The organism is Pseudomonas ogarae, assembly GCF_014268695.2.
In the GTDB taxonomy this organism is placed as follows: domain Bacteria; phylum Pseudomonadota; class Gammaproteobacteria; order Pseudomonadales; family Pseudomonadaceae; genus Aquipseudomonas; species Aquipseudomonas kilonensis.
Genome location: NZ_CP077086.1, coordinates 921,462 through 978,675 on the forward strand (window position 1 = coordinate 921,462; position 57,214 = coordinate 978,675).

At 62.6% G+C, this 57,214-nt stretch carries 49 protein-coding genes (2 of these 49 only partly in view); 17 read left to right on the forward strand and 32 right to left on the reverse strand.

Annotated features, from left to right (window positions below):
* The 4 genes from livM to HU749_RS03945 all read left to right on the forward strand — a co-directional run.
* Positions 1–259, forward strand: the 3' portion of a protein-coding gene (livM, locus tag HU749_RS03930; RefSeq protein ID WP_186651124.1) for a high-affinity branched-chain amino acid ABC transporter permease LivM. 1,022 nt of this gene lie to the left of the window's left edge; the window shows 259 of its 1,281 coding nt (coding positions 1,023–1,281); its start codon lies beyond the left edge, outside the window; it ends in the stop codon at positions 257–259.
* Positions 256–1,128: an ABC transporter ATP-binding protein gene (locus tag HU749_RS03935; protein ID WP_014336330.1), complete on the forward strand. Its 873-nt coding sequence runs from the start codon at positions 256–258 to the stop codon at positions 1,126–1,128. The genes livM and HU749_RS03935 overlap by 4 nt, the downstream gene beginning before the upstream one ends.
* Positions 1,125–1,841, forward strand: a complete 717-nt coding sequence (locus HU749_RS03940) for an ABC transporter ATP-binding protein (protein ID WP_018606262.1) — start codon at positions 1,125–1,127, stop codon at positions 1,839–1,841. Before HU749_RS03935 ends, HU749_RS03940 begins: the two co-directional genes overlap by 4 nt.
* A gap of 761 nt (positions 1,842–2,602) precedes the next feature.
* A complete protein-coding gene (locus tag HU749_RS03945) occupies positions 2,603–3,367 on the forward strand; it encodes an SDR family oxidoreductase (RefSeq protein ID WP_014336332.1) in 765 nt (254 codons plus the stop codon).
* Positions 3,368–3,495: 128 nt separating this feature from the next.
* On the opposite strand, the gene HU749_RS03950 is transcribed toward HU749_RS03945, so the two are convergent.
* From HU749_RS03950 to HU749_RS03980, 7 genes are all read right to left on the reverse strand, one after another.
* Positions 3,496–4,629, reverse strand: coding sequence for an AGE family epimerase/isomerase (locus HU749_RS03950; RefSeq protein WP_186651126.1), 1,134 nt, complete (start codon positions 4,627–4,629; stop codon positions 3,496–3,498).
* Between the two features lie 173 nt (positions 4,630–4,802).
* The gene (locus HU749_RS03955; protein WP_003197307.1) at positions 4,803–5,375 is read right to left on the reverse strand and encodes a HupE/UreJ family protein; all 573 of its coding nucleotides are present in this window, start codon (positions 5,373–5,375) and stop codon (positions 4,803–4,805) included.
* A gap of 31 nt (positions 5,376–5,406) precedes the next feature.
* On the reverse strand, positions 5,407–6,021 hold the full coding sequence (ureG, locus tag HU749_RS03960) for an urease accessory protein UreG (protein WP_003197309.1): 615 nt from the start codon (positions 6,019–6,021) through the stop codon (positions 5,407–5,409).
* A 9-nt stretch (positions 6,022–6,030) separates the two neighbouring features.
* Positions 6,031–6,705 (reverse strand): urease accessory protein UreF, encoded by a 675-nt coding sequence (locus tag HU749_RS03965; protein WP_046064356.1) that lies wholly within the window; start codon positions 6,703–6,705, stop codon positions 6,031–6,033.
* Positions 6,702–7,202, reverse strand: a complete 501-nt coding sequence (gene ureE, locus HU749_RS03970; protein WP_046064357.1) for an urease accessory protein UreE — start codon at positions 7,200–7,202, stop codon at positions 6,702–6,704. The genes HU749_RS03965 and ureE overlap by 4 nt, the downstream gene beginning before the upstream one ends.
* Before the next feature lie 276 nt (positions 7,203–7,478).
* Positions 7,479–8,111 carry a TetR family transcriptional regulator gene (locus HU749_RS03975; RefSeq protein WP_018606248.1) on the reverse strand — a complete coding sequence of 211 codons (633 nt, stop codon included), beginning with the start codon at positions 8,109–8,111 and terminating at the stop codon, positions 7,479–7,481.
* 154 nt (positions 8,112–8,265) lie between these two features.
* Positions 8,266–8,760: a hypothetical protein gene (locus HU749_RS03980; RefSeq protein ID WP_095963254.1), complete on the reverse strand. Its 495-nt coding sequence runs from the start codon at positions 8,758–8,760 to the stop codon at positions 8,266–8,268.
* A 377-nt stretch (positions 8,761–9,137) separates the two neighbouring features.
* Here HU749_RS03980 and HU749_RS03985 point away from each other — a divergent pair, with 377 nt between their 5' ends.
* On the forward strand, positions 9,138–11,213 hold the full coding sequence (locus tag HU749_RS03985; protein WP_186651128.1) for an AsmA family protein: 2,076 nt from the start codon (positions 9,138–9,140) through the stop codon (positions 11,211–11,213).
* Between the two features lie 100 nt (positions 11,214–11,313).
* Here the strand turns inward: HU749_RS03985 and HU749_RS03990 are convergent, their stop codons facing one another.
* Together HU749_RS03990 and HU749_RS03995 are read right to left on the reverse strand one after the other, a co-directional pair.
* Entirely contained in the window at positions 11,314–11,844 is a 531-nt protein-coding gene (locus tag HU749_RS03990; RefSeq protein WP_003197320.1) for a ferritin-like domain-containing protein, read from the reverse strand.
* Between the two features lie 57 nt (positions 11,845–11,901).
* On the reverse strand, positions 11,902–12,843 hold the full coding sequence (locus HU749_RS03995; RefSeq protein ID WP_186651130.1) for a LysR substrate-binding domain-containing protein: 942 nt from the start codon (positions 12,841–12,843) through the stop codon (positions 11,902–11,904).
* Between the two features lie 134 nt (positions 12,844–12,977).
* Here HU749_RS03995 and HU749_RS04000 point away from each other — a divergent pair, with 134 nt between their 5' ends.
* The 4 genes from HU749_RS04000 to HU749_RS04015 all read left to right on the forward strand — a co-directional run bounded on the left by HU749_RS04000 (position 12,978) and on the right by HU749_RS04015 (position 16,330).
* Entirely contained in the window at positions 12,978–13,616 is a 639-nt protein-coding gene (locus HU749_RS04000; RefSeq protein ID WP_014336343.1) for an FMN-dependent NADH-azoreductase, read from the forward strand.
* Between the two features lie 118 nt (positions 13,617–13,734).
* Positions 13,735–14,625, forward strand: coding sequence for an esterase/lipase family protein (locus HU749_RS04005; RefSeq protein ID WP_079301671.1), 891 nt, complete (start codon positions 13,735–13,737; stop codon positions 14,623–14,625).
* A 199-nt stretch (positions 14,626–14,824) separates the two neighbouring features.
* The gene (locus HU749_RS04010) at positions 14,825–15,097 is read left to right on the forward strand and encodes a PsiF family protein (RefSeq protein ID WP_046064363.1); all 273 of its coding nucleotides are present in this window, start codon (positions 14,825–14,827) and stop codon (positions 15,095–15,097) included.
* Positions 15,098–15,316: 219 nt separating this feature from the next.
* On the forward strand, positions 15,317–16,330 hold the full coding sequence (locus HU749_RS04015; protein ID WP_014336346.1) for an AI-2E family transporter: 1,014 nt from the start codon (positions 15,317–15,319) through the stop codon (positions 16,328–16,330).
* A 134-nt stretch (positions 16,331–16,464) separates the two neighbouring features.
* On the opposite strand, the gene HU749_RS04020 is transcribed toward HU749_RS04015, so the two are convergent.
* Complete coding sequence (locus HU749_RS04020) at positions 16,465–17,739, reverse strand: Hsp70 family protein (RefSeq protein ID WP_186651132.1); 1,275 nt, start codon at positions 17,737–17,739, stop codon at positions 16,465–16,467.
* A gap of 295 nt (positions 17,740–18,034) precedes the next feature.
* Here HU749_RS04020 and HU749_RS04025 point away from each other — a divergent pair, with 295 nt between their 5' ends.
* The 3 genes from HU749_RS04025 (at position 18,035) to HU749_RS04035 (ending at position 24,583) form a co-directional block, all read left to right on the forward strand.
* Positions 18,035–18,973: a DnaJ C-terminal domain-containing protein gene (locus HU749_RS04025; RefSeq protein WP_079301674.1), complete on the forward strand. Its 939-nt coding sequence runs from the start codon at positions 18,035–18,037 to the stop codon at positions 18,971–18,973.
* 159 nt (positions 18,974–19,132) lie between these two features.
* Positions 19,133–19,432, forward strand: coding sequence for a chaperone modulator CbpM (locus HU749_RS04030; RefSeq protein WP_014336349.1), 300 nt, complete (start codon positions 19,133–19,135; stop codon positions 19,430–19,432).
* A 108-nt stretch (positions 19,433–19,540) separates the two neighbouring features.
* Positions 19,541–24,583 carry an NEL-type E3 ubiquitin ligase domain-containing protein gene (locus HU749_RS04035; protein ID WP_186651134.1) on the forward strand — a complete coding sequence of 1,681 codons (5,043 nt, stop codon included), beginning with the start codon at positions 19,541–19,543 and terminating at the stop codon, positions 24,581–24,583.
* A gap of 160 nt (positions 24,584–24,743) precedes the next feature.
* Here the strand turns inward: HU749_RS04035 and ureC are convergent, their stop codons facing one another.
* The 22 genes from ureC to cbiE all read right to left on the reverse strand — a co-directional run bounded on the left by ureC (position 24,744) and on the right by cbiE (position 47,299).
* Positions 24,744–26,444 carry an urease subunit alpha gene (ureC, locus tag HU749_RS04040; RefSeq protein WP_003197341.1) on the reverse strand — a complete coding sequence of 567 codons (1,701 nt, stop codon included), beginning with the start codon at positions 26,442–26,444 and terminating at the stop codon, positions 24,744–24,746.
* A gap of 138 nt (positions 26,445–26,582) precedes the next feature.
* A complete protein-coding gene (locus HU749_RS04045) occupies positions 26,583–26,891 on the reverse strand; it encodes an urease subunit beta (RefSeq protein WP_046064368.1) in 309 nt (102 codons plus the stop codon).
* Entirely contained in the window at positions 26,888–27,421 is a 534-nt protein-coding gene (locus HU749_RS04050; protein WP_046064369.1) for a GNAT family N-acetyltransferase, read from the reverse strand. The genes HU749_RS04045 and HU749_RS04050 overlap by 4 nt, the downstream gene beginning before the upstream one ends.
* 7 nt (positions 27,422–27,428) lie before the next feature.
* Positions 27,429–27,962 carry a GNAT family N-acetyltransferase gene (locus tag HU749_RS04055; protein WP_079301676.1) on the reverse strand — a complete coding sequence of 178 codons (534 nt, stop codon included), beginning with the start codon at positions 27,960–27,962 and terminating at the stop codon, positions 27,429–27,431.
* A gap of 9 nt (positions 27,963–27,971) precedes the next feature.
* Positions 27,972–28,274: an urease subunit gamma gene (gene ureA, locus HU749_RS04060; RefSeq protein ID WP_003197350.1), complete on the reverse strand. Its 303-nt coding sequence runs from the start codon at positions 28,272–28,274 to the stop codon at positions 27,972–27,974.
* Between the two features lie 228 nt (positions 28,275–28,502).
* Positions 28,503–29,345 carry an urease accessory protein UreD gene (locus HU749_RS04065; RefSeq protein ID WP_186651136.1) on the reverse strand — a complete coding sequence of 281 codons (843 nt, stop codon included), beginning with the start codon at positions 29,343–29,345 and terminating at the stop codon, positions 28,503–28,505.
* A gap of 30 nt (positions 29,346–29,375) precedes the next feature.
* Positions 29,376–30,074, reverse strand: coding sequence for an urea ABC transporter ATP-binding subunit UrtE (gene urtE / locus HU749_RS04070; protein ID WP_018611889.1), 699 nt, complete (start codon positions 30,072–30,074; stop codon positions 29,376–29,378).
* A gap of 67 nt (positions 30,075–30,141) precedes the next feature.
* Positions 30,142–31,011, reverse strand: coding sequence for an urea ABC transporter ATP-binding protein UrtD (urtD, locus tag HU749_RS04075; protein WP_186651138.1), 870 nt, complete (start codon positions 31,009–31,011; stop codon positions 30,142–30,144).
* Positions 31,008–32,087 carry an urea ABC transporter permease subunit UrtC gene (urtC, locus tag HU749_RS04080; protein WP_057448306.1) on the reverse strand — a complete coding sequence of 360 codons (1,080 nt, stop codon included), beginning with the start codon at positions 32,085–32,087 and terminating at the stop codon, positions 31,008–31,010. Before urtC ends, urtD begins: the two co-directional genes overlap by 4 nt.
* Positions 32,087–33,589, reverse strand: a complete 1,503-nt coding sequence (urtB, locus tag HU749_RS04085; protein WP_046064375.1) for an urea ABC transporter permease subunit UrtB — start codon at positions 33,587–33,589, stop codon at positions 32,087–32,089. The genes urtC and urtB overlap by 1 nt, the downstream gene beginning before the upstream one ends.
* Before the next feature lie 161 nt (positions 33,590–33,750).
* Positions 33,751–35,016, reverse strand: a complete 1,266-nt coding sequence (urtA, locus tag HU749_RS04090; RefSeq protein ID WP_014336360.1) for an urea ABC transporter substrate-binding protein — start codon at positions 35,014–35,016, stop codon at positions 33,751–33,753.
* A 329-nt stretch (positions 35,017–35,345) separates the two neighbouring features.
* On the reverse strand, positions 35,346–36,356 hold the full coding sequence (locus HU749_RS04095; RefSeq protein ID WP_095963419.1) for a FecCD family ABC transporter permease: 1,011 nt from the start codon (positions 36,354–36,356) through the stop codon (positions 35,346–35,348).
* Positions 36,353–37,300, reverse strand: a complete 948-nt coding sequence (locus tag HU749_RS04100; RefSeq protein ID WP_186651140.1) for an ABC transporter substrate-binding protein — start codon at positions 37,298–37,300, stop codon at positions 36,353–36,355. The genes HU749_RS04095 and HU749_RS04100 overlap by 4 nt, the downstream gene beginning before the upstream one ends.
* Positions 37,297–38,085, reverse strand: a complete 789-nt coding sequence (locus HU749_RS04105) for an ABC transporter ATP-binding protein (protein WP_079301682.1) — start codon at positions 38,083–38,085, stop codon at positions 37,297–37,299. Before HU749_RS04105 ends, HU749_RS04100 begins: the two co-directional genes overlap by 4 nt.
* Positions 38,086–38,316: 231 nt before the next feature.
* Entirely contained in the window at positions 38,317–39,696 is a 1,380-nt protein-coding gene (locus HU749_RS04110; RefSeq protein ID WP_186651142.1) for a PepSY-associated TM helix domain-containing protein, read from the reverse strand.
* Between the two features lie 166 nt (positions 39,697–39,862).
* Positions 39,863–41,989, reverse strand: a complete 2,127-nt coding sequence (locus HU749_RS04115) for a TonB-dependent copper receptor (protein ID WP_186651144.1) — start codon at positions 41,987–41,989, stop codon at positions 39,863–39,865.
* A gap of 83 nt (positions 41,990–42,072) precedes the next feature.
* The gene (locus HU749_RS04120; protein WP_186651177.1) at positions 42,073–42,450 is read right to left on the reverse strand and encodes a DUF2946 domain-containing protein; all 378 of its coding nucleotides are present in this window, start codon (positions 42,448–42,450) and stop codon (positions 42,073–42,075) included.
* Positions 42,451–42,507: 57 nt separating this feature from the next.
* Entirely contained in the window at positions 42,508–42,987 is a 480-nt protein-coding gene (locus HU749_RS04125; RefSeq protein ID WP_095963424.1) for a copper chaperone PCu(A)C, read from the reverse strand.
* 46 nt (positions 42,988–43,033) lie between these two features.
* Positions 43,034–43,432 (reverse strand): DUF2946 domain-containing protein, encoded by a 399-nt coding sequence (locus tag HU749_RS04130; protein ID WP_079301687.1) that lies wholly within the window; start codon positions 43,430–43,432, stop codon positions 43,034–43,036.
* An 846-nt stretch (positions 43,433–44,278) separates the two neighbouring features.
* Positions 44,279–45,001, reverse strand: a complete 723-nt coding sequence (locus HU749_RS04140; RefSeq protein ID WP_186651146.1) for a cobalt-precorrin-6A reductase — start codon at positions 44,999–45,001, stop codon at positions 44,279–44,281.
* Positions 44,998–46,095, reverse strand: coding sequence for a cobalt-precorrin-5B (C(1))-methyltransferase (locus HU749_RS04145; protein WP_186651148.1), 1,098 nt, complete (start codon positions 46,093–46,095; stop codon positions 44,998–45,000). Before HU749_RS04145 ends, HU749_RS04140 begins: the two co-directional genes overlap by 4 nt.
* Positions 46,088–47,299, reverse strand: a complete 1,212-nt coding sequence (gene cbiE / locus HU749_RS04150; RefSeq protein ID WP_186651150.1) for a precorrin-6y C5,15-methyltransferase (decarboxylating) subunit CbiE — start codon at positions 47,297–47,299, stop codon at positions 46,088–46,090. The genes HU749_RS04145 and cbiE overlap by 8 nt, the downstream gene beginning before the upstream one ends.
* 417 nt (positions 47,300–47,716) lie before the next feature.
* Between cbiE and cobG the strand changes: the two genes are divergently transcribed.
* The 5 genes from cobG to HU749_RS04175 form a co-directional block, all read left to right on the forward strand.
* Positions 47,717–49,036, forward strand: a complete 1,320-nt coding sequence (cobG, locus tag HU749_RS04155; RefSeq protein ID WP_437127840.1) for a precorrin-3B synthase — start codon at positions 47,717–47,719, stop codon at positions 49,034–49,036.
* Positions 49,029–49,655, forward strand: a complete 627-nt coding sequence (locus tag HU749_RS04160; protein ID WP_014336374.1) for a precorrin-8X methylmutase — start codon at positions 49,029–49,031, stop codon at positions 49,653–49,655. Before cobG ends, HU749_RS04160 begins: the two co-directional genes overlap by 8 nt.
* Positions 49,655–50,386, forward strand: coding sequence for a precorrin-2 C(20)-methyltransferase (locus HU749_RS04165; RefSeq protein WP_018608198.1), 732 nt, complete (start codon positions 49,655–49,657; stop codon positions 50,384–50,386). The genes HU749_RS04160 and HU749_RS04165 overlap by 1 nt, the downstream gene beginning before the upstream one ends.
* Complete coding sequence (cobJ, locus tag HU749_RS04170) at positions 50,386–52,086, forward strand: precorrin-3B C(17)-methyltransferase (protein ID WP_186651154.1); 1,701 nt, start codon at positions 50,386–50,388, stop codon at positions 52,084–52,086. The genes HU749_RS04165 and cobJ overlap by 1 nt, the downstream gene beginning before the upstream one ends.
* Before the next feature lie 403 nt (positions 52,087–52,489).
* A protein-coding gene (locus HU749_RS04175; protein ID WP_186651156.1) for a TcdA/TcdB catalytic glycosyltransferase domain-containing protein crosses the window boundary here: on the forward strand, positions 52,490–57,214 show its 5' portion. 2,331 nt of this gene lie beyond the right edge of the window; the window shows 4,725 of its 7,056 coding nt (coding positions 1–4,725); the start codon lies at positions 52,490–52,492; its stop codon lies beyond the right edge, outside the window.

Here is a 57,214-nt window from a genome sequence, read left to right on the forward strand (position 1 = left end):
CGTCAACCCGTCGTCGTTCACCTTCTTCGAGTCGGCGCTGATCCTGGCGATCGTGGTGCTGGGGGGCATGGGCTCGACGGTCGGCGTGGTGATTGCCGCGTTTGTGCTCACCGTGGCGCCGGAGCTGCTGCGCAGTTTCTCTGAATACCGGGTGCTGCTGTTCGGCGTACTGATGGTGTTGATGATGATCTGGCGGCCTCGCGGCCTGATCCGTATCAGCCGTACCGGGGTAACGCCGCGCAAGGGGGTGGCGCCATGAGCGAAGTCGTACTCAAAGTTGAAAACCTGATGATGCAGTTCGGTGGTATCAAGGCCCTCAGCGACGTCAGCCTGCAAGTCAAGCGCAACTCGATCTTCGCCCTGATCGGCCCCAATGGTGCGGGCAAGACTACGGTGTTCAACTGCCTGACCGGCTTCTACAAGGCTTCGGGCGGCAAGATCGAGCTCAGTGTGCGTGGCGAGCAAACCAACGTCATCAAGCTGTTGGGCGAAGCGTTTCGCCTGACTGACTTCGTCTCGCCGAAGTCCTTCGCCAGCCGGCTGTACTACAAGATGTTCGGCGGCACCCACCTGGTGAACCGCGCCGGTTTGGCGCGCACCTTCCAGAACATTCGCCTGTTCAAGGAAATGTCGGTGCTGGAAAACCTGCTGGTGGCCCAGCACATGTGGGTCAACCGCAGCATGGTGGCGGGCATCCTCAACACCAAGGGCTACCGCAAGGCCGAAAGCGACGCCCTGGACCATGCCTTCTATTGGCTGGAAGTGGTGGACCTGGTGGATTGCGCCAACCGCTTGGCGGGCGAGCTTTCCTATGGTCAGCAGCGGCGCCTGGAAATCGCCCGGGCCATGTGCACACGCCCACAGATCATCTGCCTCGATGAACCGGCCGCCGGCCTCAACCCTCAGGAAACCGAAGCGCTGAGCGCGATGATCCGGCTGCTGCGCGACGAGCATGATCTGACCGTGGTGCTGATCGAACACGACATGGGCATGGTAATGAGCATTTCCGACCACATCGTGGTGCTGGACCACGGCAACGTGATCGCCGAGGGCGGTCCCGAGGCGATTCGCAACGATCCGAAGGTGATCGCGGCCTACCTGGGTGCCGATGAAGAGGAACTGGTATGAGTGGACCTATCCTCGAGCTCAAGGAGTTGGACGTGTTCTACGGGCCGATCCAGGCCCTGAAAAAAGTCTCGATGCACATCGGTGAAGGTGAAACCGTGAGCCTGATCGGCTCCAACGGGGCCGGCAAGTCCACGTTGCTGATGTCGATTTTCGGTCAGCCGCGTGCAGCCGGCGGGCAGATCATCTACCAGGGCGTGGACATCACCCACAAGTCGTCGCACTACATTGCCTCCAACGGCATCGCGCAGTCGCCGGAAGGGCGGCGGGTATTCCCGGACATGACCGTCGAGGAAAACCTGCTAATGGGCACCATTCCCATCGGTGACAAATATGCCAGCGAAGACATGCAGCGCATGTTCGAGCTGTTTCCACGGCTCAAGGAGCGCCGCAACCAGCGGGCCATGACCATGTCCGGCGGCGAGCAGCAAATGCTCGCCATCGCTCGGGCATTGATGAGCCGGCCCAAGTTGTTGCTGCTCGATGAGCCGAGCCTGGGGCTGGCGCCGATCGTGGTGAAGCAGATCTTCGCCACCCTGCGCGAGCTGGCCTCCACCGGGATGACCATCTTCCTGGTGGAACAGAACGCCAACCACGCCCTCAGGCTGTCGGACCGGGCCTATGTGATGGTCAACGGCGAAATCCGCCTGACCGGCACAGGCAAGGAGTTGCTCGCCAACGAGGAAGTGCGCAACGCGTACCTGGGCGGGCATTGAGGCGGCTGTTGCAATGAAAAAACCGGCGAGTGATCGCCGGTTTTTTTATCTCTGCAAAACACCACCAACCCCACAGGGTTTTTATGCGGTTTTGCAATTGTGGACAACAATCCTGAGTCCTTGCGAAACCGCGACATAAAGTCGCCGCAAACAGTTGTTTTGTCACGGTTTTGACTTGTCCCCGTTTGCTGTGGAACTGGCTGTGGGTAACGTGGGAGTAGCTGGCTGCAAGCCTTTGAATACGTGGCTTGCAGACCTATGGTTGTTTTTTGATCAGGCGTTTTTAGTCAAGCGGGAGTGGCTGTTGTCAACACTTTTATGAACACTGCAATGGGCTCGAAAGTCAGTGGGCAAGCCTGTGGATAAGTCTGTGATTAAACTCTGGAAAGACCGCGCTGAGTACCGTCGTTACTGGCTTGGAGCCATCGCCCATTTCGCGTTGGCTTATAGCAGATAACTTGCGCTGCACAACCTCACTTGCAGGGTCAAGCGAAAAAATTATTCCAAATACCCCGCAAAGCCTTATGCACAGCGGCTTGCGGGTTTTGCACTTGCCCCCGATTACTGTGGACGTGCCTGTGGATAAGGTGCGGGCAACCGGCTGCGGCCCTTGTTGGACAAGGCCTGGCGCTGATTGGTTGTTTTATGAGCAGTTGTGGGGCAAAAGCCGTGTGCAAGCCTTGCCCCTACCGTGCCAGGGCGGGCATGCTGTGGGCCGATTTCCATTTAATGGCTGTTGAAGTTCAAACAAGGAGAACACGATGTCTGACACCCTGTTTATTACCGGCGCGACGTCCGGTTTTGGTGAAGCCTGTGCCCGTCGTTTTGCCGAGGCCGGTTGGAAACTGGTGCTGACCGGTCGTCGTGAAGAACGCCTCAATGCCCTCTGTGCCGAGCTGTCGAAGCAGACCGAAGTCCATGGCTTGGTATTGGATGTGCGTGATCGCAAGGCCATGGAAGAGGCAATCGCCAACCTGCCGCCATCCTTCGCCAAATTGCGCGGGCTGATCAACAACGCCGGCCTGGCCCTGGGCGTTGACCCGGCGCCCAAGTGCGACCTCGATGACTGGGACACCATGGTCGACACGAATGTGAAAGGACTGCTCTACAGCACTCGCCTGCTGTTGCCGCGCCTGATAGCCCATGGTCGTGGGGCCGGGATCGTCAACCTGGGCTCTATCGCCGGCAACTACCCGTATCCGGGCAGCCACGTGTATGGCGCGAGCAAGGCGTTCGTCAAACAGTTCTCCTTGAACCTGCGTTGCGACCTGCAAGGCACGGGCGTGCGGGTGAGCAATATTGAGCCGGGCCTGTGCGAGAGCGAGTTCTCCCTGGTGCGCTTCGGTGGCGACCAGGAGCGCTACAACGCGACCTACGCTGGTGCCGAGCCGATCCAGCCACAGGACATCGCCGATACGATTTTCTGGGTGCTCAATGCGCCAGCACACATCAACATCAACAGCCTGGAGCTGATGCCGGTGAGCCAGACCTGGGCCGGGTTTGCCATTGAGCGCAACAAGGCTTAATAGGGCGCCTGTGGCGAGGGGATTTATCCCCGCTGGGTTGCGCAGCAGCCCTAAAAAGATAGATCGGGGCTCGGGTCTTAGGGGAGCTACGCTCCCCAACGGGGATAAATCCCCTCGCCACAGAGCTGTTACGCGAGATAATCGGCCAGCCCGCGATAGCAGGTCAGCAGGTGATACGGCGTGGTGGACGGCATGTCCCGGCGGCTGACGATGCCGTCGGCGTCCAGGCATTCGTTCCAGCCCTTGGCATGCAGGAAATGCTGCTGCAGCGCCTGCAATTGACGCAGCAGCAGCCTCTGGTTGCCCGGGCGCAAAGTGAGTGCCCGCAAGTATTCCGCCTGGGCCCAGATGCGTTGGGTGGCATCGCGTGGGCCTGCCTGGGATCCCAAGGCCAGCATTGCACACACAGCGCCGGAGTCCGGATCGACACCTAGTTGTTCGGTATGGCCGAAGCTGCGCTCCAGGGCCGTGTGCAACTTGCCGTTGCGCAACAGCGGCGATGAAGCCAGCAAGTAATACCATTCGAACTGGTGTCCCGGTTCGAACCAGTTATCCACAGCCTTGAGCGGCTTCTCCATCATCACGCGTTGCTGCGGCTCGATGAACTGCTTGGACATCCCGTCGCACAGGCTCAGCAACGCCTGGCGGGTGTTGGCGTCTTCGCGGACCGAGAGGGTGGCGAGGAACGCTTCGGCCAAGTGCATCAAGGGGTTTTGCAACGGTCCGGATCCGGTCGTTGACCAATCGCGCTTGAGGCTGGCCTCGTAGAGACCGTCTGCGCTGGCAAAGCGCTTGGCAATGACCTCCAGGCTTGCGTTGAGCACCGATTCCACCAGCGGTTCGCGAACCTTGCCCCAGTAATGGGCGCAGGCGAACAGGATAAAGGCGTGGGTGTAGAGGTCTTTGCCGGTGTCCAGCGGCGCGCCTTGCGGGTCGATGCTGTAGAACCAGCCGCCGTGTTCGGCGTCGTGGAAATGACGTTGCAGCGAGCGGAACAGTGCGCTGGCCCGTTCCTCGGCCTGGGGCATTTCGCCAATCAGGCTGGCGAACACATACAGCTGCCGCGCACAGGCCATGGCGCGGTAGCGCTGGGGTGGCAGCGGCGCATGTTCGGCATCCAGGGATTCATAGGGCAGCGCCAGTTCGGCATTCCAGCCCGGGCCTTGCCACATCGGCACGATCACGTCGTGAAAATGCTGACGCACCGTTGCAAACAGGGCAGTCAATTCAGGCTGGGGAGCGGGGCGGGAAGCATCAGGCATTGGCGGACGTCGTCACGGCTGGGGGCGATTGCGCGACATGGTAGCAGAGTGGCAGGCCTGGGGAGATGGGGCGGCTGTCAGGCCGCCTTCGCGAGCAAGCCCGCTCCCACAGGGATCGCTCAAACTGTGGGAGCGGGCTTGCTCGCGAAGGGGCCTTTGAAGGCGCTAGAGAATCAGCCCGCCAGCAACCAGACCCCAGCCGCCGCCGAAGCCGCCCCGGCCAATCGAACCAATGGCGCCGCCGCTCGCGGCAACACCCGCACCAGGGCAAACCCGGCGCCATGCAACGCCGCTGTCGCCGCGACGAAGCCCGCCGCATAGGCCCACGGGCTCGACATGTCCGGCAGTTCCAAGCCGTGGGCCACGCCATGGAACAGCGCAAACAGTGCCGTCGCACCGACCGCCAGGCTCAACGGCGGACGCACCGCCAGTGCCACCGCCAGGCCGAGGGCGAGTACCGAGGCGGCGATCCCGCTTTCCAGCGCTGGCAGGTCCAGGCCTTCAAAACCCAAGAGGCCGCCGAGCAGCATCGTACCGACGAAGGTGCAGGGCAGCGCCCAGCGCGCGGCCCCTTGTTGTTGTGCGGCCCACAAACCGACAGCCAGCATTGCCAGCAAGTGGTCGAGCCCGCCGATGGGGTGGCCGAGGCCGGCGATCAGGCCATTGTCGCCATGGCCTGGGTGGGCGAAGGCCAGGGCCGGGGTCAGCAGCAGGGCGAGGGCGCCGAGGATGCGTTTGAAGGTCATGGATAAGCTTCCTTGTGGTCAGTCGGAAAGATCAGGCGGCGGTCAGCAGACCCTGGCGCTCGATGAAGGCGATGATGTCGTCCAGGCCCTGGCCGGTCTTCTGGTTGCTGAACACGAAGGGCTTGCCATTGCGCATCCGCCGGGTGTCGCTGTCCATCATTTCCAGGGATGCACCCACCAGCGGTGCCAGGTCGATTTTGTTGATCACCAGCAGGTCGGATTTGCAGATGCCCGGTCCGCCCTTGCGCGGCAGCTTGTCGCCGGCCGAGACGTCGATCACATAGATGGTCAGGTCCGACAGCTCCGGGCTGAAGGTCGCCGACAGGTTGTCGCCGCCTGATTCCACCAGGATCAGGTCCAGCCCTGGAAAGCGCCGGTTCAACTGGTCCACCGCCTCAAGGTTGATCGACGCATCTTCGCGAATCGCCGTGTGCGGGCAGCCGCCGGTTTCCACGCCGATGATCCGCTCTGGCGCCAGGGCCTCGTTGCGCACCAGGAAGTCGGCGTCTTCGCGGGTGTAGATGTCGTTGGTGACCACTGCCAGGTTGTAGCGTTCACGTAGAGCCAGGCACAGGGCCAGGGTCAGGGCGGTCTTGCCGGAACCTACCGGGCCGCCGATACCGACGCGCAGAGGTTGTGTATTCATATGTGTCTCCTAGGAACGGAACAGACGGCTGTACTGGCGCTCATGGGCCATGCACGCCAGGGACAGGCCAAAGGCGGCGCTGCCGTAATGGTCGGGGTCGATGTTCGAGGCGTCGTGCTGGGCCTGTTGCAGCAGCGGCAGCAGCTCGCTGGTCAGGCGCTGGGCGGCTTGCTGGCCCAGGGGCAGGGTTTTCATCAGCACCGCCAGTTGGTTTTCCAGCCAGCTCCACAGCCAGGCGGCGAGGGCGTCCTGGGGGGCGATATGCCAGGCGCGGGCTGCCAGGGCCCAGCACAAGGCCAGGTGCGGCTCGCTGCGCTGTTCAAGAAAGTCCCGGGCGGCACGGTCGAGCTCCGGCAGGCCGGCGAGCAATTGCTGCAACGAGTAGCCCATCTGCCGGCTTTCCTGGTACAGCTCGCGGGTTTCCCGGCTGGCGCGATGCTCTTCACAGCGTTGCAGCAACGCGTTCCAATCGTCAGCGGCTGCTGCGCTGCAGTGCGCCAGCAGCAAAGGCGCTTCGAAACGCGCCAGGTTCAGCAGCAATTGATCGCTGATCCAGCGACGGGCGTCGTCGGGGTTCTTCACCTGGCCGTTGTCCACCGCCATCTCCAGTCCCTGGGAATAGCTGTAGCCGCCAATCGGCAACTGCGGGCTGGCCAGACGCAGCAGCGCCCAGGCCGGGTTCATGTGCGCACGCCAAACTGATGCAGGCGCGGCGCGTAGTTGAAATCTTCGTCGCCGTGCCGGGAGTGATGGTGACCGCCGCCATAAGCGCCGTGTTCCGGCTGGAACGGGGCTTCGATGGGTTCGGCGCGGGCGCCCAGTTGCTCGAGCATCGCCTTGAGCACGTAATCGTCCAGCAGGCGCAACCAGCCATCGCCCACTTGCAAGGCGACATGGCGATTGCCCAGGTGATAGGCGGCGCGGGTCAGTTCAAAAGCATTGGCGCAGCTGACATGCAGCAGTTGTTCGGCGCGAGCGCAGACGCGCACGATGCGCCCGTCTTCGGCCTGCAGGCATTCGCCGTCGTACAGCGGCGGTTGGCCTCGTTCCAGGAACAACCCCACATCTTCACCCTCGGCACTGAAACAGCGCAGACGGCTTTTGCTGCGGGCGTCAAAGGTCAGGTGCAGCTCGGCGTCCCAGCGCGGTTGAGTGTCGATTCTGCGGTGAATCACCAGCATCGGAGTGCTTCCAGCAATGAACAGTGCTGTGTTTAGAGCAAGGGGCTTGCCAACCGAAAGAGATGTAGGAAATAGCTGGGATGGCGTTTCAGGATGGGGCGGATTGCGTGCCATGTTGGTGCGCGCCGAGATGTAGCGCACCATTATGCGACGGGCGCAAAAAGAACCTGTGGGAGCGAGCTTGCTCGCGAAGGCGTTGGTTCAGTTGGCATTGATGGGGACTGATGCACCGCTATCGCGAGCAAGCTCGCTCCCACAGTGGGGTACATCCGGGGTTTATTCGGTGCTGCCCAGCCCTTGCCAATGCTTGAGGCCAATAAAGATGAACCGCAGTTGCTGGGTAATCTTCGCCTGGGGCGTGAGGTGTTCGGGGAGGGCTTGGGCGGGTGGGTCGATGATGTCGGGCAGGGTGGCGAATACGCTCTTGACGATGAGGTCGGCCATCACGCCCAGGGCGGCCAGGTCCAGGTGCTGCAACTTGGGCATCAAGGCCAGGTCGGCGGCCAGGTCCGAGCTGATGTCTTCGCGCAATTGGGCGATGGCCTGGCGCACCGGCAGGGAGCCGCCGTATTGCTCGCGGGCCAGGAACAGGAACTGCGATCGGTTGGCCTGCACCACATCGAGAAAGATCCGCACCGAGGCATCGATAATGCCGCCCATGACGAATTCGTTGTGGCGTACCAGGCGGATGGTTTCGCGGAAGGTCTGGCCGACTTCGCTGACCAGTGCCAGGCCCAGTTGGTCCATATCGTCAAAGTGGCGGTAGAACCCGGTGGGCACGATGCCGGCTGTCCGGGTGACTTCCCGCAGGCTCAGGCTACCGAATCCCCGGCCACACTCCATCAAATGACGGGCTGCATCCATCAGGGCAATTCGGGTCTGTTGTTTCTGTTCGGCGCGGGGCAGCATCGCAGGGCTGGCTTCTGATTCACGGGAGCGACGCACTCTAGCAAATCGGCTTTGCCGACGTCGAACGGTAGAGAGGGGGGGCGGGAAAACGCAGGGCTTGAAAAGTCAAAAGCCCGATTGCAGGAATCGGGCTTTTTTTTGGGCCACCATGGGCTCAGCTCACTGTGCCATTGCGTTCGATCGTGCGATCACCACCGCCTTCGGCCACGGTTTCGCCCAGTTTGGTGCGGGAAGACCCGTCTTCAGCAAGGGTCTGGCCAGGGGTGCGGTCGGAACCGTCTGCGGCAAGGGTCTGGCCAGGGGTGCGGTCAGAACCGTCTGCGGCAAGGGTCTGGCCAGGGGTGCGGTCGGAACCGTCTGCGGCGAGGGTCTGGCCAGGAGTGCGGTCGGAACCGTCTGCGGCAATGGTCTGGCCAGGAGTGCGGTCAGAACCGTCTTCGGCCAGGGCATCACTCTGTTTGGTACGGTCATAACCGTCCTCAACCAGGCCTTTTTCTTCCAGTTTGTCACGGCCACCTTCGGCAACAGTCTGGCTGTAGACAGAGTGGCTGTCCTTGACCTGTGGCGTAGCTTGTTCGGAAGCTGGCAGTGCGAAGGCAGTCGAGGCCAGCAGTGAAAGGGACAGGCTCATCAGTAATTGGCGTTTCATGATCGTTGCTCCTTGGGAGGGCGATAAAGTGGGTACGAGGGCAATGCTACTCTCGATAAGTCGATATAAAAGTTCATAAACGCAATGGTAATAATCAACGGAATTGATTGTTCAGCGCGAAGGCTCTAGAACGGGCGTTTCCGAGGTGCCGTTTTGCACCGAGGTGGGTATTTTGTACCCACTGTTGCCTCGCAAATGTGCGGATGCGGTAACAGTTTGTTGGCTGATCGGTCAGGATCCTGGCATTTTTTTGTGCCGTTCATCGGCACCTGTAGGCTGTTTTACCAGTCCAACCCTTTATGACGAACCGGCTGCAGGTTCGTGTTTCCAACGGCGTCGCGGTTGCGGACGCTGACTTGTCATCAGGAGCCTTGTGCATGACGCGCACCTCGAAAATCCTCGCCTGGAGCTTTGCCAGCCTTGTTGTCCTGCTGGCCGTGCTGGTCCTGGTCATCGCGTTCTTCGACTGGAACCGCATCAAGCCCACGCTCAATGCCAAGGTTTCCGAGGAGTTGCATCGCCCCTTTGCCATCAACGGCAATTTGGCGGTGGCCTGGCAGCGTGAGCCGGAGGAAGGGGGCTGGCGAGCCTGGTTGCCGTGGCCCCATGTGGTGGCTGAGGATTTGAGCCTGGGCAACCCTGACTGGTCGAAAAACCCGCAAATGGTCACGCTCAAGCGTGTCGAGTTGCGCGTGTCCCCCTTGGCCTTGCTGGCCCGGCGTGTGGCGATCCCGCGCATCGACCTGACTGAGCCCAATGCCAACCTGCAGCGCCTGGCTGACGGACGCGCCAACTGGACCTTCCAATTCGATCCGAAAGACCCGGACGCCGAGCCGTCCAGCTGGGAGGTGGACATCGGCGCCATCGGCTTCGACAAAGGCCACGTCACCCTTGACGACCAGACGCTCAAGACCCGGCTCGACCTGTTGATCGACCCGTTGGGCAAACCCATCCCGTTCAGCGATATCGTCGGTGACAAGGCCGCCAAAAAAGCCCAGGACCAGGGCGCCACACCGCAGGACTACGCGTTCGCCTTCAAGGTCAACGGGCAGTATCACGGGCAAAACCTGGCCGGCTCCGGCAAGGTCGGTGGTTTGCTGGCCTTGCAGGATGCGTCACGACCCTTTCCGCTCCAGGCCCAGGCGAAGATCGCCGAGACCCGCGTCGAACTGGCCGGCACTCTCACCGACCCGATGAATCTCGGGGCCCTGGACTTGCGCCTGAAACTGGCCGGCAACAGCCTCGCCCATCTCTACCCACTGACCGGCGTGACCCTGCCCGATTCGCCGCCTTATGCCACCGATGGCCGCTTGATTGCCAAGCTGCATGAGCCGGGAGGGGCGCTGTTTCTCTATGAGGCGTTCAACGGCAAGATCGGCGACAGCGATATCCATGGCGACCTGGCCTATGTCGCCAGCCAGCCCCGGCCGAAACTCAGTGGCGCGCTGGTCTCCAATCAACTGCTGTTCAGTGATCTGGCGCCGCTGATCGGCGCTGACTCCAATGCCGAGCAAAAGGCCCGGGGCGGCGCCAGCAAGCAGCCGACCGACAAGGTCTTGCCCGTGGAGGAGTTTCGCACTGAGCGCTGGAGCGTGATGGACGCCGATGTCGAGTTCACCGGCAAACGCATTGTCCACAGCGAGCAGTTGCCGTTTACCGACCTTTACACCCATCTGGTGCTCAACGATGGGCAGTTGAGCCTCGAGCCGCTGCGCTTCGGCGTGGCCGGTGGCCGCCTTGATGCACAGATCCGCCTCAACGGGCGCACCCGGCCCCTTGAAGGCCAGGCGAAGCTGACGGCGCGAGGTTTCAAGCTCAAGCAACTGTTCCCTGGTTTTGAGCCGATGAAAACCAGCTTCGGCGAATTGAACGGCGATGCCGATATCACCGGGCGCGGCAATTCGGTGGCGGCGTTGCTGGGCACTTCCAATGGCACGCTGAAAATGCTCATCAACGATGGTGCCATCAGTCGTGAGCTGATGGAGCTGGCGGGGCTGAACGTCGGCAACTACGTGGTGGGGAAAATTTTTGGCGACAAGGAAGTGAAGATCAACTGCGCGGCGGCGGACTTCGACATCAAGACGGGTCTGGCAACCACGCGCCTGTTCGTGTTCGACACCGAGAACGCGATCATCTACATCGACGGCACGGCGAACATGGCGACTGAACAGTTGGACCTGACCATCACCCCCGAGTCCAAGGGCTGGCGCCTGATTTCCCTGCGCTCGCCGTTGTACGTGCGGGGCTCGTTCGCCAAGCCCGCCGCCGGGGTCAAGGCAGTGCCGCTGATGCTGCGCGGCGCCGGGATGGTGGCATTGGGTGTGATCGCTGCACCGGCCGCCGGCTTGCTCGCGCTGGTAGCGCCCAGCGGTGGTGAGCCGAACCAGTGCGCGCCGCTGCTGGAGCAGATGAAGGCGGGCAAGGCACCGGTGACGGTCAAGCCCACCCGATAAGCCAGGCTTGCGGCGAGGCGACTGGCCTCATCGCGAGCAAGCTCGCTCCCACAGGGGAATACGATTCCATGTGGGAGCGAGCCTGCTCGCGATGGCGGTACTAGAGATCAGCCAGAATGTCGGCCATGTCATCGGCATGCTCTTCTTCCTGGGCCAGGATGTCTTCGAAGATGCGCCGGGTGGTCGGGTCTTTTTCGCCGATGTACTGGATGATTTCCCGATAGCTGTCGATGGCGATGCGTTCGGCCACCAGGTCCTCGTACACCATTTCCTTGAGGGTGTTGCCTGCCACGTACTGGGCGTGGGAATTACGGGTCAACAGGTCGGGGTTGAACTCCGGCTCGCCGCCCAGCTGCACGATGCGCTCGGCGAGTTTGTCGGCGTGTTCGGCTTCCTGGTTCGCGTGCTCGAGGAATTCACTGGCCGCCACGCTGGCCTTGAGGCCGGTGGCCATGAAGTAGTGGCGCTTGTAGCGCAGCACGCAGACCAGTTCGGTGGCCAGCGCTTCGTTGAGCAGGCGGACAACTTCCTGCCGATCGGCGCCGTAGCCTTCGGTCACTGCACCGTTCTGCACGTTCTGCCTTGCACGTTCACGCAGGGTGGTTACATCGGATAAGTGCATGTCGCTCATCTCGTTCTCCTGGAGGCTGATCCGGTGGGAGCGTCACGCTCTGATGGCGCGATCACTCTAAGTCTGAGCGACACGGTCCTGGAAAAGTTTTACCGAGTTTTTCAGCGCATAGCCGGACAGCCGTGCTTCCTCCCCCAGCCACTGGAAGAACGCCCGCACCGGCGGATGGCGTTCGCGGCCCGGGACGCACAGGGCGCTGTAGCCGGCACCATTGACCTGGACGTCCGGGCGATAGCCCACCAGCAAGCCACTGGCGATGCTTTCGGAAGCCAGGATATTGCTCGCCAGCACCAGGCCTTGCCCGGCAATCGCTGCTTGCAAGGCGTAATGCTCCTCGTCGTACTCGCGCATGCATGGCTGCCGGGTGAGCCAGGTTTCCCCGGCCTGGGCGCACCAGGCATCCCAACCGTGGGCGTACAGCTTGGAGTTGTGCCACTGCACGCTGATCAGCGTCGGCACCTGCCGTGCCGCCAGCGCCACCTGTTCAGGCGAGCCATAGACCCCGAAGCTTTCATCGAACAGGCACATACCGTAGAGGTTCGGGTAGGCATCCAGGCTGTAGCGCACCACCAGGTCGACGCTGGCGTCCTGGTGCAGGTCGATCACCTCGCAGTGGGTGTCCAGGCGCACGTTGATGTTCGGGTGACGCGCATAAAACCGCCCCAGGCGAGGCACCAGCCACAGGGCGGCAAACGCTGCGGTGGTGGACAGTGTCAGGTGGCTGGTGCTGCGTTGTGGGCGCAGGGTGTCGACGCTTTGTGCCACTTCCAGCAACGCCCCATGCAGGCTGTGGAACAAGCGTTGCCCGCCGTCGGTGAGGCGTACCTGGCGTGGCAGGCGTTCGAACAGCACCAGCCCCAACCAGGTCTCCAGGGATCGAATCTGATGGGAGACCGCCGTAGGCGTCACCGACAGCTCCGCCGCAGCCGCCTTGAAACTGAGCAGCCGCGCGGCAGCCTCGAAGGCGCGCAGGGCGTTGAGCGGCAGGTTGGCGAACATCTGAACTCTCCTGAAAACTATGGATGAAATTAACTCATCCTGATGAATTAGCGCTCATTTGTCTGCTAGCAGTGCTGGGCTTCAAGCTGCAAGGCACAAGCAGTATCGATTGTAGCCGGATAAAGGAGATTCAGATGAGTAAGATTCTTGTGGTGCATGGCAGTCCCCGTGGCGAGCGTTCTCATTCCCGGCGCTTGGCCGAGGCCTTTGTTTCGGCGTGGCAGGCCGCCCATCCACAATCCCAATTGACCCGTCGCGAAGTCGGACGGACAGTGATTGCGCCGGTCAACGAAGCGTTCATCGCCGCGGCGTTCTACCCCGAGCCCCAGGCTCGACCATTGATCATGCAAGCGGACCTGGCCCTGAGCGATGCCTTGGTCGAGGAGTTGCAAGCCCATGACCGACTGGTGATCTCCGCGCCCATGCACAACTTCAGCGTGCCCAGCGGCGTGAAGGCCTGGATCGACCAGATCGTGCGCATCGGGCTGACGTTCAACCACAGCCTGGATAACGGCGTGTCGCACTACGAGCCGCTTGTGCTGGGCAAAAAGGCCCTGATCGTGACCAGTCGCGGCGATTTCGGTTTCGGCCCCGGCGGCCAGTTGGAAAGCATGAACCACGCCGACACACTGTTGCGCACTGTCCTGGGGTTTATCGGCATCACCGATGTGACGGTGGTGGCGGCCGAAGGCGAAGAGTCGGCCGAGCGCAGCTTTGCGTTGTCCTGCGCCGAGGCCGAGGAGCGTTTGCTGGCCTTGGCGCAGTCCTTCTGAGAGGGGCTGCTGCGCAGCCCAACGGGAGCAAGCGCCCTCGCCACGGATTCATCTGGATGTCATAGACTGGTCATCATCGGTACCGATGCTGACCCCTCTTGATCACAAGGATGTCGCCATGTCGCAGCGCTGTGCCACTCGTTATCCGCTGGTACTGGTCCCGGGCATGCTCGGGTTCATACGCCTGGTGTTGTATCCGTACTGGTATGGGATCGTCTCGGCGTTGCGTCGCGGCGGGGCCGTGGTCGTGGCGGTGAAGGTTTCGCCGCTGCATTCTTCCGAGGTGCGCGGCGAGCAATTGCTGGCACGGATCGAGGAGATCCTGCGGCAAACCGGTGCGCAGAAGGTCAATCTGATCGGCCACAGCCAGGGCAGCCTCACCGCGCGCTATGCAGCCGCCAAGCGCCCGGACCTGGTGGCGTCGGTCACATCGGTGGCCGGCACCAACCACGGTTCCGAACTGGCCGATTACCTGCAACTCCACTACCCGGCCGACAGTGCCAAGGGGCGTGTGCTCAGTGCCGTGCTGCGGCTGATCAACGCCCTGATGAGCCTGCTGGACACCGGCTATCGTGGGCCGAAGCTGCCGGTGGATGTTCACGCTTCCCACGCCTCCCTGACCACCGCCGGGGTGGGGGTGTTCAACCAACGTTATCCACAGGGCCTGCCGGTTACCTGGGGCGGGAATGGGCCGGAAGTGGTCAATGGCGTGCGCTATTACTCGTGGTCCGGCACCTTGCAGCCGGGCAAGACCGACAAGGGGCGCAACCTGTTCGACGGCACCAACCGCAGTTGCCGTTTATTTGCTCGCACCTTTGTAAGGGAGGCGGGGCAATGCGACGGCATGGTCGGACGCTACAGCTCGCACCTGGGCACGGTCATCGGCGATGACTATCCGCTGGACCACTTCGACATCGTCAACCAGTCGCTGGGGCTGGTGGGCAAGGGGGCCGAGCCGATCCGGTTGTTTGTCGAGCATGCCGAGCGGTTGAAGGCTGCCGGGGTGTAGGGCTTCGGATCGAGTTGCCCTCCATCGCGAGCAAGCTCGCTCCCACAATGGACCGAGCGCTGCAAATCCCCTGTGGGAGCGAGCTTGCTCGCGATGGCGATAGACCAGGCACAGGAAATCGAGCAGATGAGGGTGTAACAGGCTTTGTCTACACTGCACCTCATCGCCACACCCTCGTGTGGCAGCCAGGAGAAACACCATGAAGATGCTGCGTGTGCCTTTGTTGATGATCGGTTTATTGCTGTGTTCCCAGAGCTTCGCCGAGACGGCGCAGCAGAACAAGATGACCACCTGCAACGCCGACGCCACCGCCAAGGCCCTCAAGGGCGATGAGCGTAAGGCGTTCATGAGCAATTGCCTCAAGGCTACCCCGCAGGAGCGCATGAAGAGCTGCAACGCCACCGCCACCGAGCAGGCGCTGAAGGGCGATGCCCGCAAGGCGTTCATGAGTGAGTGCCTGAAGAAAAAGTAGATGTTTGACCTGTAAGGTCCCATCGCGAGCAAGCTCGCTCCCACATGGACCGGGCAACGCCGATCTACTGTGGGAGCGAGCTTGCTCGCGATAGGGTCGGCGCAAAATTTACAAAAAAAACCTGAACTGCGATCAAGGTCGGCCGACACAATCCCTAGTGCTGCCAGCGGATCGCTGGCAGACTGCCGATCCTTTCACGCCGTTTTGTCCTGAGGCTGTATGCCAACGTTTTCTCAGCGTCATGTGTTGTTGGTGATCAGTTGGGTGATCATTTTTGGTGGGCTGTTGCTGGTGCTGCCGTTGCGTCTGTTGCCGAGTTTGCTGGCCGGGCTGCTGGTGTTCGAACTGGTCAACATGCTCACGCCGCAGTTGCAGCGATTGATCGAAGGCCGCCGCGCTCGCTGGCTGGCGGTGGCGTTGCTGGGCACGCTGGTGGTCAGTGTGCTGACGTTGATCTTCGCTGGCGCCTTCAGTTTCCTGCTGCATGAAGCGGAAAACCCAGGCGCGTCCCTGGACAAGTTCATGGCGGTGGTCGACCGTGCCCGTGGGCAGTTGCCGCCGTTCATCGACGCTTACCTGCCGGCCAGCGCCGCCGAGTTCCGGGTGGCGATCGGTGACTGGGTGAGCAAGCACCTGAGCGACCTGCAACTGGTGGGCAAGGACGCCGCTCACATGTTCGTGACGTTGCTGATCGGCATGGTGCTGGGGGCCATCGTTGCCCTGCAGCGCATCCCCGACCTGACCAAGCGCAAACCCCTGGCCGCGGCGCTGTTCGATCGCCTGAACCTGCTGGTCAAGGCGTTTCGCAACATCGTCTTCGCCCAGATCAAGATTTCCCTGCTCAACACCTTCTTCACCGGGATTTTCCTGGCGGTGGTGCTGCCGCTGTTCGGCATCCAGCTACCGTTGACCAAGACCCTGATCGTGATGACGTTCCTGCTGGGGCTGTTGCCGGTCATCGGCAACCTGATGTCCAACACCCTGATCACCATCGTCGCCTTGTCGTTGTCGATCTGGGTGGCGGTGGCGGCGCTGGGTTACCTGATCGTGATCCACAAGCTCGAATACTTCCTCAACGCACGTATCGTCGGCGGGCAGATCAGCGCCAAGTCCTGGGAATTGCTCATGGCGATGCTGGTGTTCGAAGCCGCATTCGGCCTGCCGGGGGTGGTGGCGGGGCCGATTTATTATGCGTATCTCAAGAGTGAGTTGAAGCAGGTGGGGATGGTTTGATCGGGTAGTTGTATTGCCTGGTCTACCGCTTTCGCGAGCAAGCTCGCTCCCACATTCGGCCGCATTCCTTCTGAAAGAACCCGGTCAAACTGTGGGAGCGAGCTTGCTCGCGATTCAGGCGCCTCGGTCCTGGATCAGACCTGGCTCCCATAGCGCTTCATCGCCTCGATCGCCAACCCGCTGCCGATACTGCCGAAGATATTGCCTTCCACATGCCGCGCCTGGGGCAGCATCGCCGAGACGCTGTTGCGCAGCGCCGGGATGCCGCTGGAACCGCCGGTGAAGAACACCGTGTCGACCTGATCGACCCGCACGTTGGCATCGTTGAGCAACTGCGTGACGCTGCCGCGTACCCGCTCCAGCAAGCCGTCGATGGCCGACTCGAACAAGGCCCGGCTCATGTCCACGCTCAGGCCTGGCTCGATCCGATCCAGCGGCACGTGGCGCTGGTCGGCGTGGGTCAGCTCGATCTTGGTTTCTTCCACTTCCATCGCCAGCCAGTGCCCGGCGCGCTGTTCGATCAGCTTGAACAGCCGGTCGATGCCGCCGGTGTCTTCGATGTCGTAGCGCATGCTGCCCAGGGCGAGGGTGGATTTTTGCGAGTACACCGCGTTGATGGTGTGCCAGGTCGCCAGGTTCATGTGGTGACTGGTGGGCATGTAGGCGCCACTCTTCATGCGGCTGCCGTAGCCGAACAGCGGCATCAGGCCGGCCAGCGAGAGTTGCTTGTCGAAATCGGTCCCGCCGATGTGCACGCCGCCGGTGGCGAGGATGTCGTCGTGGCGGTTGTCGTGGGTGCGGCGCTCGGGGGACAGGCGCACCAGGGAGAAGTCCGAGGTACCGCCGCCGATGTCGACGATCAGCACCAGCTCTTCTTTCTCGATGGTCGATTCATAGTCGAATGCCGCCGCGATGGGCTCGTACTGGAAGGAAACTTCCTTGAAACCGATGGCGCGGGCGACGTCCACCAAGGTGTTTTCCGCTTCCTGGTCGGCCATTTCATCGTCGTCGACGAAAAACACCGGGCGCCCCAGCACCACTTCTTCGAATTCCCGACCGGCGGTGGCTTCGGCGCGTTTCTTCAGTTGGCCGATGAACAGCCCCAGCAGATCCTTGAAGGGCATCGCAGTGCCCAACACGCTGGTGTCGTGCTTGATCAGCTTGGAGCCCAGCAGGCTCTTGAGCGAGCGCATCAGCCGGCCTTCGTAGCCTTCCAGGTATTCGTGCAGGGCCAGGCGGCCATACACCGGGCGACGTTCCTCGAGATTGAAAAAGACCACCGAAGGCAGGGTGATCTTGTCGTCCTCCAGCGCGATCAACGTTTCCATGCCGGGGCGCAGCCAGCCGACAGTGGAGTTGGACGTGCCAAAGTCGATGCCGCAGGCACGGGCCGGGGATGCGTTTTTCATGTCTTTCGGGTTCCAGTTGAAAAAACGGCCGCGCAGTGTATGTCAGTGCGACGCGGATTCGAAGGCCGGTTATCCGCTAATTCGCAATCGTCGGCCTTGAAAGCGGCCCTTATACCCCCAAACTTGCTGGCATGGGCCTGGTAGCACACGGCGGTACAAGAACCGCCACCGGCTGCCGATAAACTTCTGACGCACCGTCCGGTCACAAACCTTGAGATTGGTCAAACTCCGAGGCTTGTACCACGAGCATGCTGTGCATGGCGGTGCTATATCGATAACGGATGGTGATCCTTCAATGGACTTCAAAGACTATTACAAGATCCTGGGTGTCGAGCCGACGGCCGACGACGCCACGATCAAGGCCGCCTATCGCAAACTGGCGCGCAAGTACCACCCGGATGTGAGCAAGGAAAAGGACGCCGAGACCAAGTTCAAGGACGTCTCCGAAGCCTATGAAGCGCTGAAAAGCGCCGACAAGCGCGCCGAGTACGACGACCTGCGCCGCTACGGCCAGCATGGACAGCCGTTCCAGGGCCCGCCGGGTTGGCAGAGCCGTGGTGGTTTTGGCGGCCAGGACACCGGCGATTTCTCGGACTTCTTCAGTTCGATTTTTGGTAATCGCGGGCCGGGTTTCGGTGGCGGACAGTCAGGTCGCAGCGCCGGCCGTCGAGGGCAAGACGTGGAAATGGAATTACCGATCTTCCTGGAAGAGACCCTGTCGAGCGAGTCGAAAAAGGTCAGCTTCCAGGTGCCGCAGTACAACGCGGCCGGCCAGCACGTGAGCAACACCAGCAAAAGCCTGAACGTGAAGATTCCACTGGGCGTGACCGACGGCGAACGCATCCGCCTCAAGGGCCAGGGTGCGCCGGGTATCGGTGGCGGTGCCAATGGCGATTTGTACCTGACCATTCGTTTCGCGCCGCACCCCAAGTTCGACGTCGAAGGCCAGGACCTGATCATCACCTTGCCCCTGGCACCGTGGGAATTGGCGCTGGGTACGGAAGTGGCGGTGCCGACCCTCACCGGCAAGATCAACCTCAAGGTCCCGGCCGGCAGCCAGAACGGCCAGCGCATGCGCGCCAAGGGCCACGGCCTGCGCAACAAGGCCGGCGAGCGCGGCTACCTGTTCGTGCAACTCAAGGCCGTGATGCCCAAGACCAGCGACGAGGCGGTCAAGGCGTTGTGGGCGGAACTGGCGAAGAAAGCCGCGTTCGATCCGCGGGAGAGCTTCTGAACACATCACATGTGGGAGCAAGGCTTGCCCGCGATGAATGCAACTCGATCTCCAGGAGTTGAGGCACCTCTGTCGCGAGCAAGCTTTGCTCCCACAGATCCCGTTCACAAGGGTAGGCGGGGCTAGACTCGACAGTGACAGCATTGGGAGAAGCAGACCATGAGCAACCCGATCATTGAACTGAACCTGAGGGAGTTCTGCGAGGCCGCCTCGTTGGCGGACGTCCATGTCATCGAAATCGTCGAGCATGGGATCCTCGAGCCTGAAGGCACGGTGCCGACGGACTGGCGTTTCACCGATTACGAACTGCTCCTGGCCAAGCGTGCCGCCAAGCTGCGTCACGACCTGGACCTGGAGTGGGAAGGCGTCGCCCTGGCCCTGGACTTGCTGGAAGAGGTGCAACAGTTGCGCACCGAAAATCGCCGGCTGCGGCAGCAACTGAAACGTTGGGTGGGGTGACAGCGGTTTGGCGAGTCATATCCCGTCGAAAAAGCGATAAATAGTTACCACATCCAGCACTGAGGCACTGAGTAGGCTCGGGTTTTTCCACATCAAGGATGACCCGACATGCCAGAACCCATTCTTGGCTCTGTGCGCCCTGAAAGCCGCGGCCTGCACTTGGACCTGCTCAAGACCCGCATTCCCGGCTGGTACAGCGGCGCTATCGTGCAGCGCCAGCAGGAACTGAGCGACCAAACGCTGGAGCTTCCAGATTGGTACGTGAAGGCTTCCCACGAAACCCGAGCCCGCCTCAAGCACAGCCACGCCCACTACCGCGAAACCTTGAACCAGATCGACAATGTGCTGGGCAATGTCCAGGACATCCGCGCCTTTGCCGAGCCGCTGCTCAACCAGGCGATCCAGGATGAGTTCAAGCGCAAGCTGAACGTCAACCAGGTTTATTTCGTCCGCAAGTACGGGCGCCAGGCGCGCGGTGATTTTTTTGGTGCGTTGGTGCTCGACAGCGAGGGCAGCCATTTCGATCGCTACGAATACCACGGCACTTCGTTGCTGGAGGCCGCGCTGGCCAATTTCGACGCCGACGAAGAGCGCAAGCCCGGCTGTGACGACTGCAGCCTCATTACTACGGTGCGGCCGTTTTATACGGGCGAGGTTGTTCCGGCCATCAACGCCTTTCGCGCCGGGGCGTTGCCGATCACGCCTGAGGCTTTTGCCAGGCTGTGCCGCAAGCTGGACTTGGGGCGCCGGTATCAGGAACACATCAACGCCATCGTACGGCCGATCGACCATGAGGCGCGTGGCCAGTTGGATCGTCAACTGCGCGCTCATCACCAAGAGGGATTGGCGCTTTGTGTCGAGGTCGCCTGGGCCAAGGGTGACATCAGTCTGGCCGCTTATCGAATGTTGCAGCAGGTGGTCAGCGACCAACGCGAGGCCATGCTCGATGGGCGGGCGGTGACGTTCACCTCATTGCGCATTTTCGGCATCGGCTTGGTTGGCCCGCTGTTGATCGGGCCCGACCGGGAGAGCAGTCGTCGGGTGGAACGGGTGGTGGCCTACCTGCCGGGCGACCCTGAGCATCCTCTCAAGGAATATGCGTCCAGCGGCGAATTCATGGTCGATCTGCGCCGGCGTTTGCATCGCGTCGCCTACTGGCGCTTCTTCAGTCGCTTTGTGCCGTTGCGCCAACTGGGCGGATTTTTCCAGCGATTCAACCGCCTCTATCAGCCTGGCGCGCCAGCGGATGATCAGGCCGATTACCCGCTCAAGTCGAAATTGCCGGCACTGCCCATGGAGACGTCCTCCATGCCTGACCCCTTGTGGGAATCGCTGCGTCTCAGGCAGATCCAGAAGATCCAGGTCGATGCCCGGGCGGTGGCGGTGCCCACTGGTGATGAGGACAAGAAAGCCCGTCTGGCGCGGCTGGACAGTTACCTGGATGCCGTGGTCGATGTCTTCAACCTGGCAGCGTTCGTGGTGCCAGGGCTTGGGCCGTTGATGCTGACGGTAGGCGCTGTGCAGATGTTCAACGAAGCGTTCGAGGGCATCGAAGCGTTCGAACGCGGGGAGACCAGGGAAATGTGGGCGCATTTCTCCAGCGTGGCCCTCAACACCGCGTTCGTCGCCACCGGTGCGGCGGTGCTGCCGCACATTCAGTGGTCGAGCACGGTGGAGCAGTTGGAGCCGGTCCAACTGGCCAACGGTGAATCACGTCTCTGGCGCCCCGACCTGACGCCTTACCGGAGTGCGCTGGAGTTGCCCGCGACTTCGCACCCGGATGCTCAAGGGCTGTACCTTGTCGACGGTCGAGAAGTCGTGCCGCTGGGCGGCCAGAATTACCAGGTGCAACAGGACCCGACGACCCAGCGCTATCGCATTCGTCATCCTTCCCGCGGGCCAGACGCCTATCAGCCGGCGCTGACGGACAACGGCAGCGGTGCCTGGAGCCATGAATTGGAACGGCCGCGCAGCTGGGAAGGGGCCACGCTGATGCGCCGGCTTGGTCACTGCGTCAAGGGGTTCAGCGACGCAGAGTTGGAGCAGATCCGTACGGCCAGTGGCACCAGCGAGCAGGTGCTGCGGCGGCTGCATGTCGAGGGCGAACCGATGCCGGCCTTGCTGGCCGACACGATCAAGCGCTTCGACCTGTGCCGGCAAGTCGACGATTTCATCGGGCAACTGCAAAGCGAAGATCCGCTGCACTATGAACACGCCGATCCGATGACCCAGTTGCATCTACTCACGGGCTACGGTCCGTGGCCAAAAGGGCTCAAGCTCAAAGTAGTCGACGGTGCGGGCAAGACGCTTTGGGAATACGTTCGCCCATCGGAAGAAGGGGACCGGGTTCGCGACGTCATCATCCCCGAGAGGAAAGTCCGCACACCTTGGGTGTTGAAGAATCTGATCGAGACGGTGGACGCTGCGGGGGGCGATCTGTTGGCGGGCACGAGCCCGGCGATTGCGAAAACCAATATGGACGCCCGGATCCAGCAGCTGCGCAAAACACTCGCTGCCGTGGTGGTGCGGGAAAAGGTGTACGTGTTCAACGATTTCTACGCCAAGGAAGACGTGTCGAGCGAGCCGCGTGCAGCACTGATCAAGTCGCGGTTTCCCTCGGTTCCAGCGGCGGTCATCGAACAGGTGGTGGCGTTTGCCAACCCGGCCGAGCAACAGCAAATGGCCGCTTGGGACTTCGCGGATACGACCCAGACCAAACCCATCCCGCTGCGTATCGCCGAAGAGCTGCGGGACTACCAGCGAGCGCTGCGCTTGAACCGGGGCTACGAAGGGCTCTATCGCGAGGCACTGGCCACGGCCGACACCCCCCGACTGGTGTTGGCGACCCTGAAGACCTTGCCGGGCTGGAACGACGCGGTGCGCATCGAGCTGCGCGAGGAGGATTTTTCAGGCGCCTTGATCGACAGCGTCGGCGCCCAGGAGGCAATGCAGACCAAAGTCGTGGTCAAGGACGGTGAGCGCTACAAGACCTTCGACGATAACGGCAATGAACTGAGCCATTGGGATAGCCTTTACGATGCCTTGCAGCATGCGCTCCCGGATGCCGAGCGGCGGGCCATGGGCCGCCCTTCGGTTCATCACGGCGCCCTCCTGCAGAAGGCTGTCGGTGCAACACCATTGAGTCGAGCTTCGCTGGCGAAACACTTGAAGATGCAACCGCGCAAGTCATCCTTCAAATCACCGATGCGCCTGGCCTCGGGCAAGGTTGGCTACCCCATGAGTGGCGTGCGGGAGTGGCTGGGCCTGGGCCGGTCACCCGAGCGTCGGGTGCTGGATTTGTACCCGGACTATACGAACGAGCAAGTCCAGGCCCTGTTGCGGTCCCTGGGGGATCAAGCCGTTCCCGAGCTCAAGCGGCGCAAAGTCGAGCTGGATACGCTGATCCGCGATCTGGACCGCTGGGCCACCACCCCAGTATGGCTTGATGCGGGTAATGATCGTGTCGAGCAACTGCTGCCCGCGATCAAGCGGGGTGTGGCTAATCGAATTCAATGGTGCTGGCGGCGCCAAGGCCCGATCGTCGCGGCGGTGGATGGCAGCAGAGTCGGCTATGAGCTTAATCTGAGCGGAGTGGCGTTAGGGACGCTGCCAGGTCTGTCGGCCGACTTCAGCCATGTGGTCTCGCTGAAGCTGCGTAGCATGCGCTTGGCGGAACCCTCCTGCGACAAGTTCCTCAAGAGCTTCTCCGCGCTCCGTTGGCTGGACATGTCGTTCAACCGCCTGAACGATCTTCCCCCCTCGGTGGAATTGATGGAGGGGTTGACCCGGCTGCACTTGGCGATGAATGAAATCACCCTGTCCGCGCGTAGCATTCAGATCCTTGAAGGGCGTACCCAGCTGAAAATTCTCGACCTGAAATGGAACCCCCTGGGTCAGTTACCGGATTTCAGCCGGTTGCCCGACCTGCGTGGGCTGAATCTGAACGGTACCGATATCGGCACTTGGCCGACTGGCCTGCGCGACCTGCCGCTGGAAGAGCTCGATTTGCGCAACAACGAGCTGACCGAAGTGCCGACCGAGCTGACGGATCCGCCGGCCGAGCGTGCTCACGCCACGGCACGGGTCAATGGGGTGACCTTCGTGCAGAACAATCCACTGAGCGAGGCGACCCAGCAGCGCTTGCGTGATTATTGGGCGAACCTCTCAACGTCGAATCCCGAATGGGTGACCTTTCGTTCGCCCGGCGCGTTTGAACATGTCCCAGGGGGAAGGCTATCGGATGTGGAGCGATGGCTGCTAGGCCTGCCCAGGGAGCAACTGCAGGACAAAAATACGCTGTGGCGGAGCCTGGAGGCTGAAACGCAATCCAGGGAGTTTTTTCAGCTGTTGAACCGATTGGCCGGCTCCTACCAGGACGTGGAAAATTATCCGGACCTCCAGGCGCGTGTCTGGCAGATGCTTGAAGCGATGAGGGATTCCACCGACTTGCGCCGTGAACTGTTCGACCTGGCTGGCGCGCCGACGTGTGAGGATCGCGCTGCATTGTCCTTCAGCTACCTGGAAATCAAATTGATGATTCACAACGCCAAGGCCCTGACGGTGGGAGAACAGGAGGCTGTGGCGCTGATCCGGCTGGCCAAGGGGCTGTTTCGCCTTGACGAAGTGGAGCGCATTGCCCTGCAGGATATTCAGCAGCGGCGTGACACGATCAATACCCGTGAGGATCTCACCTCCGCGCAAAAGAACCGGCTCATCAGGCAGATCGAAGAGGTGGAGGTGCGCCTGGCCTACCGTGTCGGTCTCAAGAATCGACTGGAACTGCCCGGACAGCCCAAGGGTGGGCGCTTTATCCAGCTGGCCGGTGTTACGGCAGAGATGCTCAATGCGGCGGCAGCCGAGATCCTGGCGCTGGATGATTCACCGAAGCAATTGCAGTCGCTGGTTGGCCGGGACTTCTGGATCGATTACGTGAAGCAAAAACGCGCGAGCCTTTTCCAGGCGATGAATGATGCCCTCATCGCCAATCAGCTTGCGCTGGATGAGGCGAAAGCGGCCGGAACCCTGGAGGAGCCTGACTATGTCAGCCAATCCGAGACACTGGGCTTGCAACACAAGGTCAAGGAAGCGGAGCTGATCCAGTTATTGACCGAAGAGGAGCTGGACGCCTTGGTGGAAAGCACGGACCTGTAAGACGACTCCGTTCCCGCCTGGATCAATGAACCCTGTGGCGAGGGAGCTTGCTCCCGCTCGGTTGCGCAGCGACCGCAAAAACGAGGGCTGCTGCGCACCCCAGCGGGAGCAAGCTCCCTCGCCACGGGGGATGGGGTTGCCAGGCTGGCTTTCTTTCAACTCAAAACAGGAAATAGCGCTGCGCCATCGGCAGCACTTCGGCCGGTTCGCACCACAGCAATACGCCGTCGGCCTTGACCTGGTAAGTCTGTGGGTCAACGTCGATGCTCGGCAGGTAGTCGTTGTGGATCAGGTCGGTCTTCTGCACGTCGCGGCAGCCTTTGACCACGGCGATTTTCTTCTTCAGCCCAAGCTGTTCCGGCAACCCGGCTTCGGCGGCGGCCTGGCTGATGAAGGTCAGGCTGGTGGCATGCCGCGAGCCGCCGTAGCTTGCGAACATCGGTCGGTAGTGCACCGGTTGTGGCGTCGGGATCGAGGCGTTGGCGTCACCCATCAGGCTGGCGGCAATCGCCCCGCCCTTGAGGATCAACGTCGGCTTGACGCCGAAGAACGCCGGGCGCCACAGCACCAGGTCGGCCCACTTGCCCACTTCGATGGAGCCCACTTCATGGCTGATGCCGTGGGTGATCGCCGGGTTGATGGTGTACTTGGCGATGTAGCGCTTGATGCGGAAGTTGTCGTTGCCTTCGCCGTCGCCGGGCAGGGCGCCGCGTTGCTTCTTCATCTTGTCGGCGGTCTGCCAGGTGCGTGTGATGACTTCGCCGACGCGGCCCATGGCCTGGCTGTCGGAGCTGATCATCGAGAACGCGCCGAGGTCGTGGAGAATGTCTTCGGCGGCGATGGTCTCGCGGCGGATGCGGCTTTCGGCGAAGGCCACGTCTTCGGCAATGCTCGGGTCCAGGTGATGGCAGACCATCAGCATGTCCAGGTGTTCGTCGATGGTGTTGCGGGTGAACGGCCGGGTCGGGTTGGTAGAACTGGGCAGCACGTTGGCGAAGCCGCAGGCCTTGATGATGTCCGGCGCGTGACCACCACCGGCGCCTTCGGTGTGGTAGGTGTGGATGGTGCGGCCCTTGAAGGCGGCGAGGGTGGTTTCGACGAAGCCCGACTCGTTGAGGGTGTCGGTGTGGATCGCCACCTGCACGTCGTACTGGTCGGCCACGCTCAAGCAGTTGTCGATGGCCGCCGGCGTGGTGCCCCAGTCTTCGTGCAGCTTCAGGCCGATGGCACCGGCCTTGACCTGTTCGATCAACGGCTCCGGCAGGCTGGCGTTGCCCTTGCCGGTGAAACCGATGTTCATCGGGAAGGCATCGGCGGCCTGGAGCATGCGCGCCAGGTGCCATGGGCCGGAGGTGCAGGTGGTGGCGTTGGTCCCGGTGGCCGGGCCCGTGCCGCCGCCGATCATGGTGGTGACGCCGCTCATCAGCGCTTCTTCGATCTGCTGCGGGCAGATGAAATGGATGTGGGTGTCGATGCCGCCGGCGGTGAGGATCATGCCTTCGCCAGCGATCACTTCGGTGCTGGCGCCGATGGCGATGGTCACGTCGGGCTGGATGTCCGGGTTGCCGGCCTTGCCGATGGCCGCGATGCGTCCGTCCTTGAGGCCGACATCGGCCTTGACGATGCCCCAGTGGTCGATTATCAGCGCGTTGGTGATCAGGGTGTCGACGACCTCGGCAGCCAGCAGCTGACTCTGGCCCATGCCGTCGCGAATCACCTTGCCGCCGCCGAATTTCACTTCTTCACCGTAGGTGGTGAAGTCCTTTTCCACTTCGATCCACAACTCGGTGTCGGCCAGGCGGACCTTGTCACCGACGGTGGGGCCGAACATGTCGGCGTAGGCTTGTCTCGAAATCTTCATGTGCTCGCCTTGAGGTTCTTAAGTCGTATGCAGTCCATTGTGGCGAGGGAGCTTGCTCCCGCTCGGTTGCGCAGCAATCGCCAAGAGAGGGCCGCTACGCAGCCCAGCGGGAGCAAGCTCCCTCGCCACAGAAACGCTTTAGTCCAATTCGCCCATGACCCGCCCGGCAAACCCGAACACCCGGCGATGCCCGGCCAGGTCCACCAGTTCCACCTCGCGGCTCTGGCCCGGTTCGAAGCGCACCGCGGTGCCAGCCGGGATGTTCAGGCGCATGCCACGGCTGGCGGCGCGGTCGAAGGTCAGGGCGTCGTTGGTCTCGAAAAAGTGATAGTGCGAGCCGACCTGGATCGGCCGGTCGCCGCTGTTGGCGACGTTCAGCGTAAGTGTGCGGCGGCCGACGTTGAGTTCGATGTCGCCAGGCTGGACCTGGTATTGCCCTGGAATCATTGCGGTTGCCCCAAAGTCTTGTAGTAAATGGCGGTCGGTGTGTAGGTCCCGTCCGGGCTTTGGCAGTAGTCCGGCAATTCGCCGACGCGGATGTAGCCCATGGCCCGGTAGAAGGCTTCGGCCTCGGAGCCGGCCTCGGTGTCGAGGTACAGCAGGCCGCGCTTGTGCTGACGGGCGCCGAGTTCCAGGGCGCTCATCAATTGCTGGCCCAGGCCCCGGCGGCGCGCCTCGCCGCGGACCAGCAGCTTCTGCACTTCGGCGCGATTGAGGCCGTTGGGTTTCTGGCACAGGGCAAGCTGGACGCTGGCCTGAACCTGTTCATCCTTGACCACCACCCACAGCAGCAGGTGGCCCTGGTTGAGGCTGGCCTGGACCTCGTCGAAATAGGCGCGGGCCTGGACGGCATCGAGATCGGCCATGAATCCCACGCTGGCGCCGTACCCAACGGCGTCGAGCAACAGATCGATCAGGCCTTGACGATAGTGCGCAAAGCTTTCGGCGTGGACTCGACGCAACTGGGCGGCGTTCATTGGCTTTTCACTCCTTGTTGACGGCAGGCGGTAGCGCCCCGGGGTTGAGGTTCAACTGCATGAAGGTCAGGTCCAGCCAGCGGCCGAACTTGGTCCCCACCTCGGGCATCTGCCCGGTGATTACGAAACCGGCCCGCTCGTGCAGGCGAATCGACGTCGTGTTGCCGCTCTCGATGGCGGCGACCATGACGTGTTTGCCGCATGCCCTGGCGCGCTCGATCAATGCGCTCATCAACAACGGGCCGAGACCATTGCCGCGCTGGTCGCTGCGCACGTAGACCGAATGCTCCACGGTGTGCCGGTAACCATCGAAGGGTCGCCAGTCGCCGAACGAGGCATAGCCGAGCACGTTTTCATTGCCATCGACGATCACCAGCACCGGATAGCCCTGGGATTGCCGGGCGCTGAACCAGGCTTGGCGATTGCCCAGGTCCACGGCCTGTTCGTTCCAGATCGCCGTGGTATTCAGGGCTGCTTCATTGTAGATGTCACGGATCGCTGGCAGGTCCGGGTATTGGGCGTCACGAACGTGATGCGTCATTGCGTGGCCTCAGGCGATGGGCTGGTGGACGGTGACCAGTTTGGTGCCGTCGGGAAACGTCGCCTCGACCTGAATCTCGGGGATCATTTCCGGGATGCCTTCCATCACCTGCTCGCGGCTCAGCAGCGTGGTGCCGTAATGCATCAGCTCGGCGACGGTCTGGCCGTCACGGGCGCCTTCGAGCAGGGCCGCGGAAATATAGGCCATGGCTTCCGGGTAGTTGAGTTTCAGGCCACGGGCCAACCGCCGTTCGGCGACGAGGCCGGCGGTGAAGATCAGCAGCTTGTCTTTTTCGCGTGGGGTCAGGTCCATGTGCAATCCATAAGGGCAGATAAAATTTTTTCGCGGTAAACCCATTCCACTGTGGAGGCGGGCCTGTGGGAGCAAAACCTGTGAAAGCAAAACCTGTGGGAGCAAAGCTTGCTCGCGATAGCAGCGCCTCGGTCGATCAGAAGGACCGCGTTATCGTTCATCGCGAGCAAGCTTTGCTCCCACAGAAATTCATTGTTTGCATGCCATTGCTCCCACAGAAAAGCAAATTCAGGTACTCCAGATTCGGGGAGGCACGGCCTCTCGTCCAAGCAATGTAGGCCTGAGCAAGCGCCACAATTCAATCAACCACCCCCGCGCCAGCAACGCCTCGCTCGCGAGGCAGCGGGCCACGACCAGGCCGGGCAATTGGGTCAGGTCACCACGTACGTCATGGCCCAGGGATCGGCACTGCTCCAACAGCTCGCTGTCGATCTCGCCGGTCACCAGCAACGTGGCAAACACCGGATCGCCGCCCAGCCCGATGGGTGAGTCCAGCAACCCATCACCGCCCACAATGCGCTGGCGTTCGTGCCACAGCAACTGGCCGTCGCGGCGAATGTCCAGCCGTGACTGGAAATGCCCCAGGTCGAACCGCTCGCCGCTGGCCGGTCGGCCGAGGGCAACCATGTCCCAGTAGAACAGGCGCCCGTCGCCCTGCAGGTCGATGCTCGTGCTGAGTTCGGCCTGGGCCGCGCTGAAGACGATGGTTTCCTGGGGCAGCCATTCCAGGGTCGCGCCGGGGGCGACGCCCAGGCTCAAATGTTGATACGCCGGGCCTGCCGCGCGATACCACTTGGCTGCGCCGGGGCTGGTCAACTGCGCCCAGGCGTCCGGGCCGACGTGGGCCGAGATGTCCAACCGGTCACCGCCGGCAATCCCGCCGGGTGGGTGGACGATGATGTGCTGGCACACCTCGGGGCCCTCGGCGTACAAGTGCTTCTGCACCCGCAGCGGACCGTTGTGGCGGCGCTGTACCGGGCGTGTGCAATCGCCGAATCGGGCGTAACCCAGTTCCAGCTCTGCGTGCCAGCTGGGGGTGAACAGGGCTGATGGCGATACAGGTAGATTCATGATTTTCTAATTATCGTCGGGACGCTAAGACTAGATCGTAACCAGTCCGCGCACACCCTCGGCTTCCATATTTTCTCCGCGCCCCTGCTGCACGATCTCGCCCCGGGACATCACCAGGTATTGATCGGCCAGCTCGGCGGCGAAGTCGTAGAACTGCTCCACCAGCAAAATCGCCATGTCGCCCCGGGCCGCCAGTTTCTTGATCACCACGCCGATCTCCTTGATCACCGAGGGCTGGATGCCTTCGGTGGGCTCGTCGAGAATCAGCAGGCGTGGACGGCTGGCCAGGGCCCGGCCAATGGCGAGTTGCTGTTGCTGGCCGCCGGACAGGTCACCGCCACGGCGCTGTTTCATTTGCAGCAGCACCGGGAACAATTCATAGATGAATGCCGGCACCTCCTTGGCTTCGGAGCCGGGAAACCGCGACAGGCCCATCAGCAGGTTTTCTTCCACCGTCAGCCGCCCGAAAATTTCCCGACCCTGGGGCACGTAGGCGATGCCGGCATGCACCCGTTGGTGTGGCTTGAACGTGGTGATGGCTTTGCCTTCCCAGTTCACCGCGCCTTCCTTGGCCGGCAACAGGCCCATCAGGCATTTGAGCAGGGTGGTCTTGCCCACGCCGTTGCGCCCCAGCAGGCAGGTCACCTCGCCGACCTTGGCGTCGAACGACAGGCCACGCAGGATGTGGCTACCGCCGTAGTACTGGTGCAGTTTGTCGACTTGCAGCATTTTCCAGATTCTCCTCAAGTCCCTTGTGGGAGCAAGCTCGCTCCCACAGGGAACAGTGTTTGCAGGTCTAGCGACCGAGATACACCTCGATCACCCGCTCATTTTCCTGCACCTGTTCCAGCGACCCTTCGGCCAGCACACTGCCCTGGTGCAGCACGGTGACGTGGTCGGCAATCGCGCCGACGAAGCCCATGTCGTGTTCCACCACCATCAGCGAGTGCTTGCCCGCCAAGGACTTGAACAGCTCGGCGGTGAACTCGGTCTCGGCGTCGGTCATGCCCGCCACCGGTTCGTCGAGCAGCAGCAATTGCGGGTCTTGTACCAGCAGCATGCCGATCTCCAGGAACTGCTTCTGTCCGTGGGACAGCAACCCGGCGGCGCGGTTGACCGAGGTGGTGAGGCGGATGGTCTCGAGCACTTCGTTGATACGGTCGTGCTGCTCGCCAGTGAGTCTCGCCCGCAGGCTGGCCCACACCGACTTGTCGGTCTTGAGCGCCAGCTCCAGGTTCTCGAACACGCTCAACGCTTCGAACACCGTGGGCTTCTGGAACTTGCGACCGATGCCGGCCTGGGCGATCGCCACTTCGCTCATGCTGGTCAGGTCCAGAGTTTCACCAAACCAGGCCTTGCCATGGCTGGGGCGAGTCTTGCCGGTGATCACGTCCATCAGCGTGGTCTTGCCGGCGCCGTTGGGGCCGATGATGCAGCGCAACTCGCCGACGCCGATGTACAGGTTCAAATCGTTCAAGGCCTTGAAACCGTCGAAACTGACGCTGATGTCTTCCAGGGTCAGGATGGTGCCGTGGCGGGTGTTCAGGCCCACGCCGGCCGCTTGGCCGAGGCCGATGGCGTCGCGGCTGCTGCCGGCGTCCTGGCTGGGTTGCGGCGGAAAGAAGGCGGGTTCGAGCATGAATTCGGCACTCGCTGTGATTCTCATTGTTCACCTCTTTTCTTCAGCAGACCGATCACGCCCTTGGGCAGATACAGAGTCACGACGATGAACAGCGCACCGAGGAAAAATAGCCAGTACTCAGGAAACGCCACGGTGAACCAGCTCTTCATGCCGTTGACTACGCCGGCACCCAGCAGCGGTCCGATCAGCGTGCCGCGCCCGCCAAGGGCGACCCACACGGCGGCTTCGATGGAGTTGGTCGGCGACATTTCGCTGGGGTTGATGATGCCCACCTGCGGCACGTACAACGCCCCGGCCAGGCCGCACAACACCGCGCTCAGCACCCAGACGAACAGCTTGAAACCACGGGGATCGTAGCCGCAGAACATCAGGCGGTTTTCCGCGTCGCGCAGGGCGGTCAGCACTCGGCCGAACTTGCTGCGGGCCAGGCGCCAGCCGATGAACAGGCTCGCCACCAGCAACAACACCGTGGCGAAAAACAGCACCGCCCGGGTGCCCGGCTCGGTGATGCCAAAGCCCAGGATCGAGCGGAAATTGGTGAAGCCGTTGTTGCCGCCAAACCCGGTTTCGTTGCGGAAAAACAGCAGCATCCCGGCGAAGGTCAGGGCCTGGGTCATGATCGAGAAATACACGCCCTTGATCCGCGAACGGAAGGCGAAGAAACCGAACACCAGCGCCAGCAAACCCGGCGCCAGCACCACCAGGCACATGGCCCAGAGGAAACTGTCGGTGCCGGCCCAGTACCAGGGCAACTCGGTCCACGACAAAAAGGTCATGAACGCCGGCAAGCCATCGCCGGCGGCCTGGCGCATCAGGTACATGCCCATGGCGTAGCCGCCCAGGGCGAAGAACAGGCCGTGGCCCAGGGAGAGCAAGCCGGCGTAGCCCCAGACCAGGTCCAGCGCCAGGGCGACGATGGCATAGCAGAGAATCTTGCCCACCAGGGTCAGGGTATACGCCGAGACGTGCAGAGGGTTGTCCGCCGCCAGCAGCGACAGTAGCGGCAGGCTCAACAGCACGACCAGGATCACCGCGCCGACGGCGAGGGTAACTTTGGGACCGGCCTTTTGCGTGGCCGTGAGCATCAGGGGCTGGTTCATCAGTCGATTACCCGTCCTTTGAGCGCGAAGAGGCCTTGCGGACGCTTCTGGATGAACAGAATGATCAGCGCGAGGATCAGGATCTTGCCAAGCACGGCGCCGATCTGCGGTTCGAGGATCTTGTTGGCTATGCCCAGGCCGAACGCGGCGAACACACTGCCGGCCAACTGGCCGACGCCGCCGAGCACCACCACCAGGAACGAGTCGATGATGTAGCTCTGGCCCAGGTCCGGCCCGACGTTGCCGATCTGGCTCAGCGCCACGCCACCGAGCCCGGCGATGCCCGAGCCGAGGCCGAAGGCGAGCATGTCCACCCGCCCGGTGGGCACGCCGCAGCAGGCGGCCATGTTGCGGTTCTGGGTCACCGCGCGCACGTTCAGGCCCAGGCGCGTTTTATTCAGCAGAAGCCAGGTCAGCACCACCACGAACAACGCGAAGGCGATGATTACGATGCGGTTGTATGGGAGCACCAGGTTCGGCAATACCTGAATCCCGCCCGACAGCCAGGCCGGGTTGGCGACTTCGACGTTCTGCGCGCCGAACACCAGGCGCACCAGTTGGATCAACATCAGGCTGATGCCCCAAGTGGCGAGCAGGGTTTCCAGCGGGCGCCCATAGAGGTGGCGGATCACCGTGCGCTCCAGGGCCATGCCGATGGCGGCGGTGATGAAAAATGCCACCGGCAGGGCGATCAGCGGATAGAACTCGATGGCGTTCGGGGCGAAGCGCTGGAACAGCAACTGCACCACGTAGGTGGAATAGGCGCCCAACATGAGCATCTCGCCGTGGGCCATGTTGATCACCCCCAGCAGGCCGAAGGTGATGGCCAGGCCGAGGGCGGCGAGCAGCAGGATCGAACCCAGGGACATGCCGCTGAAGGCTTGGCCCAGCAACTCGCCCACCAGGAGTTTGCGTTTGACCTGGCTGAGGCTGGTTTCGGCAGCAGTGCGCACAGCGGCATCGGTTTCGACACCGGGCTCGAGCAAACCTTCCAGGCGCGTGCGGGCCAGTGGATCGCCGGTTTCCCCCAGCAGCCGGACGGCGGCCAGACGTACGTTCGGGTTGGTGTCCACCAGTTGCAGGTTCGCCAGGGCCAGGCTCAGGGCGGCATGCACATCTTCGTCCTGCTCGCCGGCCAGTTGCCGATCGAGAAACGCCAGTTGCGCCGGGCGGGCACTTTTTTGCAATTGCTGCGCGGCAGCCAGGCGTACGCGGGCGTCGACGGCGAGCAGTTGATGGCTGGCCAGCGCGGTTTCGATCAGCCCGCGCAGGCGGTTGTTCAGGCGCAGGGTCTTGGGTTGACCCTCGACGGTCAACTGGCCCTGTTGCAGGGCGTTGATCAGTTCGACGCGCGCAGGCTCCGGCTGCGCGGCCCAGCTTTCCAGGAGCTTGGCCTGCTGGGTCGGGTTGGCGGCGACGAAGTCTTCGGCGTCGCCGGCGTGGGCCTCCAGTGGCAACAGCAGCACCAGGGCGAGGATGAGGCGGTAAAGGGCGGTGGGCATAGAGAGTCGCCTTGCGCGGACAATGTGGGAGCGAGCTTGCTCGCGATGGCGGTGGGTCAGTCACGTCAGTGTTGAATGTGAGTCCGCTATCGCGAGCAAGCTCGCTCCCACAGGGATTTGTGTCGGACCCAAGCGTCATGCTCGGGCCGACACCCATGGGCTCAGTTGCTCTTCACCGCATAGTCAGGCTTTTTGTCGTTGCCAGCGATGAACGGGCTCCAAGGCTGGGCGCGGATCGGGCCTTCGGTCTGCCAGACCACGTTGAACTGACCGTCGGCCTGGATCTCGCCGATCATCACTGGCTTGTGCAGGTGATGGTTGGTCTTGTCCATGGTCAGGGTGTAGCCCGACGGTGCGGCGAAGGTCTGGCCGGCCAGGGCTTCGCGGACTTTGTCGACGTCGGTGGACTTGGCTTTTTCCACGGCTTGCGCCCACATGTGGATGCCGACGTAGGTGGCTTCCATTGGGTCGTTGGTCACTGCTTTGTCCGCGCCTGGCAGGTTCTTGGCCTTGGCGTAGGCTTTCCAGGAATCGACGAATTTCTTGTTCGCCGGGTTCTCCACGGATTCGAAGTAATTCCACGCTGCCAGGTTGCCGACCAGTGGCTTGGTGTCGATGCCGCGCAGTTCCTCTTCGCCCACCGAGAACGCCACGACCGGTACGTCGGTGGCTTTCAGGCCCTGGTTCGCCAGTTCTTTATAGAACGGCACGTTGGAGTCGCCGTTGACCGTGGAAATGACGGCGGTCTTGCCGCCGGCCGAGAACTTTTTGATGTTGGCCACGATGGTCTGGTAATCGCTGTGGCCGAACGGGGTGTAGACCTCTTCGATGTCTTTGTCTGCCACGCCTTTGGAGTGCAGGAACGAGCGCAGGATCTTGTTGGTGGTGCGCGGGTAGACGTAGTCGGTGCCCAGCAGGAAGTAGCGCTTGGCACTGCCGCCTTCTTCGCTCATCAGGTATTCCACCGCCGGAATCGCCTGCTGGTTCGGCGCTGCGCCGGTGTAGAACACGTTCGGCGACATCTCTTCACCTTCGTATTGCACCGGGTAGAACAGCAGCCCATTGAGCTCTTCGAACACCGGCAACACGGATTTACGCGATACCGACGTCCAGCAGCCGAACACCACGGCGACCTTGTCCTGGGTCAGCAACTGCCGACCTTTTTCTGCGAACAGTGGCCAGTTCGACGCCGGGTCCACGACTACCGCTTCAAGCTTCTTGCCGTTCACACCGCCCTTGGCGTTGATCTCATCAATGGTCATCAGCGCCATGTCCTTGAGGGACGTCTCGGAGATCGCCATGGTGCCGGACAGCGAATGCAGGATGCCGACCTTGATGGTCTCGGCGGCCTGGACGGTCCAGGCCATGCCCATCGCGGCAATGCTTGCCGAGAGTGTAAAAGCCTTGATCAAGCTACGACGCTTCATTGTGCGATCTCCATGGACTTATGAGTTTTTTGGGTGGCAGATGCAAACGCTGAAAGCGCTTTTGCAAGGGGTGTGCCCGGTCGGGGGAAGGCTCTGAAATGCGGGGTTGGCGTGGGACGTGTACGAGCGGTTGCACCATGAGTGAACGCATTGCGGGGGCTGGTGCGAAGAGGTGCGCCACATTGGGGCGAGAGAATTGCGATGCTTCTGTGGGAGCGAGCTTGCTCGCGATAGCGGTGTGTCAGTCACCGCTAATTTGACTGATCCATCGCTATCGCGAGCAAGCTCGCTCCCACAGGCGATTTTTGTGATTCAGGAAAAGACGCCGCTCAGCGACGGCGCATCAGGCCGATGAAGAACAACCCGCCGATAGCGGCGGTAGCGACACCAATCGGCAAGTCTTCCGGCGCGATCAACGTCCGCGCCGCCACGTCCACCCACACCAGGAAGAGGCTGCCAAGCAGCACACAAGCCGGCAGCAACCGACGATGCTCGGCGCCCACCAGGCGCCGGGCAATGTGCGGCACCATCAGCCCGACAAAACCAATCGAACCGCTGATGGACACCAGCACGCCGGTCATCAGCGAGGCGATCAAGAAGATCCACAACCGCACCTTCGCCGCGTTCAGGCCCAGCGTTACGGCGGTCTGTTCGCCGGCCATCAGCGCGTTCAGCGGCCGGGCCATGCCCAGCAGCAACACCAGTCCCAGCATCACACTGGCCGCCGGCACGGCCAGCAGTTCCCAGCGGGCCAGGCCCAGGCCGCCGAGCATCCAGAACATCACTGCCGAACTGGCGCGATGGTCACCGAGGAACAACAACAGATTGGCCGCCGCCATCATCACAAAGGACACCGCCACGCCGCACAACAACAGGCGATCACTTTCCAGGCGACCCTGGCGGGCAGCGATGGTCAGCACCAGCAGCATGCTCAGCAGCGCACCGATGAACGCCGCCAGCGGCAGGGTCAGCAGGCCGACAATCTCGCCGACATGCAGCACCACGATGACCGCCCCCAGGGTCGCGCCAGAAGTGACGCCCAGCAGGTGCGGGTCAGCCAGCGGGTTGCGCGTGACTGCTTGCAGCACCGCACCGATCAACGCCAGCCCGGCGCCGACCAAGGCACCGAGCAGCAGCCGCGGGACGCGGATCAGCCAGACGATATGCTCCTGGCCGGGCGTCCAATGGACGTCACCCACTCCGAAGGCCTTGTTCAGCAGGATGTCCCAGACCACGGCCACCGGCACCCGCGCCGGCCCGAAACCCAGGGACACCACACACGACACCAGCAGCAGTGCGCCGAGGACCATCAGTAGGGCGCCGTAGCGACGACCGTTCATTGGCCGTGAAAACCCCGCGCCAGGGTTTGCACCGCCAGCACGTTATCGATGCCCGGCGTGGCCTGCACGTAGGGAATCACAATGAAGCGCCGTTGCTGGATCGCCTCCACCGATTGCAGGGCCGGGTTGTTCAACAGGAATTGCTGTTTCTGCTCGGCGCTGACTTCGCCGTAGTCGACGATCACGATGACCTGCGGGTTGCGCTCGACCACGTTCTCCCAGTTCACCCGGGTCCAACTGGTTTCCACGTCATCGAGGATGTTGCGCCCACCGGCCGCGTCGATCAGGGCCTGGGGCATGCCCAGGCGCCCGGAGGTCATGGCGCGGTCTTCGCCGCTGTCGTACAGGAACACACGCGGTTGCTGGGCGGGCAGGTGCTTGCGCACGTCGGCCACTTGGGCCTGCATCGTGGCGATCAGCGCGTTGGCGCGATCCTGCACGTCGAAGATCTTCCCGAGGTTGCGCAGGTCGTTGTAGGTATCCTCCAGCGAGGCCGCAGGACGCTTCATCACGAACGCGCAGGATTCGGTCAGTTCGTAGACGTTGATGCCCAGCGGTTGCAGGGTCTGCGGGGTCAGGTCGCCGCCCACCCGCATGCCGTAGTCCCAGCCGGCGAAGAAAAGATCGACGTTGGCATTGAGCAGGGTTTCCACCGAGGGGTATTTGGCGGCCAGTTCCGGCAGGCCATCAAGGATCCTGGCCATCTCGGGCGTCACCGATTTCCAGCCGCTGATGCCGCTGTAGCCGACCATGCGCGGTTTGAGCCCGAGGGCGAGCATCATCTGGGTCATGTTGATGTCATGGCTGACCGCGTGCCGAGGTGCCTCGTTGAACACCACCTGGCGGTTGCAGCTCTGGATCGTCAACGGGTAGTGAGTGGCTTCGGCCAAGGCGTGGGCACTGCCCAGCAGCAGGGGCAGCAACAGCAGGGAACGCAAGGTCATGGTTGGGTTATCCAGGTGATTCGTGGGTAGCCGGACAGCGGGTGTTCATCCACCAGGGCTTCGATGCCGAACACCTCGCGCAACAACTCGACGGTAAGGACATCCTTGGGCGTGCCGCTGGCGACGATGCGCCCGTGTTCGATCACGTACAGGCGGTCGCAGAAGGCGGCGGCCAGGTTCAGGTCGTGGAGGCTGGCGAGGGTGCCGATGCCCAGGCCCTTGATCAGTTGCAGCAATTGCAATTGATAGTGGGGGTCGAGGTGGTTGGTCGGTTCGTCGAGGATCAACAACTGCGGTTGCTGGGCCAGGGCCCGGGCGAGGATCACCCGTTGCTTTTCACCGCCCGAGAGGGTGGCGAATGCATGATCGCCAAAGCCTGCAAGCCCGGCCGATTCCAGAGCCTGGAGCACTAGCCGACGGTCGCCGTGATTGTCGCCGTCGAACAGACCTTTGTGGGGTGTGCGGCCCATGGCGACCACTTCCTCGACCGTCAGGCCGAAGGCGTCGGGAAACTCTTGCAGGACCACGGCGATGTGTTGGGCGCACCAGCGCGAGGACTGTTTCCAGACGTTGTGATGCTCGAGTTTCACCTCGCCATGTTCCGGCCGGCTGAAGCGATAGGCGCAGCGCAACAGGCTGGTCTTGCCGCTGCCGTTGGGCCCGATCAACCCGACAAACTCCCCGGCCGCCACCTGCAATGACACGTCACGCAGCTGGAACTGGTGATGACAATGGCCATGGCCCAGGGGCGTCCAGGCGAGGTGGGAGAGGGTCAGGGAGGTCATGCAGCTACTCGGCATTTGGTGTGAAACACAGTCTCATTGTGAGAGCGGGCTGTGTGGGAGCAAGGCTTGCCCGCGATGAAAACGACGCGGTCTCTTGAGGACCGCAGCGCCTGGATCGCGAGCAAGCTTTGCTCCCACACAGCCCGCTCCCACAGTTTGAACTGTGTTCGTGGTTTGGAAAGCGGTCGCGATTGTAGAGGTTTCGCACCGCCTTCCGTTAACGCACTGTCTTCAGCTTGAAGATGAAGCAATCTCAGGCTGGCGATTGAGCCGGGTGACGAGGCGATCCAGCAACCACACCACCACCAGCGACGCCCCCACCAACGGAAATACCACCGCCAGGGCCAGCATGATGAACACCCCGGTCTTCCAGGTCGGCAGGTCGTGACGCAGCGGCGGCACGCCGAACTTGCCCTCTGGCCGGCGCTTCCACCAGATCACCAGGCCACTCACGGCGCTGAGCAGGATCATCAGGCAAATCAGCAGCACGATGATCTGGTTCAGCGGGCCGAACATCTTGCCTTCGTGCAGCATTACCCCGGTTTCGGTGGCACGGGCCACGACGCCGTAGTGCTCCCAGCGCACATCGGCCAGGACCTTGCCGGAGTACTGGTCCACGTGCAGGGTGGCGTCGTTGCGCGGGTCGTCGGCAAACACGGCAACGGTGAATACACCGCTGGCAGTGGTCGGCAGGGTGATGCTGTACCCGGGCGTGACCTGGCGTTCAGTGGCGATGTCCTGCACCGCTTGCAGGCTGACAGTCGGGGCGGCGGGGCCTTCGTGCATGTCGCCGTGGCCCATGTGCTCGGCATGGTCGCCGGACATCGGCATAGGCGTGTTTTCCACCGCCCACGGCACGGTCTGGCGGTGGGCGTTGTTGAGGCTGCCGGCCTCGACGTCGGACTTGGGCACGTCATTCCACATCGCTGCCGGGAAGCGGTTCCAGAGGTTGGCGTATTGCTTGCCCCAGAAGCCGGTCCAGGTCATGCCGCTGAGCAGCATCACCAGCAGCAATGCAGCGCCCCAGAAACCGACGACCACGTGCAGGTCACGCCAGAACAGCCGCCCGCGCGCGCTCCAGCGCGGCCACAGCACTCCGGCTGACGATTGCCCGCGCGGCCACCACAGGTACAACCCGGAGACCACCAGCACCACGCCCCAGCCGGCGGCCATTTCCACCAGCCGGTCACCGACCGTGCCGATCAGCAGCTCGCCGTGGATGGCCCGGGCCATGGCTTGCAGGTTGTTCTTCGCATCCTGCTCGCCGAGGACATCACCGTGGTACGGGTCGATGAACACATTCAGTTCCCGACCCTGGTCGATCACCACGAATTGCGCGCTGCGCTCGGCATTGACCGGTGGCAGGTACTGTTTGACCTGGCCTTCGGGGTAGGCCTGGCGGACTTGCTTGAGCAGGTCGTCCGCCGCCAGGGTGTGATGCCCGGCCGGCACGTTCAGCAGGCTGGCGTACATCAGCGGATCGAGTTGCGGCTTGAACAGGTAAATGATCCCGGTCAGGGCCAGCATCACCATGAACGGCGCCACGAACAGCCCGGCATAAAAATGCCAGCGCCAGGCCAGGTTGTAGAAATTGGGTTTCGGTTGGCTCATCAGAAAGCGCTCCGCAGGGCAAATGGGGTTGTTATGTTTTTGGCGGTTGCTGCGCAACCGATCGCGGGCAAGCCTTGCTCCCACAGGTATTCCCATTGCTGAGGGAGCACAATTTGTCCCTTAGCCATGACAAATACTGTGGGAGCAAGGCTTGCCCGCGATGCTTTTAGAAACTCATATCCACCTTGGTCCAGAGCGTGCGCCCCGGTTCGTTGATGGCCTGCGGGTCGCTCGCCGGGTAGCCGAACCCGGCGTTGCCGGCCAGGTTCAAGTGCTCGGCGTAGGCTTTGCCGAACAGGTTGTCGACGCCGCTGCTGACCTTCCAGTGCTGGTTGATGCGGTAGGCGCCGTTGAGTGAGAACACGCCGAAGCCGGAGCTTTTGCCGTAGTCCTTGCCCACCACGTTGCCCTTGTTCTCGTCGACCCGGTGCTGCGCCGCCACCACACGCCACAGGGCGCCGGCGCTCCAGCGGTCTTCGCTGTAGGTCAGGCCCAGGCGTGCATCCAGCGGCGGCATTTGCGCCAGGGCGCTGCCGTCGCTGCTGTTCTTGCCCCAGGCGTAGGCCAAGGTGGCGTCGGCTTTCCAGCGCTCGCTCAGCTTGTAGGCCGCACCCAATTCACCACCCATGATCCGTGCATCGATGTTCTCGGCCCGGGAGGTGGTGCCCATCATCCCAGGGGTGTAATCGAACAGGATGTAGTCGCGCACCTGGCCGACATAACCCGACGCCCAGGCTTCGAGGGTTTCGGTCTTGTACTGCAGGCCGAAGTCGAGCTGGGTGGTTTTCTCCGGTTTGATCGCGTCGAAGGCATTCAGCGAGCCGCTGGGGCCGACATTCGCCGAGAACAGCTCCCAGTAGTCCGGGAAGCGTTGCGCGTGACCCACGCCTGCATAGAGGGTGGTGGGGCTGTCGTCCAGGTCATGTTCGTAGCGGACGAAACCGCTGGGCAGCGTGTCGGCTCGGGTGTCATCGGCGGTGGGATTGGGGCGGGCCGACATGCCGGAACCGATGCTCTGGCGGTAGTCCTTGGCCGAGGCACGGTCGAGCCGGGCGCCGGTGATCACCCTGTCGCGGTCGGCGGCGTACCAGGTCAATTCGCCGAACACGCCGTAATTGTGGAAGTCGGCGTCCTTGGTGTACGGCAGGTCTTTGTAGGTATCCACGCCCATGCTGCTGCGTTGGCGATGCTCGTTGGTCTGGGCGTCCAGGCCGCTGATCAGTTGCACATCGGCCCAGCGCCAGGTGGCCTTGATGCGGGCGCCGAGGGTGCGGCGGTCGACGTTGGAGGCCATGGGCCCAGCCATCATCCCAGTGCCGGACGGCGTGCGCAGCGTGTAGTTGTCCATCACGTGGTCGGCGTAGTTGTAGTAGACCTGGGCCTCGACCTTGTCCAGCACCTCGCCGATGTTCGAGCGCTCGAAACGCAGCCCGAGGCTTTCGCGCTTGAACTGCGAGCCGTCCATGCCGCGCCCGGCGTAGCGTGCTTCACCGTCGCCCTTGCCGGCGGTCAATTCCAGCAGGGTATCGGCGTCCGGGGTCCAGCCGAGGGTGACGTCGCCATTCCACTTGTCATAGCGCGATGGCACCGTGTCGTTATTGCCATCGCGGTAATCGTCCGAATGCGCGGTGTTGCCGATCACCCGTACATACCCCAGCGGCCCACCGGCGGCGGCATCCACCACTTTGTCGAAACGGCCGTTGGAACCGGCCAGCACACTGGCGTTGACCCGGGTGCCGAGTTCGCCGAACTGTTCCGGCTCGCGCTCGAACAGCACGGTCCCGGCCGATGCGCCTGGGCCCCAGAGCACTGTTTGTGGGCCTTTGATAACCGTGAGCTTGTCGTAGGTTTCCGGCGATATGTAGGACGTCGGCGCGTCCATCCGGCCTGGGCAAGCACCCAACAGCATGCTGCCGTTGGTGAGGATGTTCAGCCGCGAGCCGAACATGCCGCGCAACACCGGGTCACCATTGGTGCCGCCGTTGCGTACCAGGGCGAAGCCCGGAATGGTCTTGAGGTAGTCGCCGCCGTCACTGGCCGGCACCGGTTGGCGCGGGTCCTTGGGGTTGGTGACGACGGTCAGGGGCGAGCTGGGGGCGATGGCGGTGATGACCGTCGGGCTCAGTTCTTCAATCTGATTGTCGTGATGCTCGTGCTCATCGGCGAATACGAGTGGAGTGAGCAGCAGGCCGCACAGGGCGGCGATGGTCTGGCGTAAACGAACCCGTGGCTCGTTCAGTGGGCAGCGAACCTGGGCAGCGCCCAAAGCGATGTCAGCAGAAAACCTGGACATGATAATTCCATCGAACAAACGTAGACGACACGGTCGGGCAGCCTGAAGCTGTCTTGTACGACCGGGGTGAGTAAGTGTCGGGCTTACGCGTCGAGGGGCGGTGCGCGGGTGCGGGCACCGGGGAAGAACGCAGGCCGGGCATGGCCCAGGCGTGGGGAAAGGCTGGTGTAGGTGTTGGTGTGGGGTGTGTCGAAGACCGCGAAGGTGTGACCGCCAGGCAGTGCGGGGCAATTGAACAGCAGACTGCAATAGCCGCATTTTTCCCACAACGCATGGTGCTCGCTCTGGGGCGGGCAGTGTTCGGCTGCCGGCGCTTCGTGCGCCGACATGTCCATGCTCATCTCCATGGACACAGGCATGGACATGCGCTGACCCATCGGCATCGACTGGGAAATCAGCGGACCGATAAAGATCATCAGCATGGCGAACAGGCTGATCCAACTGCCGCGTGTCAGGCTCATGGGCTGACGGCGGGGCATGGACTGCCTGGCGCGAAGAGGTTGCACGGGCGGCTACGACTACTGGGCGTGCATGTGCGTCTTGGTGCCGTCGGGTGCTTTTTTCTGCACCGCAACCTCGACCGTGACATCCCCCGCTTTTTCGAAATGCAGGGTCATGGCAAAGCGTTTGCCATCGCTGAGCAGGCTGCGGTCCTTCAGGTCCAGCAGCATCACGTGATACGCCATCGGCGCGAAGGTGACGGTCGCACCGGGGGCGATATCGACGACGGGCACCGGCTGCATTTTCATCAGGTCGTTTTGCATCACATGCTCGTGGAGTTCGGCCTTGCCGGCAATCGGCGAGTCGACGCTGAGCAGCTTGTCGGCGGTGGTGCCGCCGTTGTAAATCACGAAATACGCGGCCACGGTCGGTGCGTTGGGTGGCAACTCCTGGGACCACGGATGGGCGATCTCAAGCTCGCCCACCTTGTACTGGTGAGCCTGGGCGAAGCCGACGGGAAGCAATAGGGCAGCCAGCAGGATAAGTCTGTTCAACATGGCAATTCTCCGGAACGATTCAGGGCGCAGTTTTATGCGGGAAGAATCAGGCCAGAGGCGAGGCGCGGGGATTGAGGCTGGGCCATTGCTGACGTGGCGTGGGGCTGTCGAGCTTCGAATGGACGGCACCGCGATGGGCCAGCTGTGCATCCAGATACAACTGCGGGACATGCCCGGCGAGCGCCACCAACGGGGCTGAACCTGAGCAGCACCAGCAATGTTGCATGGTCGAGTGATTGTCTTTCTGTGGCGTGCCCTGTTCGAACTTGCCCAGGGACACCGCGACCATTTTCGTGCCGCTGGAGGAACAGAAACTGCCCCACAGCAGTTGCTCGGCTGGCGAATTGGCGGTTGCACCGCCACTGTTGGAAAGCGGCATGGCAAGCATGTTGAACAGCACTGCGAAGCAGGCGATCCAGGCAAATGCAAGCCGTTGTCGGGACATGGGGCAATCCGCTCGATGGGCGATCAGGTGGCGGTATTTAGCCTGATCGGGGTTGAGAAGTAAAAAGGCCACGTGCGGTATAGGGTCGCAGGGCTGGTGTTAACAGTAGCAACAGATCTTCGAGTGAGTGCTTTTGTGGCGAGGGATTTTGATCAGTTGGTACTCGATTGTTCTATATCTTCATTAAGAGTGGCTTGCATCATCCCTTTTGCCTGTGCGACGTCGTTAAGGGCCGCGCGAATCAGTATCCCATCACCGGCATCCTCTTCGAAACAGGCACCAGATAAGCGACCATTTCCTCATATGTATTGAGATAGGTTGCAGCGTCGAAACGCGTGAGTTTTTCGACCATGACTGACTCTCCATTGGTAATGTCATCCTCCTTCTGACGGTGCATGAGATCCTTGTGGCGAGGGAGCTTGCTCCCGCTGGGGCGCGAAGCGGCCCTAAGCCGGACATTGCGGTGTTTCAGGAAAATAGCGTTCACCTTCTTTGGGTCTGCTGCGCAGCCCAGCGGGAGCAAGCTCCCTCGCCACGGGGCGGCGCCTGTGCGCAGGTTAGTCGACCGGGGAGTCCAGCATTACCGGCGCGCCCGAAGGCGCCCTGCGCACAACCACCATTAAGAGCAGGGATGAAATACCTGACTGACGAAGCTTGTGAACCCGCTGAAAACCTCGGGCGACTAAACCCGATCACTGAAGGGCAGTGACGGGAATCAAGTTACCGAGGGCCTCCAAGGCGCACAAGCCGGCGGATTCTGGCGTAGTTGTAGGCAGCGACGCAAAGTGATGTAGCCTGCTGACGTAGTTCTGACAGAACAGGCTTGTAGGACGGTGCAGTTTTCTGTCAGATCAACTGCCGCAGCCCCTGCAACACCTCATCCACCGTCCCAAACTCCCGATCCACCCCCGCCAACACCGGCCGCTTCAACACCAACACCGGCACCCCCCGCTCCCGCGCCACCTCCAGCTTCGGCTCGGTGGCCGTGCTGCCGCTGTTCTTGCTCACCAGCACATCGATCTGCCGTCGTTCGAACAGTTCGCGTTCGCCGTCAATGTGAAACGGCCCACGGGCACCAATCACTTCGCAGCGCTCATTGCCGGGGTAAATGTCCAGGGCACGCAGGGTCCAGAATTGCTCTGGTGGGATTTCATGCAGATGTTGCAGGGGTTCGCGACCGAGGGTGAAGAGGGGGCGATGGAAGGGTTTCAGGGCCTGGATCAGGTCAGCCCAGTCGGCCACTTCGCGCCAGTCATCGCCGGCCTGGGGTTGCCAGGCCGGGCGGCGCAGGGCCCAGCAGGGGATGGCGCAGGCGCGGGCGGCGTGGGCGGCGTTGTGGCTGATCTGGGCGGCGTAGGGGTGAGTGGCGTCCAGCAGCAGGTCGATGCCCTCGGCGCGGATGAAGTGCGCCAACCCTTCGGCGCCGCCATAGCCGCCGACGCGGACCTGGCAGGTCAGGTCGGTGGGGATGCGACCGATGCCGGCCAGGCTGTAGATGTGTTGGGGGCCGAGGGTGCGGGCGATGGCCAGGGCTTCGGTGACGCCGCCCAGCAGCAGGATACGTTTCATAACAAGGCTCCGGCGTGGCCGACAATTCCACCTTGGCGGTCGATGGCGAAGACTTCGACCTGGACCTGGGGCGGCACCACACTGCGTGCGAAAGCCAGCGCATGCTCACACACCGCGTCGCCGAGGGCGATGCCGGCGGCGCTGGCCATGGCCAAGGCCTGTTGGCTGGTGTTGGCCGCGCGGATGCCTTGCTGCAACGCCTCATCGGCACCGATGGCGGCGGCCCACTCGGCCAGTTGTGGCAGGTCGATGCTCGAGTGACGGCTATGCAGGTCCATGTGGCCGGCGGCGAGTTTGCTGATTTTGCCAAAGCCGCCGCAGAGGCTGAGCTTTTCCACCGGCACCTTGCGCACATGTTTGAGCACGGCACCGACGAAATCACCCATTTCGATCAGGGCGATTTCCGGCAGGTTGTAGACCCGGCGCATGGTGTCTTCGCTGGCGTTGCCGGTGCAGGCGGCGATGTGCAGATAGCCGTTGGTTTTTGCCACGTCGATACCCTGGTGGATCGAGGCAATGTAGGCCGCGCAGGAGAACGGCCGGACGATGCCGCTGGTGCCGAGAATCGACAGGCCGCCAAGGATGCCCAGGCGCGGATTCATGGTTTTCAGCGCCAGGGCTTCGCCGCCCTCGACATTGACCGTGACTTCGAAGCCGCCGGCGTAGCCGCTTTCCTCGGCCAGCCGACCCAGGTGGTCGTTGATCATTTTGCGCGGCACCGGGTTGATCGCCGGTTCACCGACGTTCAGCACCAACCCCGGTCGCGTCACCGTGCCGACGCCGCGACCCGCGACGAAACGTACACCGGGCTCGGCGATCAAGCGCACCTGGGAAAACAACAGGGCACCGTGGGTCACGTCCGGGTCATCGCCCGCGTCCTTGATCGTCCCGGCTTCGGCGCCTTGTTCGGTCAATCGGCAGAACTCCAGGCGCATCTGCACCTGCTTGCCCTTGGGCAGTACGATTTCCACGGCATCGGCTTCGGTGCCGCGCAGCAGTAGTCGAGCGGCCGCCAGGCTGGTGGCCGTGGCGCAACTGCCGGTGGTCAGCCCGCTGCGCAAGGGGGCGGGTTGTTCGGCGGTTTCGTCACGCATCGAGAGGCTTGACCAGGTCGAGCAAGGTAATTGGCAGAGCCTGGCGCCAGGTGTCGAATTCGGCCAACGGCTGGGCCTGGGCGATGTGGATGCGGGTCAGTTCGCCGCCGTGACGTTCGCGCCAGTGCATCAGGGTCATTTCGCTTTGCAGGGTCACGGCATTGGCGACCAGCCGACCGCCGGGCTTGAGTTGGGCCCAGCAGGCGTCGAGCACGCCTTCGCGGGTGACGCCGCCACCGATGAACACCGCGTCCGGCCGCTCCAGGTTCTCCAGCGCCTGGGGGGCTTTGCCGCGAATCAGTTGCAAGCCGGGCACGCCGAGGGTGTCGCGGTTGCGTTCGATCAAGCCTTGGCGGCCTTCGTCGGCTTCGATGGCCAGGGCCCGGCAACTGGGGTGGGCGCGCATCCACTCGATGCCGATGGAGCCGCTGCCGGCGCCGACATCCCAAAGCAGCTCGCCGGGCATCGGGGCGAGGCGGGCGAGGGTGATGGCGCGCACGTCGCGTTTGGTCAACTGGCCGTCATGTTCGAAAGCGGTGTCCGGCAAACCGGCCAGGCGTGACAGGCGCGGTGTCGACGGTTCGGCCCGGCATTCGATGGCGATCAGGTTCAGGTCGGCGACGGTGTCATCGGACCATTGCTCGGCGTAACCGTCGATCCGTCGTTCCGCCGCACCGCCCAAATGTTCCAGCACAGTCATGGTGCTCGGGCCGAAGCCGCGCTCGCGTAGTAGCGTTGCCACGGCGGCGGGGCTGTGGCGGTCGTTGCTCAGCAGCAACAGCCTGACGCCGGTGGATAAGTGGACATTGAGCGCCGCCAGGGGCCGGGCCACCAACGACAGCGTGACTACGTCCTGTAGCGGCCAACCCATGCGTGCCGCCGCCAGCGAACAGGAGGAGGGCGCGGGGATGATCAGCATCTGATCACTCGGCACCTGTTTCGCCAGGCTGGCGCCCACGCCGTAGAACATCGGATCGCCGCTGGCCAGCACGCACACCGGCTCACCCTGCCGAGCAAGCAGCGGTTCCAGGGAGAACGGGCTGGGCCACAGCTCCCGTTGGCCGCGGATGCACAGCGGCAGCAGCGCCAGTTGCCGGTCGCTGCCGACAATGCGTGACGCCCGCAGCAAGGCATGGCGAGCCGTTCGGCCCAGGCCCTTGAAGCCGTCTTCACCGATGCCCACTACGGTCAGCCAGGGGGTCATCTCTGTTCCTCGAATAATTGGGTTGATCGACAGGCGTGTTGCCGCCGCGAACCGGGCCGCCATCATACCGCGCCCCGGCGGATCAGGCGCCTGGTGCAACACCATCTTCACCGCCAGACTGCTATCGCGAGCAAGCTCGCTCCCACAATTTTGATTGAGGGTGTTCACAGAACTTGGGTCCGCCACAAATCCTCTGTGGGAGCGAGCTTGCTCGCGATAGCGGCGGTCCATTCACATTGCCGTCTCAGGCAGACCGCCTTCGCGAGCAGGCTCGCTCCCACAGTTTGGAGTTGGGGGCGTTCGGAAATTGTGTGTCCGCCGTCAGCAATCCGACCGGCAAGCTTTTCATGACCCCCGGCAAAGCAGGCATAATGGCGGCCTTCGCCGATGCGGCGTTTCTTATTTGTCGGTTTTCCCTTGAACGAACGTCCATCCTCCAACGTCGTACGCCCCTCCGGTTGCCCGGGGTTGCTGCGTGTCGTCCAGGCGCTGGACGGGGGGATCTGTCGGATCAAGCTCGATGGCGGTGCCATCCAGGCGGATCAGGCCGACGTCGTGGCGTCGGTGGCCGAGCGGTTCGCTGCAGGCGTGATCGAGGCGACCAACCGGGCCAACCTGCAAATCCGGGGGATCGGTCCCGGGCACGATGCGCTGATCCAGCCATTGCTGGCCGCCGGGCTTGGCCCGCGCAAGCCGGCCGGCGATGACGTGCGCAACCTGATGCTCAGCCCTTCGGCCGGGATCGACCGGCAGATGCTGTTCGACACCCGGCCGTTGGCGGCGCAGATCCTCTTCACCCTGCAAACCCACGAACGCTTCCCTGAGTTGTCGGCCAAGTTCGCCGTGCAACTGGACGGTGGCGAAGCGTTGGCGATGCTCGAACATCACCACGACCTGTGGTTGTCGGCCCTGGTCCGTGATGGCGAGCCTTGGCTGGCCTTCGGCTTGGCCGGTTGCCCATTGGATAAACCGGCAGGCAGGGTGCCCCTGGCTCAGGGGCATGCCTTGGTGGTGGCGGTGCTGGAGCTGTTCCTCGACCTGGCCCGCCCGGACCAGATCCGCATGCGTCACTTGCTGGCTGAAATCCCCAGCGATGAATTCATGACCCGATTGGCCCGCCGCGTGCCGCTGCAAACTTGCCTGGATTGGCAGCGGAGCGTGTCCATCGACGGACTGCATATCGGCGTTCATCCCCAGCACGACGATCGCGTCTACGTTGGCGCGGCGGCGCCCCTTGGCCGACTCGACGCCGGCATGCTGCGGGGGGCGGCGCAATTGGCGCGGGAGAAGGGCGACGCAAGCCTTCGTTTCACCCCTTGGCAAAGCCTGTTGCTGCCCAACGTGCGCCGCGAGGACGCCGACGAAGTGCTGGCGCGGCTTGAAGGATTGGGCCTGTTGTGCTCGGTCGATCAGCCCCTGGCACAACTTATCGCCTGCACCGGTTCCAGTGGCTGCACCAAGGCCCTGGCCGACACCAAGGCCGACGCCCGTCAACTGGCCGAGCTGCTGCAACGCCAGGGCCAGACCCTGAAAGTCCATCTGTCGGGCTGCCCGCGTTCCTGCGCGGCAGCCCATATCGCGCCCATCACCTTGCTGGCGGTCGCCCCCGGTCGTTATGACCTGTATTTTCGCGATGCCACGCTGCCGGGTTTCGGCGCGTTGCAGGCACACAATCTGACTATTGATGCGCTCGGCCACTGGCTCGACGCTCGCCCCCGGAGCCCCCTTGATGCTTGATTACATCCGCGACGGTCAGGAGATCTATCGCAACTCCTTCGCGATTATCCGCGCCGAAGCCAACCTGGCGCGCATTCCGGCCGACCTGGAAAAACTCGCGGTGCGGGTGATCCACGCCTGCGGCATGGTCGAGGCCATCGATGGCTTGCAGTTTTCCGAGGGCGCGGGCACGGCCGGGCGCCAGGCACTGGCCGCCGGTGCACCGATCCTGTGCGATGCGCGGATGGTCTCCGAAGGCGTGACCCGGGCTCGTCTGCCGGCCAACAATCCGGTGATCTGCACCTTGCGCGACGAGGGCGTGCCGGCATTGGCCCTGGAACTGGGCAACACCCGTTCGGCGGCAGCGCTGGAGTTGTGGCGCCCGCACCTGGAAGGCAGCGTCGTGGTCATCGGCAACGCGCCGACCGCGCTGTTCTACCTGCTGGAGATGCTCGATGCCGGCGCGCCGAAACCGGCACTGATCCTCGGCTTTCCGGTGGGCTTCGTCGGCGCCGCCGAGTCCAAGGCGATGCTGGCGGCCAACAGCCGCGGCGTGCCGTTCGTGATCATGCAAGGCCGCCTGGGCGGTAGCGCCATGGCCGCCGCCGCCGTCAACGCCCTCGCTACGGAGATTGAATGATGCAGCAGCCTGGACGTCTGATCGGCCTCGGCGTGGGCCCCGGTGACCCGGAACTGATTACGGTCAAGGCCCTGCGCCTGCTGCGCGAGTCGCCGGTGGTGGCGTACTTCGTCGCCAAGGGCAAGAAGGGCAACGCCTTCGGCATCATCGAGGCCCATTTGCAGGACGCGCAGACGTTGCTGCCACTGGTCTACCCGGTCACCACCGAAGCGCTGCCGGCGCCGCTGTCCTATGAACAGGTGATCGCCGACTTCTACGACACCGCCGCCGAGCAGTTGGCCGTGCACCTGGATGCCGGTCGCGACGTGGCCGTGATCTGTGAGGGCGATCCGTTCTTCTACGGCTCCTACATGTACCTGCACGATCGCCTGGCCGAGCGCTATGAGGCCCAAGTCATTCCCGGTGTGTGCTCGATGCTGGGCGGGGCCTCGGTGCTCGGTGCGCCGCTGGTCTATCGCAACCAGAGCCTGTCGGTGCTCTCCGGCGTGCTGCCCCACGACGATCTCAAGCGTCGCCTGGCCGACGCCGATGCGGCGGTGATCATGAAGCTGGGGCGCAATTTCCCCAAGGTTCGCCAAGTGCTTCAGGAATTGGGCATGGACGGACGGGCGCTGTATGTCGAGCGGGCGACCATGGCCAACCAGAAAATCGTGCCGTTGGATGAAGTCGAGCCGATGTCTTCGCCGTACTTCTCACTGATCATTGTCCCGGGCGAACGGTGGCAGGGTTGATGACTTCTACCGCGCCGGCCATCGTCATCCTCGGCCCGGGCAGCCTCGCAACGGCCCGGCGGATCCAGCAACGCTATCCCGAAGCCTTGATCCACGGCCTGGCCGGAAGGGTCGAGGGCGGGGATCGCCAATACCTCGAGTTCGGCGCGACGTTGCGCGAGCTCTACCAACAGAACACACCGATCATTGTCCTGTGCGCGGCCGGCATCGTCATCCGCACCCTGGCGCCGTTGTTGCTGGAAAAAGGCGTCGAGCCGCCGGTGCTGGCGGTGGCCGAGGATGGCAGCGCCGTGGTGCCGCTGCTGGGCGGCCTGGGTGGGGTCAACGTCATGGCCCGGGAGATCGCGGCAATGCTGCAGGTGGCGCCGGCGATTACCACCAGCGGCGAATTGCGTTTCGGCACCTGCCTGCTCAATCCGCCAAGTGGCTACAGCCTTGGCGACCTGGAGCAGGGCAAACGCTTCGTCTCCGACCTGTTGGCCGGTGAACCGGTGCGTATCGAAGGTGCAGCGCCGTGGTTGGATCAGGCGCAGTTGCCGCAAGACCCGCAGGCGCGGCGCACGATTCACGTCGGCCATGCCGAGCGTGAGGCGAGCGCCCATGAACTGCTGATTTATCCGCGCAGTGTCGCGGTGGTGGTGAGCGCCGAGATGGCTGACCTGCCGGGTGCCGTTCGTGCCGCTTTGCAGCAAGCGAACGTGGCGCTTCAGAGCCTGGCGTGCCTGGTGGCGGCGGATACGCTGATGGCCAGTGTGGCCTTGCGTGAAGCGGCGCTGGAACTCGGGGTGGCGCTGCGCTTTGTGGCGATGACCGGCGATGCCGTCACCTTGGCGCGCAGTTCGGTGCCGGCGGCGAACATCCTTTCGGCGACGGACAACCTGGCCATCGCCGTTACCGCGCAACCCTTGGAGGTGGCCCAAATCGGTCGCCCGCGGGGACGCCTGGCAGTGATCGGCCTGGGGCCTGGTGCGGCCGAACTGATGGTGCCGGCGGTGAAAGCCGAACTGGCGCGGGCCACCGATGTGCTCGGTTACGAAACCTATGTGCGCATGGCCGGCCCGTTTCGCGACGATCAAATGCTGCACTGCACCGACAACCGCGAAGAAATGCAGCGTGCCCGACATGCCTTTGAATTGGCCGCGCAAGGCCGTTCGGTGATCGTGGTGTCGTCCGGCGACCCGGGGGTATTCGCCATGGCGGCGGCGGTGCTCGAAGCGTTGCACGAGTCCAGCGATCCGGCTTGGCATCAGGTGGACCTGGAGATCCTGCCCGGTGTGTCCGCCTCCCTCGCCACCGCCGCCCAGGCCGGTGCGCCGTTGGGGCATGACTTCTGCATGATGTCGCTGTCGGACAATCTCAAGCCCTGGTCGATCATCGAAAAACGCCTGGACCTGGCGGCCGAAGCCGATCTGGCGTTGGCTTTCTACAACCCGATTTCCCGTGCGCGACCGTGGCAATTGGGGCGAGCGCTGGAGATCGTCGCCCAGCACCGCACGCCAGAGACGCCGGTGGTGTTGGGGCGCGACATCGGTCGTCCGGGCCAGACCCTGCGTGTCACCACGTTGGGGCAGCTCACGGCCGAGCAGGTGGATATGCGCACCATGGTCCTGATCGGCTCCTCCACGACCTGTGTGTTCCCGCGCGCGTCGGGTGGAAACTGGGTGTATACGCCACGTTGGTATGGGATCAAGCCTGCCTGAACCGTGACATTGAGGGCATGGTTTTTGTGGCGAGGGGATTTATCCCCGTTGGGTTGCGAAGCAGCCCCTCGCCACAGAAGTCATGCAGACTTGAAGTGAACGGCATTCACTTCCTGAACGGGGCTTTTTTTATTTGTCGCCCGTATAAATAAAAGAGCAAGTTGTTGTCCTGATGCTTCTTTGAAATGCATTGAAAGCCTTCCCGTTTGAACTGCTGGGTTTTAAGCGTTAGTTTGCGTGCCTGATAGGTTTCGGTGTGCACTTGTCAGTACTTGGCATAGGTTTAGTTGTCGCCAAGTTAAAAAATATCAATGGAATGAACGTTCGCCAGAGCACCTTCTGGCGACAATGCTTTTATACGCCTGTTCTTTTTCTAGCGGACAGGCCAGGGAGTGTCTTTTTCATGCAGGAAGCAAACATCAATACGGGTGACAGTGCGCTCGGTTTCATCAGCCTTTTCAAATTGGCCGACCTCGAAAGGGCACTGTTGCCCTACAAAAACACTGAACAATACGATGCGGTCATTCGTTATTACTTTGCCTGTATCGGTATGCCGGATTCCCATCGGCTGCTTGAGCCACTGGGGCTCTTGAAGCAGACCCTTGCCCAGCTCCTGGGCAATCGCAGGGTCAAGCGCAGCCAGGGCGCGCGTGCGTCGGGCCCGGTCGGAGCCGCGGTGGACTTGCCGCGCATCTACGACAAAGTCGAACGTCATGAAGCGCGCCTTCAGTTCAGTACCGAGCAGATGAAACAGGTGCCAACGGAGGTTCCCAAGACGTTGCACTTTGTCTGGCTCGGCGGCGGACTTGGCAACATTCAGCGCGATTATCTAAATGTGTGGAGAGAGGTTTTGGCCAAGCAGGGCTATACCCTGAATCTTTGGTATGACAGCGATGCGCTGCTGGCCTGGCAAACCAACAAACTGATTGTCGAAGCGGCCAAGGTCGATGTTTTTCTACAAGGGGTGGATGAACGTATTTCCGAAGTTGAACTCGGTGCCTTGTACAACGAGCGGGCTATTGTTCTAAGACACCAGATGCATGCCCATATCAGTGCAGCCGTGGCTAACGGCGGATCAGCCGACGAGGCCCGGATAGACCTACTGTCCCGCGCCTACGGCCAGGATATGCAAGTACTGCGCAAACAGTTGGAACACAATCGTCGCAGTGTCCTGGACATGAACGGCTTCAAGTTGCGTGATCTTGCCACGGGCGAAGTTTCGCTGCAGTTGCAGGATGTCTATGACCGGGAGATGTGTTTGCGCGGCAATATGGCGGCGGCCTCTGATGTGGTGCGCGTTGAGGTCCTGTATGCCGAAGGCGGCAGTTATACCGATGTCGATCACCTTCCGCCGCTGTCGCAAACCCTGGGCCCAGTCGATATCAGCGGTTTTGACCGTGATGCCCGCCTCGGTGTCCTGCAACTGCTGCTGAACAACAACCCCGAATGGATGCCGGGTCGCCAGGCGTCTTCCCGTTATTACGCGCACATTGGCAACGAGCATTTTCCGGCGCTGCAAGCCTTCGCGCAGAGCCGGCCAGGCCTGAGCCAGGTCTTCGGGCAACCGACGGATCGGCTTGCCCGTCCCTTCGCGCTGCGGGCCTTGGCCATGGAGCAATCGTTATCCAATGCGTTTCTGATGGCCCATCCGGGTTCTGCGGTCCTCAACAGTGTGATCGAGCGTTTGCGCGCCAACTACGCGTTGATCGATGCCTCGACCCAATTGGCCACTCAGCGCGATATCCCATTGAGTGATGTTGCTGGCATGTTGAGGCTGGTGGAGGAGGTGTTCGAAAAAACCAATGGATCGCTGACCGGACTGTCGATGGCAGACGTGCCGAGCGCGATAGCGCTGATCTCGGCCATCGCGACCCACTTCGGCGATGGCATTCGGTTCGACAGCGAGGGCACCATCTACCTGACGGGGCCCGGCGCCATGCGCGATGGTATGGCCGACTATGCGAAAGCGCACTTGAGCGCCGCCGTGGCCGAGACCTTGCGCAAAGAGGCGGCCATTGCGCCCAACTGGACGGTGAATGGTGCCACCGAAGAGGAGCAGGATCACTCCTGGAAAGAAAATGAAACCGATCACGAGAAATGGGTCAGCAACGAGCAGACGAGTTGGCGTGAGGGGCTGTACAGCACCCGTTACAGCGGTGATATGGCGCAGTTGCTCAAGCACTCGACCATCGAGTTCCAACAGGGCTGGCCGCTGATCGAAGGGCGCGCGGTACTGCTGACCGATGTGCTGGAGCGACTGGTCGAGGGGCTTGGCGAACCGTTCATCGAGGCGATGAGCCAGGGACATGACGGTGAAATCCGCTTCGAGAAACCGCTGCCGCTGAGTTTCGATGATCGCCAACTCATCCGGCGCCAGCCGGCCGATGCGCTGGTTCCGGTGTTCCTCCGCGACGCGCACATGCAAAGCCTGGGGATCGATGAGGTGCTGGGCGATATCGCCAGTGGCGCCCGTCGTCTCATTGAGGCCAGCCCTGTGCAAAGGCTGTCGCTGGGCCTGCTACTTGGCTTGGATGCCCTGGATAACCAGCGTTTCAGCGCGGTCACCAGTGAGCTGGAGAACCTCGCCAACAGCGTTGTCGAACAGGGCGTGTCCGGCCGTTATGCGCTTATCGAGCGGCAAATGTTCAAGCGCAAGTCGGCCGGGTTCATGAACGGCTTGGTGAGCGATCCGGCAGATGCGCCGCTGCCGTCCGACAGCGCGCTGGCGCTGAAGAAAACCGCCTTGAAGCAGGCGCGGACGCTGTTCCAGTGGGGGCGTCATGTCGCGCGAATCCAGAAAGCGGCGACCCTTGAGCACCGCCTTCAGGTGGTTGAACGCTCGGCGCAGGTGCTGGACGGATTCGGCCACAACGGCGTCCAGATGGTCCCCCAGGATTTGCTGCTCGGCAGCGATGGCGAGACGATTGGTGGGCGTTGCTATCCCCTGGCGTTGGTGATGAGCGCGGCGCTTGCCCAGGGTGACGTCGCCTCCGGGCACTTGCGCGAGCGCTTCTTCCTGGCAGTACTCGAACCCGGACAAGCCGACTCCCAGGCCTTTGTGCAAAGCCTGGAAGCCCTGCGGGACGTATCGCTGGGCGAGGTGGGCACGCGGCTTGGCCAGGCCGACCTGGACCAGGTCACTGCCGCACTCGAAAGACACGTCGCGCCCCGTACGCTGATGCTCAACTCGGACAACCATTCGATGCTGGTGGCCAAGACCGCCAGCGGAGAACGCGCCAGCTATCATTTTTTCGACCCCAATTTTGGCCTGTGCAAATTCGACCATGTGGACGGGCTGCAACGTGCGCTGGAACACTTTTTCCAGACCGAGGGCATGGCTCGCTATTACGCCGCCTATGGTTCTGAAACTCGACCGCAATTCGATCTGATCGACCTGCACAGCGCAAAGATCTCGGCCTTGGAGCTGTCTGACGGTTTCACGGTGGAACACCTGCTCAAGCCCGATCCCTTGCCAGGAAAACCGGCGCTTGAGATTCGCCAGCGCTTGAACAGGGCCTATGGAAAATCCCTGGTCGACAATTCGCACCTGGGCAGCAGTTTGCTGGCGCTGGACAGCCATTGGTGGGGACAGCAGATCGCCCAGGCAACGGTTGGTTTGCAGGCGCTGCATGACTCGCCGACGCCGCTGGTGCCCTTGTTCGAAACGCTGGAGGTCACGCCCGAAGGCCAATACCGAGTGAGCTTGATCGATCCCGCGCAACCGCAACAGCAGGTCCGCGTGCTCAGTGACGATCAGCGCCTGCTGCGGATCAAGACCTGGCTGTCGGAACAGTTCTCGACCCTGGCGCGCCAACCTGTGCAGACCGGTGGCGTCGTGGATCCGACCGAGGCCGGCAGTGTCCATACCCTCAACGCAGGCTTCACCATCCAGGCCTTGATGAACGCCTTGCGCGGGCGGGAAGGGAATGACCGAACGTTGACCACTGCCGTGCGCCTGCATGCCTACGTCAACTATGCGCAGTTGGTGCATGGCAATGTCATGGACGTGGCGGGCCTGGTGCAGTTGGCTCGCACCGCCCTGGCGGAAGAACGGCTCATTGCCGGCACGTGTGCGCCGGTCGTTGGCCAGGCTCTGGGGCATGCGGCCAACGAAGGCGTCGGCGCGGTGTTGGGGCTGGCCAATGTCGGCTTTGATATCTATCAACTGAAGACGGCGCAAACCGGCATCGAAAAAGCGCAATTCGGTACCCAACTGACATTCGACTCTGCCAGCCTGGCCTTGACGGCGGGCGGTGTCGGGGCGGGGTTGGCCGGGGCATCGACCGCTGCGGCGGTGCTCGGTGGTGCGGGCGTGATTCTGGGTGGGGTGGCGGTAGGGGTGGCCGCCCTGGCCCAGGGCTTTGCCACCATCGCTCGCGAGGCACGGCAAGTCGGTCAGTGTTTCGACGACCTGGAACAGGCCTATCGCGGTGACGCCTACCACTACGATCACACGCTGTCCGCGTGGGTGGCACGGCCTTCACTGATCGTCAGAAGCATCGACTTGACGGAGGGGACATTGCAGCTCGACAGTCCGAAGCTGTATCCCCTGCATGATCATTTCGGGGTGCCGGGCTTCGATCCCGATGAGGCGCGGGCGATCGACATCCGTCGAGAACTGGGGCTGCCCGGACGGATCGGGTTCGCCCCGCCCGCAGGACAACCCATCGTGTTGCCCTGTACGCCGCAAACCACTTACGGCTATGAATACAAGGCCCTGCCCTTCGCCCGCTGGCGCCATGATCCTGGCTTCGACACGGCCCGGCGGCTGGAAAAAAGACAAGCGGACGGCACGTGGTTGTTTCTGTTTTCGTTCTATTCCTTTCCTTCCGACTACATCCTCAATCGCTTGAATCCGGTGTATGGCGAAACGGTCATCCGGGTGAACCTGGATGCGCTGGAGCGGACACTGGTGATTCCCGTGCTGCCAGAGGCCTGGCACGGAAAGTTGTCCTATCGGCTCAGGGGCGCGGGTGCGCGCTGTACCGTGACGCTCAATCCCGGGGTCGATATCAGCCTTGTCGCACCGAACCAGACGTATTGCCGCTGGGTATTGCAGGCCACCTGGGCCAATGACCGAGATATCCAGGTTTCGTCTTCCGACGAGCTGTACATCGGCAACGTCCGT

What these genes read in the sequence shown, in the direction of transcription:
- HU749_RS04045 (WP_046064368.1), bottom strand. Translation starts at nt 26,891, where the DNA reads ATGATTCCAGGGCAATACCAGGTCCAGCCTGGCGACATCGAACTCAAC.
- HU749_RS04130 (WP_079301687.1), bottom strand. Translation starts at nt 43,432, where the DNA reads ATGTCCCGACAACGGCTTGCATTTGCCTGGATCGCCTGCTTCGCAGTG.
- HU749_RS04100 (WP_186651140.1), bottom strand. Translation starts at nt 37,300, where the DNA reads ATGACCTTGCGTTCCCTGCTGTTGCTGCCCCTGCTGCTGGGCAGTGCC.
- HU749_RS04010 (WP_046064363.1), top strand. Translation starts at nt 14,825, where the DNA reads ATGAAGATGCTGCGTGTGCCTTTGTTGATGATCGGTTTATTGCTGTGT.
- HU749_RS04055 (WP_079301676.1), bottom strand. Translation starts at nt 27,962, where the DNA reads ATGACGCATCACGTTCGTGACGCCCAATACCCGGACCTGCCAGCGATC.
- HU749_RS03980 (WP_095963254.1), bottom strand. Translation starts at nt 8,760, where the DNA reads ATGAAACGCCAATTACTGATGAGCCTGTCCCTTTCACTGCTGGCCTCG.
- HU749_RS04125 (WP_095963424.1), bottom strand. Translation starts at nt 42,987, where the DNA reads ATGTTGAACAGACTTATCCTGCTGGCTGCCCTATTGCTTCCCGTCGGC.
- HU749_RS04025 (WP_079301674.1), top strand. Translation starts at nt 18,035, where the DNA reads ATGGACTTCAAAGACTATTACAAGATCCTGGGTGTCGAGCCGACGGCC.
- HU749_RS04035 (WP_186651134.1), top strand. Translation starts at nt 19,541, where the DNA reads ATGCCAGAACCCATTCTTGGCTCTGTGCGCCCTGAAAGCCGCGGCCTG.
- urtC (WP_057448306.1), bottom strand. Translation starts at nt 32,087, where the DNA reads ATGAACCAGCCCCTGATGCTCACGGCCACGCAAAAGGCCGGTCCCAAA.
- HU749_RS03940 (WP_018606262.1), top strand. Translation starts at nt 1,125, where the DNA reads ATGAGTGGACCTATCCTCGAGCTCAAGGAGTTGGACGTGTTCTACGGG.
- HU749_RS04105 (WP_079301682.1), bottom strand. Translation starts at nt 38,085, where the DNA reads ATGACCTCCCTGACCCTCTCCCACCTCGCCTGGACGCCCCTGGGCCAT.
- HU749_RS04005 (WP_079301671.1), top strand. Translation starts at nt 13,735, where the DNA reads ATGTCGCAGCGCTGTGCCACTCGTTATCCGCTGGTACTGGTCCCGGGC.
- HU749_RS04030 (WP_014336349.1), top strand. Translation starts at nt 19,133, where the DNA reads ATGAGCAACCCGATCATTGAACTGAACCTGAGGGAGTTCTGCGAGGCC.
- HU749_RS03950 (WP_186651126.1), bottom strand. Translation starts at nt 4,629, where the DNA reads ATGCCTGATGCTTCCCGCCCCGCTCCCCAGCCTGAATTGACTGCCCTG.
- ureG (WP_003197309.1), bottom strand. Translation starts at nt 6,021, where the DNA reads ATGAATACACAACCTCTGCGCGTCGGTATCGGCGGCCCGGTAGGTTCC.
- HU749_RS04140 (WP_186651146.1), bottom strand. Translation starts at nt 45,001, where the DNA reads ATGAAACGTATCCTGCTGCTGGGCGGCGTCACCGAAGCCCTGGCCATC.
- HU749_RS04015 (WP_014336346.1), top strand. Translation starts at nt 15,317, where the DNA reads ATGCCAACGTTTTCTCAGCGTCATGTGTTGTTGGTGATCAGTTGGGTG.
- HU749_RS03990 (WP_003197320.1), bottom strand. Translation starts at nt 11,844, where the DNA reads ATGAGCGACATGCACTTATCCGATGTAACCACCCTGCGTGAACGTGCA.
- HU749_RS04120 (WP_186651177.1), bottom strand. Translation starts at nt 42,450, where the DNA reads ATGAGCCTGACACGCGGCAGTTGGATCAGCCTGTTCGCCATGCTGATG.
- HU749_RS04095 (WP_095963419.1), bottom strand. Translation starts at nt 36,356, where the DNA reads ATGAACGGTCGTCGCTACGGCGCCCTACTGATGGTCCTCGGCGCACTG.
- HU749_RS03985 (WP_186651128.1), top strand. Translation starts at nt 9,138, where the DNA reads ATGACGCGCACCTCGAAAATCCTCGCCTGGAGCTTTGCCAGCCTTGTT.
- HU749_RS03955 (WP_003197307.1), bottom strand. Translation starts at nt 5,375, where the DNA reads ATGACCTTCAAACGCATCCTCGGCGCCCTCGCCCTGCTGCTGACCCCG.
- HU749_RS03945 (WP_014336332.1), top strand. Translation starts at nt 2,603, where the DNA reads ATGTCTGACACCCTGTTTATTACCGGCGCGACGTCCGGTTTTGGTGAA.
- HU749_RS04115 (WP_186651144.1), bottom strand. Translation starts at nt 41,989, where the DNA reads ATGTCCAGGTTTTCTGCTGACATCGCTTTGGGCGCTGCCCAGGTTCGC.
- HU749_RS04165 (WP_018608198.1), top strand. Translation starts at nt 49,655, where the DNA reads ATGCAGCAGCCTGGACGTCTGATCGGCCTCGGCGTGGGCCCCGGTGAC.
- urtE (WP_018611889.1), bottom strand. Translation starts at nt 30,074, where the DNA reads ATGCTGCAAGTCGACAAACTGCACCAGTACTACGGCGGTAGCCACATC.
- HU749_RS04160 (WP_014336374.1), top strand. Translation starts at nt 49,029, where the DNA reads ATGCTTGATTACATCCGCGACGGTCAGGAGATCTATCGCAACTCCTTC.
- ureE (WP_046064357.1), bottom strand. Translation starts at nt 7,202, where the DNA reads ATGCTGGTGATTCACCGCAGAATCGACACTCAACCGCGCTGGGACGCC.
- HU749_RS04000 (WP_014336343.1), top strand. Translation starts at nt 12,978, where the DNA reads ATGAGTAAGATTCTTGTGGTGCATGGCAGTCCCCGTGGCGAGCGTTCT.
- urtA (WP_014336360.1), bottom strand. Translation starts at nt 35,016, where the DNA reads ATGAAGCGTCGTAGCTTGATCAAGGCTTTTACACTCTCGGCAAGCATT.
- HU749_RS04020 (WP_186651132.1), bottom strand. Translation starts at nt 17,739, where the DNA reads ATGAAAAACGCATCCCCGGCCCGTGCCTGCGGCATCGACTTTGGCACG.
- HU749_RS03965 (WP_046064356.1), bottom strand. Translation starts at nt 6,705, where the DNA reads ATGAACCCGGCCTGGGCGCTGCTGCGTCTGGCCAGCCCGCAGTTGCCG.
- HU749_RS04110 (WP_186651142.1), bottom strand. Translation starts at nt 39,696, where the DNA reads ATGAGCCAACCGAAACCCAATTTCTACAACCTGGCCTGGCGCTGGCAT.
- cobJ (WP_186651154.1), top strand. Translation starts at nt 50,386, where the DNA reads ATGACTTCTACCGCGCCGGCCATCGTCATCCTCGGCCCGGGCAGCCTC.
- urtD (WP_186651138.1), bottom strand. Translation starts at nt 31,011, where the DNA reads ATGAGAATCACAGCGAGTGCCGAATTCATGCTCGAACCCGCCTTCTTT.
- HU749_RS04065 (WP_186651136.1), bottom strand. Translation starts at nt 29,345, where the DNA reads ATGAATCTACCTGTATCGCCATCAGCCCTGTTCACCCCCAGCTGGCAC.
- HU749_RS04145 (WP_186651148.1), bottom strand. Translation starts at nt 46,095, where the DNA reads ATGCGTGACGAAACCGCCGAACAACCCGCCCCCTTGCGCAGCGGGCTG.
- HU749_RS03935 (WP_014336330.1), top strand. Translation starts at nt 256, where the DNA reads ATGAGCGAAGTCGTACTCAAAGTTGAAAACCTGATGATGCAGTTCGGT.
- HU749_RS03975 (WP_018606248.1), bottom strand. Translation starts at nt 8,111, where the DNA reads ATGCTGCCCCGCGCCGAACAGAAACAACAGACCCGAATTGCCCTGATG.
- ureA (WP_003197350.1), bottom strand. Translation starts at nt 28,274, where the DNA reads ATGGACCTGACCCCACGCGAAAAAGACAAGCTGCTGATCTTCACCGCC.
- urtB (WP_046064375.1), bottom strand. Translation starts at nt 33,589, where the DNA reads ATGCCCACCGCCCTTTACCGCCTCATCCTCGCCCTGGTGCTGCTGTTG.
- ureC (WP_003197341.1), bottom strand. Translation starts at nt 26,444, where the DNA reads ATGAAGATTTCGAGACAAGCCTACGCCGACATGTTCGGCCCCACCGTC.
- cbiE (WP_186651150.1), bottom strand. Translation starts at nt 47,299, where the DNA reads ATGACCCCCTGGCTGACCGTAGTGGGCATCGGTGAAGACGGCTTCAAG.
- HU749_RS03995 (WP_186651130.1), bottom strand. Translation starts at nt 12,843, where the DNA reads ATGTTCGCCAACCTGCCGCTCAACGCCCTGCGCGCCTTCGAGGCTGCC.
- HU749_RS04050 (WP_046064369.1), bottom strand. Translation starts at nt 27,421, where the DNA reads ATGAACGCCGCCCAGTTGCGTCGAGTCCACGCCGAAAGCTTTGCGCAC.